At 30.9% G+C, this 57,671-nt stretch carries 51 protein-coding genes, 1 tRNA gene, 1 pseudogene and 1 riboswitch (1 of these 54 running past the window's edge); of the genes and pseudogenes, 43 read left to right on the top strand and 10 right to left on the bottom strand.

Annotated features, from left to right (window positions below; genetic code table 11):
• The 9 genes and pseudogenes from KSU54_RS08115 to KSU54_RS08075 form a co-directional block, all read left to right on the top strand.
• On the top strand, positions 1-117 hold the 3' portion of the coding sequence (locus tag KSU54_RS08115) for a bifunctional lytic transglycosylase/C40 family peptidase (protein WP_009265194.1). Its footprint begins 891 nt before the window's first position; the window shows 117 of its 1,008 coding nt (coding positions 892-1,008); its start codon lies off the left edge, out of view; the stop codon is at positions 115-117.
• A 14-nt stretch (positions 118-131) separates the two neighbouring features.
• Positions 132-1,034, top strand: coding sequence for a conjugal transfer protein (locus KSU54_RS08110; protein ID WP_217746593.1), 903 nt, complete (start codon positions 132-134; stop codon positions 1,032-1,034).
• 247 nt (positions 1,035-1,281) lie between these two features.
• Positions 1,282-1,777 (top strand): annotated as a pseudogene (gene dfrF / locus KSU54_RS08105) (trimethoprim-resistant dihydrofolate reductase DfrF).
• A gap of 103 nt (positions 1,778-1,880) precedes the next feature.
• Positions 1,881-2,288, top strand: coding sequence for a hypothetical protein (locus KSU54_RS08100; protein WP_055200598.1), 408 nt, complete (start codon positions 1,881-1,883; stop codon positions 2,286-2,288).
• A gap of 25 nt (positions 2,289-2,313) precedes the next feature.
• The gene (locus KSU54_RS08095) at positions 2,314-2,538 is read left to right on the top strand and encodes a sporulation initiation factor Spo0A C-terminal domain-containing protein (RefSeq protein WP_005334915.1); all 225 of its coding nucleotides are present in this window, start codon (positions 2,314-2,316) and stop codon (positions 2,536-2,538) included.
• 238 nt (positions 2,539-2,776) lie between these two features.
• Entirely contained in the window at positions 2,777-3,196 is a 420-nt protein-coding gene (locus KSU54_RS08090) for a sigma factor-like helix-turn-helix DNA-binding protein (protein WP_005334925.1), read from the top strand.
• Between the two features lie 3 nt (positions 3,197-3,199).
• Positions 3,200-3,442: a helix-turn-helix domain-containing protein gene (locus KSU54_RS08085; protein ID WP_005341952.1), complete on the top strand. Its 243-nt coding sequence runs from the start codon at positions 3,200-3,202 to the stop codon at positions 3,440-3,442.
• A 503-nt stretch (positions 3,443-3,945) separates the two neighbouring features.
• On the top strand, positions 3,946-4,146 hold the full coding sequence (locus KSU54_RS08080) for a helix-turn-helix domain-containing protein (RefSeq protein WP_226814520.1): 201 nt from the start codon (positions 3,946-3,948) through the stop codon (positions 4,144-4,146).
• A gap of 21 nt (positions 4,147-4,167) precedes the next feature.
• Positions 4,168-5,634: a site-specific integrase gene (locus KSU54_RS08075; RefSeq protein ID WP_217746592.1), complete on the top strand. Its 1,467-nt coding sequence runs from the start codon at positions 4,168-4,170 to the stop codon at positions 5,632-5,634.
• 231 nt (positions 5,635-5,865) lie between these two features.
• Here the strand turns inward: KSU54_RS08075 and KSU54_RS08070 are convergent.
• Positions 5,866-5,942: transfer RNA gene (locus tag KSU54_RS08070), tRNA-Arg, on the bottom strand.
• A gap of 286 nt (positions 5,943-6,228) precedes the next feature.
• Here KSU54_RS08070 and KSU54_RS08065 point away from each other — a divergent pair.
• From KSU54_RS08065 to KSU54_RS08030, 8 genes are all read left to right on the top strand, one after another.
• A complete protein-coding gene (locus tag KSU54_RS08065; protein WP_117792565.1) occupies positions 6,229-6,966 on the top strand; it encodes a copper homeostasis protein CutC in 738 nt (245 codons plus the stop codon).
• Positions 6,967-7,005: 39 nt separating this feature from the next.
• A riboswitch (M-box (ykoK) riboswitch) is annotated at positions 7,006-7,160 on the top strand.
• Positions 7,161-7,456: 296 nt separating this feature from the next.
• A complete protein-coding gene (gene mgtA / locus KSU54_RS08060; protein ID WP_117792561.1) occupies positions 7,457-10,117 on the top strand; it encodes a magnesium-translocating P-type ATPase in 2,661 nt (886 codons plus the stop codon).
• A 47-nt stretch (positions 10,118-10,164) separates the two neighbouring features.
• Positions 10,165-11,355, top strand: a complete 1,191-nt coding sequence (locus KSU54_RS08055; protein WP_003534678.1) for an AI-2E family transporter — start codon at positions 10,165-10,167, stop codon at positions 11,353-11,355.
• Positions 11,356-11,459: 104 nt separating this feature from the next.
• The gene (locus KSU54_RS08050) at positions 11,460-12,374 is read left to right on the top strand and encodes an alpha/beta fold hydrolase (RefSeq protein WP_008791933.1); all 915 of its coding nucleotides are present in this window, start codon (positions 11,460-11,462) and stop codon (positions 12,372-12,374) included.
• On the top strand, positions 12,367-13,311 hold the full coding sequence (locus tag KSU54_RS08045; protein ID WP_008791932.1) for an isochorismatase family protein: 945 nt from the start codon (positions 12,367-12,369) through the stop codon (positions 13,309-13,311). The genes KSU54_RS08050 and KSU54_RS08045 overlap by 8 nt, the downstream gene beginning before the upstream one ends.
• Positions 13,312-13,372: 61 nt before the next feature.
• Positions 13,373-13,963, top strand: a complete 591-nt coding sequence (locus KSU54_RS08040) for a CDP-alcohol phosphatidyltransferase family protein (RefSeq protein WP_003534672.1) — start codon at positions 13,373-13,375, stop codon at positions 13,961-13,963.
• Positions 13,944-14,324, top strand: a complete 381-nt coding sequence (locus KSU54_RS08035) for a hypothetical protein (protein ID WP_008791931.1) — start codon at positions 13,944-13,946, stop codon at positions 14,322-14,324. Before KSU54_RS08040 ends, KSU54_RS08035 begins: the two co-directional genes overlap by 20 nt.
• Before the next feature lie 49 nt (positions 14,325-14,373).
• Positions 14,374-14,559 (top strand): LiaF transmembrane domain-containing protein, encoded by a 186-nt coding sequence (locus KSU54_RS08030; RefSeq protein ID WP_008791930.1) that lies wholly within the window; start codon positions 14,374-14,376, stop codon positions 14,557-14,559.
• Positions 14,560-14,588: 29 nt separating this feature from the next.
• Here the strand turns inward: KSU54_RS08030 and KSU54_RS08025 are convergent, their stop codons facing one another.
• Positions 14,589-15,473, bottom strand: coding sequence for a TraB/GumN family protein (locus KSU54_RS08025; protein ID WP_029481539.1), 885 nt, complete (start codon positions 15,471-15,473; stop codon positions 14,589-14,591).
• Positions 15,474-15,675: 202 nt separating this feature from the next.
• On the opposite strand from KSU54_RS08025, the gene gpmI reads away from it, so the two are divergent.
• The 7 genes from gpmI (at position 15,676) to hisC (ending at position 22,358) form a co-directional block, all read left to right on the top strand.
• Entirely contained in the window at positions 15,676-17,193 is a 1,518-nt protein-coding gene (gene gpmI, locus KSU54_RS08020) for a 2,3-bisphosphoglycerate-independent phosphoglycerate mutase (RefSeq protein ID WP_003534668.1), read from the top strand.
• Positions 17,193-17,708 (top strand): thioredoxin family protein, encoded by a 516-nt coding sequence (locus KSU54_RS08015; protein ID WP_008791928.1) that lies wholly within the window; start codon positions 17,193-17,195, stop codon positions 17,706-17,708. The genes gpmI and KSU54_RS08015 overlap by 1 nt, the downstream gene beginning before the upstream one ends.
• A gap of 8 nt (positions 17,709-17,716) precedes the next feature.
• The gene (locus KSU54_RS08010; protein ID WP_003534663.1) at positions 17,717-18,607 is read left to right on the top strand and encodes a zinc ribbon domain-containing protein; all 891 of its coding nucleotides are present in this window, start codon (positions 17,717-17,719) and stop codon (positions 18,605-18,607) included.
• Positions 18,608-18,797: 190 nt separating this feature from the next.
• Positions 18,798-19,502, top strand: a complete 705-nt coding sequence (locus tag KSU54_RS08005) for an alpha/beta hydrolase (RefSeq protein ID WP_003534662.1) — start codon at positions 18,798-18,800, stop codon at positions 19,500-19,502.
• 9 nt (positions 19,503-19,511) lie between these two features.
• Positions 19,512-20,471 carry a 6-phosphofructokinase gene (pfkA, locus tag KSU54_RS08000; RefSeq protein WP_008791925.1) on the top strand — a complete coding sequence of 320 codons (960 nt, stop codon included), beginning with the start codon at positions 19,512-19,514 and terminating at the stop codon, positions 20,469-20,471.
• Between the two features lie 34 nt (positions 20,472-20,505).
• Positions 20,506-21,291: an HAD-IIB family hydrolase gene (locus tag KSU54_RS07995; protein ID WP_003534659.1), complete on the top strand. Its 786-nt coding sequence runs from the start codon at positions 20,506-20,508 to the stop codon at positions 21,289-21,291.
• An 11-nt stretch (positions 21,292-21,302) separates the two neighbouring features.
• A complete protein-coding gene (gene hisC, locus KSU54_RS07990) occupies positions 21,303-22,358 on the top strand; it encodes a histidinol-phosphate transaminase (protein ID WP_003534657.1) in 1,056 nt (351 codons plus the stop codon).
• Positions 22,359-22,385: 27 nt separating this feature from the next.
• Here the strand turns inward: hisC and KSU54_RS07985 are convergent, their stop codons facing one another.
• Complete coding sequence (locus KSU54_RS07985; RefSeq protein WP_008791924.1) at positions 22,386-23,111, bottom strand: YaaA family protein; 726 nt, start codon at positions 23,109-23,111, stop codon at positions 22,386-22,388.
• Positions 23,112-23,179: 68 nt separating this feature from the next.
• Between KSU54_RS07985 and KSU54_RS07980 the strand changes: the two genes are divergently transcribed.
• On the top strand, positions 23,180-24,187 hold the full coding sequence (locus tag KSU54_RS07980; RefSeq protein ID WP_003534654.1) for a nucleoid-associated protein: 1,008 nt from the start codon (positions 23,180-23,182) through the stop codon (positions 24,185-24,187).
• 24 nt (positions 24,188-24,211) lie between these two features.
• Here the strand turns inward: KSU54_RS07980 and KSU54_RS07975 are convergent, their stop codons facing one another.
• From KSU54_RS07975 to KSU54_RS07960, 4 genes are all read right to left on the bottom strand, one after another.
• Positions 24,212-27,913: a UvrD-helicase domain-containing protein gene (locus KSU54_RS07975; protein ID WP_117792559.1), complete on the bottom strand. Its 3,702-nt coding sequence runs from the start codon at positions 27,911-27,913 to the stop codon at positions 24,212-24,214.
• Positions 27,903-30,797 carry a PD-(D/E)XK nuclease family protein gene (locus tag KSU54_RS07970; protein ID WP_117792557.1) on the bottom strand — a complete coding sequence of 965 codons (2,895 nt, stop codon included), beginning with the start codon at positions 30,795-30,797 and terminating at the stop codon, positions 27,903-27,905. Before KSU54_RS07970 ends, KSU54_RS07975 begins: the two co-directional genes overlap by 11 nt.
• 84 nt (positions 30,798-30,881) lie before the next feature.
• Positions 30,882-31,679: an MBL fold metallo-hydrolase gene (locus KSU54_RS07965; protein ID WP_117792555.1), complete on the bottom strand. Its 798-nt coding sequence runs from the start codon at positions 31,677-31,679 to the stop codon at positions 30,882-30,884.
• 2 nt (positions 31,680-31,681) lie between these two features.
• A complete protein-coding gene (locus KSU54_RS07960) occupies positions 31,682-32,254 on the bottom strand; it encodes a TetR/AcrR family transcriptional regulator (RefSeq protein WP_003534645.1) in 573 nt (190 codons plus the stop codon).
• A gap of 148 nt (positions 32,255-32,402) precedes the next feature.
• Between KSU54_RS07960 and KSU54_RS07955 the strand changes: the two genes are divergently transcribed.
• Both KSU54_RS07955 and KSU54_RS07950 read left to right on the top strand, forming a co-directional pair.
• Complete coding sequence (locus KSU54_RS07955; protein WP_008791919.1) at positions 32,403-34,316, top strand: NAD(P)/FAD-dependent oxidoreductase; 1,914 nt, start codon at positions 32,403-32,405, stop codon at positions 34,314-34,316.
• Between the two features lie 56 nt (positions 34,317-34,372).
• Positions 34,373-35,149, top strand: a complete 777-nt coding sequence (locus KSU54_RS07950) for a Cof-type HAD-IIB family hydrolase (RefSeq protein ID WP_008791918.1) — start codon at positions 34,373-34,375, stop codon at positions 35,147-35,149.
• Positions 35,150-35,184: 35 nt separating this feature from the next.
• Here KSU54_RS07950 and KSU54_RS07945 read toward each other — a convergent pair whose 3' ends face one another.
• Positions 35,185-35,391, bottom strand: a complete 207-nt coding sequence (locus tag KSU54_RS07945) for a cold-shock protein (protein WP_003534639.1) — start codon at positions 35,389-35,391, stop codon at positions 35,185-35,187.
• Positions 35,392-35,689: 298 nt separating this feature from the next.
• Here KSU54_RS07945 and KSU54_RS07940 point away from each other — a divergent pair, with 298 nt between their 5' ends.
• The 3 genes from KSU54_RS07940 to KSU54_RS07930 all read left to right on the top strand — a co-directional run bounded on the left by KSU54_RS07940 (position 35,690) and on the right by KSU54_RS07930 (position 38,240).
• Positions 35,690-36,031: a phenylpyruvate tautomerase MIF-related protein gene (locus tag KSU54_RS07940; protein ID WP_009009539.1), complete on the top strand. Its 342-nt coding sequence runs from the start codon at positions 35,690-35,692 to the stop codon at positions 36,029-36,031.
• A 2-nt stretch (positions 36,032-36,033) separates the two neighbouring features.
• Positions 36,034-36,996 (top strand): alpha/beta hydrolase, encoded by a 963-nt coding sequence (locus KSU54_RS07935; RefSeq protein ID WP_008791917.1) that lies wholly within the window; start codon positions 36,034-36,036, stop codon positions 36,994-36,996.
• Between the two features lie 179 nt (positions 36,997-37,175).
• A complete protein-coding gene (locus KSU54_RS07930) occupies positions 37,176-38,240 on the top strand; it encodes a WYL domain-containing protein (RefSeq protein ID WP_003534633.1) in 1,065 nt (354 codons plus the stop codon).
• 159 nt (positions 38,241-38,399) lie between these two features.
• On the opposite strand, the gene KSU54_RS07925 is transcribed toward KSU54_RS07930, so the two are convergent.
• The gene (locus KSU54_RS07925; protein WP_008791916.1) at positions 38,400-38,768 is read right to left on the bottom strand and encodes a DUF5684 domain-containing protein; all 369 of its coding nucleotides are present in this window, start codon (positions 38,766-38,768) and stop codon (positions 38,400-38,402) included.
• 240 nt (positions 38,769-39,008) lie between these two features.
• Here KSU54_RS07925 and KSU54_RS07920 point away from each other — a divergent pair, with 240 nt between their 5' ends.
• The 10 genes from KSU54_RS07920 (at position 39,009) to KSU54_RS07875 (ending at position 51,158) form a co-directional block, all read left to right on the top strand.
• A complete protein-coding gene (locus KSU54_RS07920) occupies positions 39,009-40,784 on the top strand; it encodes an alpha/beta hydrolase (RefSeq protein ID WP_003534629.1) in 1,776 nt (591 codons plus the stop codon).
• Positions 40,785-40,862: 78 nt separating this feature from the next.
• Positions 40,863-41,657 (top strand): MurR/RpiR family transcriptional regulator, encoded by a 795-nt coding sequence (locus KSU54_RS07915; protein ID WP_008791914.1) that lies wholly within the window; start codon positions 40,863-40,865, stop codon positions 41,655-41,657.
• A 419-nt stretch (positions 41,658-42,076) separates the two neighbouring features.
• Positions 42,077-42,913, top strand: coding sequence for a BglG family transcription antiterminator LicT (gene licT / locus KSU54_RS07910; RefSeq protein WP_035118141.1), 837 nt, complete (start codon positions 42,077-42,079; stop codon positions 42,911-42,913).
• An 87-nt stretch (positions 42,914-43,000) separates the two neighbouring features.
• Positions 43,001-44,851 carry a beta-glucoside-specific PTS transporter subunit IIABC gene (locus KSU54_RS07905; RefSeq protein ID WP_117792553.1) on the top strand — a complete coding sequence of 617 codons (1,851 nt, stop codon included), beginning with the start codon at positions 43,001-43,003 and terminating at the stop codon, positions 44,849-44,851.
• Positions 44,852-44,863: 12 nt separating this feature from the next.
• Positions 44,864-45,688 carry a PHP domain-containing protein gene (locus tag KSU54_RS07900; RefSeq protein ID WP_029481528.1) on the top strand — a complete coding sequence of 275 codons (825 nt, stop codon included), beginning with the start codon at positions 44,864-44,866 and terminating at the stop codon, positions 45,686-45,688.
• 1 nt (position 45,689) lies between these two features.
• Positions 45,690-46,448 carry a tyrosine-protein phosphatase gene (locus tag KSU54_RS07895; protein ID WP_003534615.1) on the top strand — a complete coding sequence of 253 codons (759 nt, stop codon included), beginning with the start codon at positions 45,690-45,692 and terminating at the stop codon, positions 46,446-46,448.
• A gap of 3 nt (positions 46,449-46,451) precedes the next feature.
• On the top strand, positions 46,452-47,135 hold the full coding sequence (locus tag KSU54_RS07890) for an MgtC/SapB family protein (protein ID WP_226816579.1): 684 nt from the start codon (positions 46,452-46,454) through the stop codon (positions 47,133-47,135).
• Positions 47,136-47,529: 394 nt separating this feature from the next.
• Positions 47,530-48,831, top strand: a complete 1,302-nt coding sequence (locus KSU54_RS07885; RefSeq protein WP_117561629.1) for a PTS sugar transporter subunit IIC — start codon at positions 47,530-47,532, stop codon at positions 48,829-48,831.
• A 14-nt stretch (positions 48,832-48,845) separates the two neighbouring features.
• Positions 48,846-50,330, top strand: a complete 1,485-nt coding sequence (locus KSU54_RS07880; protein ID WP_003534611.1) for a glycoside hydrolase family 1 protein — start codon at positions 48,846-48,848, stop codon at positions 50,328-50,330.
• A 75-nt stretch (positions 50,331-50,405) separates the two neighbouring features.
• Positions 50,406-51,158: a MurR/RpiR family transcriptional regulator gene (locus tag KSU54_RS07875; protein ID WP_020994413.1), complete on the top strand. Its 753-nt coding sequence runs from the start codon at positions 50,406-50,408 to the stop codon at positions 51,156-51,158.
• A gap of 283 nt (positions 51,159-51,441) precedes the next feature.
• On the opposite strand, the gene KSU54_RS07870 is transcribed toward KSU54_RS07875, so the two are convergent.
• A complete protein-coding gene (locus KSU54_RS07870) occupies positions 51,442-52,353 on the bottom strand; it encodes an aldo/keto reductase (protein ID WP_226814508.1) in 912 nt (303 codons plus the stop codon).
• A gap of 157 nt (positions 52,354-52,510) precedes the next feature.
• Here KSU54_RS07870 and KSU54_RS07865 point away from each other — a divergent pair, with 157 nt between their 5' ends.
• From KSU54_RS07865 to KSU54_RS07855, 3 genes are all read left to right on the top strand, one after another.
• On the top strand, positions 52,511-52,639 hold the full coding sequence (locus tag KSU54_RS07865) for a LysR family transcriptional regulator (RefSeq protein ID WP_117792551.1): 129 nt from the start codon (positions 52,511-52,513) through the stop codon (positions 52,637-52,639).
• A 697-nt stretch (positions 52,640-53,336) separates the two neighbouring features.
• On the top strand, positions 53,337-55,502 hold the full coding sequence (locus KSU54_RS07860; protein WP_008791904.1) for a glycoside hydrolase family 16 protein: 2,166 nt from the start codon (positions 53,337-53,339) through the stop codon (positions 55,500-55,502).
• A gap of 1,045 nt (positions 55,503-56,547) precedes the next feature.
• A complete protein-coding gene (locus tag KSU54_RS07855) occupies positions 56,548-57,186 on the top strand; it encodes a hypothetical protein (RefSeq protein ID WP_003534601.1) in 639 nt (212 codons plus the stop codon).
• The last annotated feature ends 485 nt before the right edge of the window (positions 57,187-57,671 follow it).

The following is a 57,671-nucleotide window of genomic DNA, read 5'->3' as shown; positions in this document are numbered from 1 at the left end:
GGAATCTATGTAGGAAACAATCAGATGTATCATGCCGGAAATCCAATTGGCTATACTGATTTGACCTCTGCCTATTGGCAACAGCACATCATTTGTGCCGGAAGAATCAAACAATAGAAAGGACTTGAAATATGTTTAATAAGAAAGAAAAAACAGAGAAAGCACCTAAGAATAAGAAAGTGCGTACCATGAAAGTCGGGACACATAAGAAATCTGTCCTGCTGTTGTGGGCGGTGCTTTTGGCAAGCACCAGTTTTGGCGTGTATAAGAACTTTACCGCCATTGATACCCATACGGTACATGAAAAAGAAATCATTCAGCTAAGATTGAACGATACCAACGGTATTGAGAATTTCGTCAAGAACTTTGCGAAAGCCTACTACTCATGGGATACCAGCAAGGAAGCCATTGAAGCAAGGACAACAGAAATCAGTAAATACCTTACCAAAGAATTGCAGGACTTGAACGCCGATACCATCAGAACCGATATACCAACCAGTGCTACTGTTACAAATGTGCTGGTCTGGAACGTGGGACAGTCTGGAACGGACGATTTTACTGTTGCCTACGAAGTAGATCAGCAGGTAAAAGAGGGAGAACAGACACAGGCAGTTACAGAAAACTACACCGTGACCGTTCATGTGGATAAGGACGATGCAATGGTCATTACCCAGAATCCCACCCTTGCTCCGGCAGTGCAGAAATCAAAGTATGAACCGAAAGTACAGGAAGCCGATGTCAGTGTCAGCTCCGATTCAGTCAAAGACGCTACCGCTTTCTTGGAAACATTCTTTAAACTCTATCCGACAGCTACGGAAAAAGAACTTGCCTATTATGTCAAAGACGGCGTGCTTGCTCCTGTATCTGGCGATTATGTATTTTCAGAACTGGTAAATCCTGTCTTTACCAAAGATGGCGATAATCTCAAAGTTAGCGTATCCGTAAAATATCTGGATAACAAGTCGAAAATGACGCAAATCTCACAGTATGACCTTGTGCTTCATAAGGACGATAACTGGAAGATTGTAGAATAAATATTACAGCAGAATAGTATGGAAAGTTATTATTTAATCTATACTATTCTGCAATCTATTATAATATCTTAAGGCAATTTCTAAAGCGATAAATATGTAGAAAAATGCATAAATACTGTGTATAATGAAGAAAAAGACAAATCGGAATTTGTCGAGCTGGTTAGTTCGAGATAATTTTGAGTTTGTTAAGATGTGGTGCACTTGATGGAATCACAGGTACGACATCATATTATGGAGGATGAAATAGATGATAGGTTTGATTGTTGCGAGGTCAAAGAATAATGTTATAGGCAAGAATGGTAATATACCATGGAAAATAAAGGGAGAACAAAAGCAATTTAGAGAGTTAACAACGGGTAATGTGGTTATTATGGGGCGAAAGTCTTATGAAGAAATCGGTCATCCGTTGCCTAATAGAATGAATATTGTTGTTTCCACCACAACAGAGTATCAAGGAGATAATTTAGTTTCAGTTAAATCATTAGAAGATGCATTATTATTGGCTAAAGGACGAGATGTATACATATCTGGTGGATATGGACTATTTAAGGAAGCTTTGCAAATAGTAGATAAAATGTATATCACAGAAGTAGATTTAAATATTGAAGATGGAGATACATTCTTTCCAGAATTTGATATCAATGATTTTGAAGTTTTGATAGGGGAAACACTTGGTGAGGAAGTGAAATATACGAGAACATTTTATGTAAGGAAAAAATGAATTGAGTAAATTTTGGATTTAGGGTGTTTTCATAAATATATTGCTTTTTATGCATATATAAATTGTTGTAAGACAAATTCCAGCTTGTAGAGCTGAACAACCAAAGTTTGAAAGGAAAATGTATAATGACCAAAGAACAAATAATTGAAGAACTAAAAAAATCAGCAAAGCCTTATGAAGAGTATTATCTTGATGATGAAATATTAAGTGCTATGCTTTCATATCAAAATCCTTATGAATTTGTAGAGCCAATTTTAGAAATTATATCCACTAATCCCTCAGTTAATTTTGGAATGCCCGGTGATTTAGTTCATTTTGTAGAAAAGTTCTATAAAAAGGGATATGAAGAATTGTTAATCAATTCCGTCAGAAAAAATCCAACTTCACATAACATTTTAATGCTTCACCGTTGCTATAATGATATAAAAAATCCAAACCGTAATGAATTTGCAAAAGTTGTTAAAACACTAAAGAATGACAAATCAGTCTCCAGCGAAATCAAGAATATCATTGATGAGTATGATTGGGATTAAATTTCTTCAGAAAGGTTGTGGTTAAATGTTGGGTATCAAAAAACGAGATACAAAACAAGTTTTTAAAGCGATTGCACATCAACAGGGTGTTTCTGTATCAGAAGTAAAGGAACGTATTCAGTCAACCATTGATGAAATGTATTACAGCGATGACCCAGATGTGCAAGCTGAATTTTCAAGTTATTTCGGAAAGAAACGCCCTACACCAGAAGAATACGTTTATACGATGGCAACAAAAATTAAATACTAATTTATAAGAAATCACCATTTCCTTAACCTGTACATTAAGTGTGCAGGTCTTTTTTTGTCTTTTTTTATCGAATTGAATAATTTTTACCTTTCTCATCGGCTTATATATTGAGGGCAAATATAAATTTTATCTAAAATAGCGATTATTTTTTCAAATCACTTAGCAACTGCCCTGTTTTTTTCTTATATGGAGTGGAAAGAGGGATAGATACAAAACAGCACAGGGAGGAGGTGAGAACGTGAAACCATCTGACTTCCAGAAAACTGTAATGTGTCGTTTTGATAGTTGTTTAAAAAAAACTGTTTTCGGAGTTGTAAAAGATTACTACAAAGAGTTGAAAAAGAATCAAGCAGAAGCTATCCCCTTTTGTGAGCTTCCCGACATTATCATAGATAAAGTTGCTATATGGGATACATATAAAACGGATTACACGACTTTCAATATATGTGGACATGACATTTATGTATATGACGATGAGCTGGCAAAAGTCATTAAACAATTATCTGACCGTTACCGTGAAAATGTACTTATGTACTATTTCTTGGATATGAGTGATACGGAAATTGCAAAATTGCAGAATATATCCCGAAGTGGTGTATTTCAAAACCGACACTATGCATTAAAACAAATGAAAAAGTCATTAGAGGAGGAAAATTAGTATTTGAAACAAAAACGTTCGTATAAGAAGCCATCATTTTATGTGATTTCATCGGCTATGGACGGCGACAAAATTTCCATTGATAAAATCTTAGATTTCTATGACCCGTATATATCAAAAAGCTGTATTCGCCCATTATATGATGAATACGGAAATGTATATATCGCTGTGGATATGGAATTAAAAGGTCGTATCAGAGAAGCCATTATGAAAATGATATTGGAATTTGACATAAAAATTGAATAGGTAATATCTGCGGAACGCTTCATATAAGCACTTCCCTCTTTCCTGTTCCGCTTACTTCTTAGCTTGTCATTCTGTATCAGTCTATTTAACAAAACAGATTGATACAGGCTGACAAGAGCCTAATAGTTCTTTGACAACTGAATAATGCAGACAGATACGTTTGTGCTTGCAGTGAGCCATCAGAGATTGTACGCCGTGACTTTTCCAATCGGGAGATAGCGATTCATGCAATGATCTGGGAGCGACCGTTGGAAAAGTCGTTCTGCCATGACCTGCAACACAGGATAATGATACACCCGTATGACACGGTTCAGCCCACAGGAATGGGAATGGTTGAGATACCAGTGGAGCTTGCCAAAGCCATTTGTCTGCATATAAAAAGTATTAGCAAAAGTGTTAGCAACGGCAAAAAACATATCCGCAAGAGTTATTGATATGCTATAATGACCTTGTTAAACGTATGTATTTTGCTGTTATCACACGGAAAGGAGTTATTATTACTCGTGATAAGTGATACATCAAATACAGAAACTCCTAAAAAGGAGAAAAAGACATATACAGTAGAGGAAATTGCAGAACAATTATGTGTGAGTAAAAAAGTGGCTTACGCATTGGTTAAAAGTGGACAGTTCGCTTATGTTCGTGCTGGTAGAGCCATACGGGTATCTAAAGATTCTTTCGATAAATGGTTAAATCAAAATTAACTGTTAAGGAGAGAATATATTATGGCTTCAATCAAAAAAAGAAAATCAACATTTTCCGTTATTTACTGGTATTTAGACAATGCAGGAGAACGTAAACAGAAATGGGATACGTTAGAGACAAAGAAAGAAGCAAAGCAGAGAAAAGCATTTGTTGAGTATTATCAAGAAAAATATGGTTATGTGATTGTTCCCTTAGAGGAACAGTTTGCACGCCAAATTGATGAATCGAAAAAAGAACTTGATAGTACCGATGAAGATATTACGCTTTGTGACTTTTTAAAAATATTTGTCAATCTCTATGGTACGTCAAAATGGTCGCCTAGTACATTTAGTAGTAAGGTCGGTACTATCGAAAATTACATCAATCCACTTATCGGGGATTGGAAGTTAAATGAGATTACCACAAAGAAATTATCTGCCTACTACAACGATTTATTGAGTGTTCCAGAAGTACCCAGAGCTAACAGAAAAGCTACTGGACGTTGCGTACAACCTGCCAATATCAAGAAAATACACGACATTATACGCTGTGCATTAAATCAAGCAATCCGTTGGGAATATATTGATACCAACAAGCGTAACCCTGCTTCATTAGCAACGCTTCCTAAAGTTCCTAAGGTAAAAAGAAAAGTCTGGAGTGTAGATACATTCCGTGAAGCAATTCAGCAGTCAGACGACGATTTATTAACTATCTGTATGCATTTGGCGTTTTCCTGCTCAATGCGTATTGGAGAAATTACAGGTCTTACATGGGAAGATGTGATTATTGATGAACAATCCATTGCAACGAATAACGCAAGAGTAATCATCAACAAAGAGCTTTCCAGAGTAAATGCACAAGCTATGCAGAAATTAAAGGAAAAAGATATTATCAAGATTTTTCCGACACAAAAGCCACATTGCACAACAAGGCTTGTATTAAAGACACCAAAGACAGAAACAAGTAATCGTACCGTATGGTTGCCAAAGACAGTTGCAGAATTGCTGGTGCAATATCAAAAAGACCAAAAGGAATTACAGGAATTTCTAGGAGACGCTTATAACAATTACAACCTTGTTATAGCTTTGGAAAATGGAAATCCCGTTGAGAGTAGAATTGTGAGAGACAGATTTCAAAAGTTATGCGAACAAAATGGCTATGAACAAGTTGTTTTCCACAGTCTGCGTCATTTATCCACAGGATACAAATTGAAAATGACCAACGGCGATGTAAAATCGGTACAAGGCGATACAGGTCATGCAGAAGCAGAAATGGTTACAGACGTTTATTCAGAAATCATAGACGAAGATAGACGTTACAATGCTCAAAAGATGGACGAACAATTTTATTCCACTCTAAACCATGATTCAGAAATGCAACCACAAAATGAGGAAGTTCAGCCAGAAAACAACGGCTTATCAGACAGTGATATGGAGCTTTTACAGCTTTTAAAATCACTTACGCCAGAGATGAAAGCAATGCTTTTGAAACAATCAGCTTCAAAGTAATTTTTCAAAAGTGTTAGCAAATCTTCAAAAATCTGCTGATATTTTTTCAAAATAAAAAAAGTGTTAGCAAACTCTTCTACTCAAACAGTCATAATAATATCGAATTACAAATTCTGAAAATCAAAAGAAATTGCAAAATATAAATTGAATATGTTCTTATCCGACAGGTTATAAGCCAAAAACAAAAGAAGCTGAAAACCTCGATAAATCAAGGCTTTCAGCGTTGTTTGCTGGCGTCCCAGACAGGAATCGAACCTGCGACGTTTCGCTTAGGAGGCGAACCCTCTATCCTACTGAGGTACTGAGACTTATTTAATTTTCATGGAGCAATTTTCAAATTTATTTCATAAATCGCTTCCGAAAGGGGATTGCTCCACCTGACCCTTAGGAGGGTCTTGTAATATCCATTTTACTAAGGGGACAGAACTAGCTTATTATATTACAATTTTTATTTATTGCAAATAAACTATGCTCATAAATTTTACCATTACTATTAACAAAATGCAAACCAACTTTTACTTAAAAATAACAATTAATGCTTTTGGAAAAGTGTTATAATAAATATACAAGTAAGGAGTTGATAAAATGGATAAAATGGATAAAATTGTAGAAGTATGTTGTGGGAGTTATTATGATGCATTACAGGCACAATACGGTGGAGCTAGAAGAATAGAATTGAATAGTGCATTACACTTAGGTGGCTTAACCCCATCATTAGCAACTTTATTAAAAGTTAAAGATAACACAGATTTAGAAGTTATTTGTATGGTTAGACCTCGTGGTGCTGGTTTTTGTTACAATGATGAAGATTTTGAGGTAATGAAACTGGATGCGGAAATATTACTTGATAATGGTGCAGATGGGATTGCATTTGGATGCCTTGATGAAGAAGGAGATATTAATATTCCACAAACCCGAGAAATGATCGATATTATTAAATCATATCACAAAACCGCAGTATTTCATCGTGCTATTGATTGTGTTAATGATATTGACGAGGCAATGAACATTTTGATTACTTTAGGGGTAGACCGTATTTTAACGAGTGGCTTACAAGGTAAAGCAACTCGAGGAAAAGAAATGATTAAATATTTGCATGATGCATATGGTGAGAATATTGAAATCTTAGCGGGAAGTGGAATAAATGCAGGAAATGCGAAAAAAATGCTTGATTATACAGGAATTAAGCAGCTTCATAGCTCATGTAAAGATTGGCATACAGACTCCACTACAAGTCGTGATGAAGTCAATTTTAGTTATCACGGTGATGATTATGAGGTTGTAAGTCAAGAATTAGTAGAAATCCTAGTAGAGCTAGTTGAAGGGGAATAGGGGTTGACATTATCTTTAATAGTGTTAAACTATAAGCGATAAAAGAATCGGTAGGTGAGACTACCATAGGGATACGGGTTGCTACCGCAAAGCAGTGGAGACACTGTGCGCTGGTCAACAGTTCTTGTCGTGAAGGCAAAAACTAATGCAATTACATGGCCCTATGATGTTGAAGCTTGAACGAGATAAAGTTATTTTCATGCCTTGTCGCGTTTGAGCGATGAGGCTTTTATTTTGTGGAGGTGAAGAAAATGGATGATTATTTATCGATGAATTTTAAAAGATGGCTTTTTGATGATGGGATAATTACGTCCATTTTCGCCTAGCCATCTTAATGATGGCTTTTTCTATATCTAAAATTTTGAAAGGAGAAAAAGAATGGAAGAGCATGGCCGGTATGACAATGATGTTTATAAGTCCCGAATAATGGCGATGCCATTCTTTAGGATAGTTTTGTCATACTCTAAAATTTAATTTGGAGGGTATAACAATGAGAAAATTTAATTCAATTAATGAGAGATTAGTTTTTGCGAGTGAGAATAAAACTAATCAAGTTTTAGATAGTTTTGAAACAAATAAAATGGGAATCACGAATGAAACAGTCAAACATCATAGTGATGAATTTGGTAAAAATATTATTACTAAACAAAAAAAAGATTCTATATTAAAAAAAATATTTAACGCTTTTATAAATCCATTTACTGCAATTTTATTAATACTAGCAGTAGTATCTTTATTTACTAATGTGATTTTTGCAGAAACTAGTGAAAAGGATCCAACTACAGTAATCATTATTGTAGTTATGGTAATGATATCTGGAATATTACGCTTTATTCAAGAACAAAGAAGTGGGAGTGCAGCAGAGAAGCTGATTGCAATGATTTCAAATACTACAAATATTAAACGATATGGACAAGAAGCAAAAGAGATTCCAATTGATGAAGTAGTTGTTGGTGATATTGTATATTTGAGCGCAGGAGATATGATTCCTGGAGATTTGAGAATTATTGAAGCTAAAGATTTATTTATTAGCCAAGCAAGTTTAACAGGTGAAAGTGAACCAGTTGAAAAATTCGCAATTGAAACAACTGTAGGGACGAATGTGCTTGAAGCACAAAATCTGGCTTTTATGGGAAGTGATGTAATTAGCGGAAGTGCTGTCGGTGTGGTAATTGCGACAGGTGATGAAACTATGCTGGGAAGAATTTCTATTGATTTAAATAAAAAGAGAGAATTAACAACTTTTGAAATTGGAATTAATTCTGTATCGTGGCTTTTGATTCGTTTTATGTTAGTTATGGTACCTGTTGTTTTATTTATTAATGGATTTACTAATGGAGATTGGTTAGATGCAAGTTTATTTGCATTAAGTGTTGCTGTAGGTTTGACACCTGAAATGCTTCCGATGATTGTCACAACTAGTCTTGCTAAAGGCTCTCTTGCAATGGCTAAGGAAAAAACTATAATTAAAAATTTAAATTCAATTCAAAATCTTGGTGCTATTGATATTCTTTGCACAGACAAAACAGGAACTTTAACACAAGATGAAGTAATTTTAGAATTTCCTTTAGATGTTCACGGGAAAATTGATTTAAGAGTTTTGCGACATGCATTTTTGAATAGTTATTATCAAACAGGATTAAATAATCTAATGGATAAAGCAATTATTAATAGTACGTTGGCTGAACAAGATAATGATTCGAGCTTAAAAGATTTAACAAACAAATATGAAAAAATTGATGAGATTCCATTTGATTTTCAACGACGAAGAATGTCTGTTATTATTCAGGATCAAGATGGTAAAGTACAGATGGTTACAAAAGGAGCAATTGAAGAAATGCTCAGTGTTTGTAGATATGTTGAGTATCTTGGTAAAGTTTGGCCGTTAACACAAAAATTAGAGAAAATAATTATCAATCAAGTTGAACAACTTAATGAAAAAGGTTTACGGGTCTTGGGAGTGAGTCAAAAAACAGATCAGGATTTAGTACAAAAATGTACCGTTAGTGATGAAAAAGATATGGTTTTAATTGGATATTTAGCTTTTCTAGATCCTGCAAAAGAATCAACAGCCCCAGCGATAAAAGCATTGAAGGAACATGGTGTAGCAACAAAAATTTTGACAGGAGATAATGAAAAAGTAACTAAAGCAATTTGTCAAAAGGTAGGATTGAATGTTGAAAATATTTTATTAGGCCAAGATGTTGCAAAGATGGGCTTGGATAAACTGAAGGAAGTTGTAGAAACAACAACAATTTTTGCAAAATTATCACCGGAACAAAAGGCACTGATTATTAAAGTTTTAAAAGAAAATGGACATAGCGTTGGATATATGGGCGATGGTATTAATGACGCATTAGCTCTAAAGGCAAGCGATGTAGGAATTTCTGTTGATAGTGGAGTAGATATTGCTAAAGAAGCAGCTGATGTAATTTTATTAGACAAAGACTTAATGGTTCTTGAAAAAGGATTGGTTGAAGGCCGCAAAGTTTATGCTAATATGATTAAATATATAAAAATGACGGCCAGTTCTAATTTTGGTAATATGTTTTCAGTTTTAATTGCAAGTGCATTTTTACCATTTTTACCAATGGCACCAATTCAGTTATTGTTGCTAAATTTAATCTATGATATTGCTTGTATAACCTTACCGTTTGACCGTGTTGACGAGGAGTATTTAAAAATCCCTCGAACATGGGAAGCATCATCAATTGGAAGATTTATGTTATGGATGGGACCAATTAGTTCAATTTTTGATATTATGACATATGTATTGATGTTTTATTTTATAGCCCCAATAATGGCTGGAGGAAGTTATCAATCATTAACAAATCCTGATTATTTCATTGCAGTTTTTCAAACGGGCTGGTTTATTGAATCAATGTGGAGCCAAATTCTTGTTATTCATTTAATTAGAACAGCAAAAGTACCATTTATTCAAAGTAAACCTGCCCTATTTGTAACGATTTTTACATTATTATCTGCATTTGTTTTAACGCTTATTCCATTTAGTCACTTAGCTAAAGCAATTGGGCTTACTAGTTTGCCAGCTTATTATTTTGGATTATTAATAATAATTGTTATTTTATATATTGCATTGACAACAGTAGTTAAACGTGTTTATCTAAATAAATATCACGAATGGTTATAAAATGTATGATAAATATGTTATAATCAAGCGGAATAAGGAGTGATTAGATGCGTAATTTTAATTTAGATGATGATTTGAAACGTCATGTTAAACCTGGATTGATAATTTCAGCGTTTACAGTTTTTTTGATATATTTACTTATGAATTTAGGTAATATTTATGGAATGATCAGCACGTTGTTAGGGACGCTGGTATATTTGTTTTATGGGATTATTATTGCATATATTCTTAATCAGCCTATGAAGCTGATTGAAAAACAAATTACAAAATATTGTACAAAAACTAGTTTTTTATATCGAAAAAAAAGAGGTTTATCAATAATTGCAACACTGATACTATTTATTTGTTTAATTGTTTTGATTGCTAGTATCGTAATTCCAAATTTAATAAGCAGTTTAATTTCATTGATCAGTAATACTTCTGCTTTTCTAACATCAGTATTTAATAATATCGATGATATATTTATCTATTTCAATATTGATTTTAGAATGGAAAATATTGCTAGTGTTAAAGATTTAATCAATATGCCTTGGCAAGATATGGTTGGTCAAGCACTAGATATCCTAACTAGAAGTGCTGGGGGAATCATGAATAATGCAACAAATTTTTTATCTACATTTGGAGTAGTATTTACAGGATTTATTTTTTCTCTATATTTGCTTGGAAATAAGGAAACTTTTTTACGACAATTAAGAAAAGCAATTGGAGCACTTTGTGGTTATAAAGTTACTTGTGTAATTTTTGATTATGCACATAAAACTAATGAAGTTTTTTCAAATTTTATCAGTGGTCAATTGGTTGAAGCTTGTATTTTATGGGTGTTGTACTATGTAACTATGAAGCTGTTTAATTTTCCATACCCTGAATTGATTGCTACAATTATTTCAATATTTTCATTTGTTCCATTTTTTGGTCCAATTGCCGCAATGTTTGTAGGTGCAGTCTTAATTTTATCAAAAGATGCTTTGATGGCAATTTGGTTTATGGTATATTTTCAGATTTTATCACAGTTAGAAGATAACTTCATTTATCCGCGTGTTGTTGGAAACTCAGTTGGCTTACCTGGAATTTGGGTTTTATTATCAATTTTTGTTTTCGGTGATTTATTTGGTGTATTTGGAATGGTCATTGCGGTTCCTAGTGCTGCTTGTTTATATTCATTAGCCAGTGAAGTAATTAATATGATTCTAAAGAAGCGGAAGCTAGTTATTACTGAAAATACAATTGAACAAAAATGATTACCTGCATAATTTGCAGGTTTTTGTTTATTTAGATAAAAATAAGAGTTTGTTTAGTTTATTCAAGCAATCAATATGATATAATCATGAAAAGGAGAAAAACGATGGAGTATCTAAAAATTAATTCAATATCTGATAAATTACCTTTAGACGTAATTGTTTCAGCGCCGGAACACCCAAAAGCAATTTTTCAGATTGTTCATGGTATGTGTGAGCATAAAGAGCGTTATTTAGATTTTATTGAATATTTAAATGACTGTGGATATGTTGTTATCATACATGATCATCGTGGACACGGAAAAAGTGTTTTAGATGAAACTGATTTGGGTTATTTTTATGGTGAAGGTGCCCGTGCAATCGTTGAAGATGTTCACCAATTAACTAATTATATTAAGAAAAAATATCCAAATTTACCAGTTTGTTTATTTGGGCATTCAATGGGTTCTTTAGTTGTAAGAAATTATATTCAAAAGTATGATCATGAAATTAATGCATTAATAGTTTGTGGCAGCCCAAGTAAAAATAAATTAGCCGGATTAGGAAAGTTATTATGCAAAGCGATAGCAATGGTCAAGGGGGATAAGTATCATAGTAAACTATTACAGAAAATGTCTTTTGGTGCTTTTAATAAGGGTTTTGATAAGCCAAATGAATGGATTTGCAGTAACAGCCAAGTAGTTGATGAATATAATAATAATCCGCTGTGTACCTTCACATTTAGTGTAAATGGATTTTATAATTTATTAAGTTTAATGCAAAATACATATAAAAATATAGATTATGAAGCAAATAAAAAACTACCAGTCTTATTTATTTCTGGCAAAGAAGATCCTTGCTTGATTAATGAAAAAGCATTTAATAATGCTGTAACTCATTTAAAAAAACAAGGCTATCAACATGTGATTTCAATTTTATTTGAGCATATGCGCCATGAAATTCTCAATGAAAAATATAAGGAAACTGTGTATTCAACGATTACGACTTTTTTAGTTGATACAATGGAGGAAAATGATGCGTAAAAGATGTTTATTAATAATTGATGTTCAAACTGCTTTGACGAGCCAGTATCCAGTAGATGAAAATAAGATGATCGAGCATATTCGAAAACTAATCAGGGTATGTCATAATCAACATCTCGAAATCGTCTATGTTCGTCATCATGATGAGGAATTGATTTTAAATAGTGATGGTTGGCAAATAGATTCACGGATTACTCCGAGACAAGATGATAAAATTTTTGAAAAGGAATATAATAGTGCATTTAAAAATACAAATTTAGATGCATATTTAAAATCACAGGGAATTCAAGATCTGATTATCGTTGGTATGCAAAGTGAATATTGTATTGATACTAGTATTAAAGTAGCATTTGAATTAGGATATAGAGTTATTGTTCCAAAAGATGCTACAACGACTTTTGACAATGATATAATAAGTGGAAAAGTGTTAAAGCAATATTTAGAAGAAAAGATTTGGAAGAATCGATTTGCTCAAGTTATAGAAGTTGATACATTATTAATGATGATAGAATCTAAGTTGGATTTTAAATTTAGTTATGGTAAAACATCTTTTAAAGATGCAGCTTTAATTCGCCAAGCTGTATTTGTTGAAGAACAAGGCTTTGAAAAGGAGTTTGATAAGCTTGACAATACTGCGTATCATCTGGTGATTTATAAGGATGAGCAGCCGATTGCGGTTGGACGAATGTATTTTAAAGATAAGACAACAATGATCTTAGGAAGAATTGCAGCGCTCAAAGAATATCGTGGGCAAAAATTAGGAAGTAAGGTTGTCACTGCTTTAGAGAACAAAGCTCGAGAATTAGGCTGTCTTGAAACTGAGTTGTCAGCTCAACAGCAGGCTCAGAAATTTTATGAAAAATTAGGATATAAACCTGATGGAGATATGTATTATGATGAGTGGTGCCCGCATGTTACAATGAAAAAGATACTTTAAATCTTCTATCATTGACTTATTTAATAAGTTAACTATAATTATGTAAAAAGAGGGATAGAAGATGAATATGAAAGATAAAACAAAGTTGTTTAATATACCAAATTGCTTATGTTATTTTAGAATTTTATTAATACCAGTATTTTTATTTGTGTATTTTAATGCACAATGGCAACATCATTATATTATTGCAGCATTTATTCTTGTGCTTTCAGGTATTAGTGATTGTTTAGATGGTTATATTGCAAGAAAATATAATATGATTACAGATTTTGGAAAATTAATTGATCCGATTGCTGATAAATTAACACAATTTACAATTGCGATTACTTTGTTATTTACATATCCCTTAGCTTGGGTGTTATTAATAATAATTGTATTGAAAGATGGAATGTTAGGAATTGTTGGATTATATTTATATGATTATGGCTTAAAAATAAAAGGAGCTTCATGGTGGGGGAAAATTGCAACAGCTTATTTTTATTTTGTTGTAATAATTCTTATTGGGTATCACATTCCTGATACTTTTGCTAGTCAGTTAATGATTATCACTAGCAGTGCATTAATGTTATTGTCATTTGTGTTATATGCAAAAGAATTGAAACAAATGATTAAGGAAAAGGATAAGCTTGTAGATGAACAAAAGAGAAATTAAAGAAGAATGTTACTTGGATATGCTTGAAGATGAGTTAAATAGTGTCGATGCCGTTTTGAATCATATTGAAAAAGTTGAAATAAAAGAAGGTATCTTTGATGAACATGTTATCCAAAAAGATTTAATTAGAGCATATTTTGATTTAGAATTAGCGTTAGCAAGTTTATGCATTTTACTTAGAAAAATGTCTGAAAACTTGTTTATTCATATTGATGAGGACATACGTCGGGATATTAATAGTATTATTCATTCTAATAAATTTGAATATCATGATCATGATAGAATTTATGTATATTCACAAAAAGGTAAAGAACCTGTAGATTTAAATAATTTATTACGGTTTGCACGTTCTATCCTCTAATCGACAAATTCATTTGATTGCCCTTGCTATGATAATGGGGGTGATTAAAATGGACTTTAGAAAGAATGCGGGAATTGTATTAATTATTTTAGGAATGATTTTAACCATGGATCGAACTAAAGACTTTCAAGGAATAGTATCAACGATTGCATACTATATAAAAGGCTACTGGCCTTTGATTCTCTGTTTTATTGGAATGTACATTTTAAGTTCGCCAAAGAAAAAGAAAAAATGAGGCCTAGATAAATTCTAGACCTTTATTTTTTAACCTAATTTTTCTACTTTATAACCGGCTGCGCTTAACGATGTTATTAATCCTAAATCACCAACAACATGACCTACACCAACGCCGATGAAAACGACTTTATTTTGATTTAAATATTCTATTATTTTAGCTTGCATAGTTTGGTTACGGTCAATTATTAATAATTGTTGATAATTTTGATATTCTTGTTGATATTCACTATCTGGTAGTTCTTGATAGCTGTATATTGTCGCTAATGTATCAAGATCATGATTATAATAACTGTCAAGGATCAATTTTGTACTTTTGATTAATTGTTGTCGATCTTTTAAGGATTCTAAAATTGCGTGAGGTGATTCTTTAGATAATTGTGAAAATAATTGCATCTGAAATTCAATTCCTTCCATTTCTTCAAAAGGAATCCTTTTACTTCTGGTGAGATTAAAAAGGTAAACATCAATGGAGGTGCTATTATTGCCATCTACTTCGTCTAGAATATCAGAGGTTACTAAAGAACTTACTGCCATAGCATTAAATTCATTAACACGGTATTTTTTTAGTGTAGGATAGTTTTCTTTTAATTTAGGAATATAGTTAATCAAATCTAGTTCACCTAAACTGTTTTCTAAAAGATAATTTTGATATTTAGCAGTTTCATTTTGATCTAATGAACATTCTAAAACAATACTTTGACTATCCTTGATTGCTTTTTCGGTAGTTATATCAAGTTTATCAATTTGATCACGACCAGGATGACAGGTTCCTAATAGATAAAGATAGTGATTATTATTGTCACTAATTTTATAGAGATATGGACTGACATCAACAGTTTTAGTAGTTGCTCTTTTATCAATACTACAACCACACAGCATAAAAATGAGTAATAAACATAATAATTTTTTCATAGCATTTCCTCTTTATTATTTATATTATAATTATATAACTATATTATTTATATATCAATATATTATAGAAATATAAAACTATTTTAACTGAAGAGATTTTGTTAGTAAAAAGTTATTAAATTTAGATTATTTCAAGTATTTCTTGTTTGATTATTGTAGTTAAACAAGTTATAATGGTTCATGAAAATGGAGGAATTAGATAATGAAAAAAAGACCAATTGTATTATGTATTTTAGATGGATACGGATTAAGTGAAAGAATTGATGGAAATGCAGTTAAACTTGCAAATACACCAAATATAGATGATTTAGAAATGATTTATCCAACAACAAGAATTAAAGCTTCTGGAATGCCTGTCGGATTACCTGATGGACAAATGGGTAATAGTGAAGTTGGACATTTAAATATTGGAGCTGGAAGAACAGTTTACCAATCATTAACTTTAATCAATAAAGCTGTTGAAGATGGAACATTCTATAAGAATGCTGAATTCTTAAAAGCAATTAATAATGCCAAAGAAAATAATACTAAATTACATATTTGGGGATTATTATCAAATGGTGGAGTGCATTCTTCAAATGAACATATCTATGCCTTATTAAAATTAGCTAAACAAGAAGGTTTAGAAAAAGTATATGTACACGCATTTTTAGATGGTCGTGACGTTGCTCCTGATAGTGGTGCTGATTTTGTTAAAGAATTAGCAGATAAAATTGAAGAAATAGGTGTTGGTGAAATTGCAACTGTATCTGGTAGATATTACGCAATGGATCGTGATAAAAGGTTTGATCGTGTTGAATTAGCGTTTGATGCTATCGTTAATCATAAAGGTGAAAGCTTTGAATGTCCTGTTCAATATGTTAAAGATTCATATGCTAAAGAAACTTATGATGAATTTGTAATTCCTGGATATAATAAAAATGTTGATGGACAAGTAGCTGATGGTGATTCAGTTATCTTTGCAAACTTTAGACCTGACCGTGCGATTCAATTAGCAACAGTGATGACTAATGATGGATTCTATGACCATGCATTTAATAATGTGCCAAAAAATTTAACATTTGTTTGTATGATGAAATATGCAGATAGTGTTAATGGTGCGATTGCTTTTGCTTTACCAAGTTTAACTAATACACTTGGTGATTATTTATCTGCAAAAGGTATGAAACAATTAAGAATTGCAGAAACTGAAAAATATGCTCATGTTACTTTCTTCTTTGACGGTGGTGTTGATAAGGAAATTGAAGGTGCTACTCGAGTGTTAGTAAATTCACCAAAAGTAGCTACTTATGATTTACAACCAGAAATGTCAGCATATGAAGTAAAAGATAAATTAATTGAAGAATTAGATAAAGATATTCACGATGTTGTTATTGTTAACTTTGCAAACTGCGATATGGTTGGACATACAGGAATTATACCAGCAGCAATTAAAGCTGTGAGTGTTGTTGATGAATGTGTAGGTGAAGTATACAATAAAGTTCTTGAATTAGGTGGAACAATGTTAATTACTGCTGACCACGGTAATAGTGAAATGTTGTTAGATGAAGATAATAACCCATTTACAGCGCATACTACAAATGAAGTGCCTTTAATTGTAACAAATTCTCATTTAGAATTAAAAGAGGGTGGAAAATTAGGAGATTTAGCGCCTACGATTTTACAATTATTAGGACTTGAAATTCCAGCTGAAATGGATGGAGAATCTTTACTTAAATAATGAAAAAATTATTAAGTTTAATTGTATGTGTATTAATGATTAGTGGATGCCAAGACGCATCCATTAATCGTATAAAAAAAGACAATAGTTTATCAGGTCTTCATGAAATTACTTATGATGAATTAGAAAACAAATTATCTAGTGATGATACTTTTGTTTTATATATTGGTCGTCCTGATTGCGGAGATTGTAAAGAGTTTCATCCGATTTTAACATCGTATTTAGAGGAAAATAAGGGTACTTATTTATATTATTTAAATATTCAGGCATTTCGTGATGCCGCCATGCAAGAGGGGGCATCTGAAAAAGAAATTGATTTTTATAAAAATATTCGTGAGGAGTTAGATTTTAATTGGACACCAATTTTAAAATTAGTTAATAAAGGTGAAACAATTAGCGAGTATACTTATCTAAGTGAAGAGTATTATGAAATAAAAGATGATACAAAAAAAGCCCAGGCAAAAGAAAAATTTGTGGAAGACTTTAAGACCTGGATGGCAAATATATATGAGTAGGTGATTGCATGAAACAATGTCCACATTGTAAAAAAAATATTCCTGATAGTGCCAAAGTTTGTCCTCATTGTGGTACACGCTTAGAAAAAGGCTATCAACCCATGAAAAGAACAAATACATTTCCTAATTATTTATACGGTATTTTAGCTTTAGTATTGATTTTCTCACCGCTGATTTCATCAATGTTATTTGGTAATTTTTTAGGTGACGGAACTGCAAGTAATACTGTTACTACACCGGATAAAGCAATTACACTAGGTCCACTAGGTGAGGTTAATATTAATAAAGAGGTAACAGAATATCAGTTTGGGAGTTTAAAAGATTTTGATAAACTAGTAACTAATAGTGATAGTTATGTTAAGAAGATCAAGCAGTTAGAAAATGATTTAACTGCAATTACTGATAAGTATGGTAAAACAACGATTGATAAAGATTATGATTTTTATGTAACTGATCAAAATAATGTTTATACAAGTCTGAATTATGATTTAAAGATTGGTAAAAATGAAACAATGTCAATTAGTTTTTCATATGACTTATCAGGAACAACTAATGCTGTTAATATAGGTTATACTATTAACGGCTTTAAAGATTTTGAAGCTATGAAAATCAACGAGCAAAGTTATCCGATGTTAAAAGAAATTGTTAAATTGATTAACGGTGATGATATGTATGTAAGTTTTAATAAAGCTGGAGAGAAGTTTAATCAATTAGAAAATGATTTTAATGAACGAAATGAAAGTATTGGTAATTATGGAATAGGAATCACTCAATCAGAGGATGATACAAAAGTGTCAATGAGAATTCTTTCAAGCGAAGATGGTTATCGATTAAAAATCACATATAAAACTAAAGCTGATATGAATAAATTAGTGGGTAATAGTAAAGGAACTGAATAATCAGTTCCTTTTTTGCTGTGCTGCGCACGACATAAAACTAGGTGATGAAAGCCCGTTGTGGAGGTTTCGTGCTACCAACCACCAGCCAAAGACAAGACTGCAACATAAACTGTTGTAGTATTATTTTTTGCAAAAGCTAAATATTAAATTTGGACTATGTTATAATCATTGATAAGGAAGTGGTGGGAAGATGAAAAAGAAATATTTAAAAATTGATAATATCCCTGCAGTTATCTGGGGAGCAGGGAGTTCAAAAGTTTTTCTTGCAGTTCATGGGAATAAATCTAATAAAGAAGATATTGTTATAGAAATGCTAGCAAAGACAGCAGTAAATAGAGGATATCAAATAGTTAGTTTTGATTTGCCAAAACATGGGGATCGAGTATATGAAGATACTTTGTGTAATGCACAAAATTGTACAGAGGAATTATTAAAGATATATGACTATGTTAAAGGAAAATATGAAAAGATAAGTTTATGGGCCTGTAGCTTAGGAGCATTTTTTAGTTTATTAGCTTATCAATGTGTTAAATTTAATCAGTGTTTATTTTTATCACCAGTTGTTGATATGCAACGTTTAATTGAAAATATGATGATTTGGTTTGAAATAAATGAAGAAAAATTAAAAGAACAAAAAATGATTGAAACACCTATTGGGGAAACATTGTATTATGACTATTATTGCTATGTTAAAGAACATTCAGTCACCGAATGGAATAGTCAAACAATGATTTTGTATGGTGAAAATGACAATTTATGTGAATATGAATATATAAAGAAATTTGCCAGTCATTTTAATTGTGATTTAAAAATCATGGAAAATGGGGAACACTTTTTTCATCTAAAGAATCAACTAGAGTTTTATCAAAATTGGTTAGAAGAGAAAGTTAAATGAGGTGAAAAAATGAAAAAAATCGCAGTATTAACTTCTGGCGGTGATGCTCCTGGAATGAATGGAGCAATCAGAGCAATTGTCAGAGTAGGAATAAAACATGGATTTGAAGTTTATGGAGTATATGAAGGCTATCGAGGATTAGTAGAGGGTAAAATAGCACGCTTAGGCTATCGAGATGTTTCTGAAATTCTTGCAAAAGGAGGTACTATTTTAGAATCATCACGTCTACCGGAGTTTACTTTAGATGAAGTTCAAGATAAAGCAATAAACAATTTAAAAGAACATGAAATAGATAGTCTTGTTGTAATAGGAGGTGATGGTAGTTACCGTGGGGCACAAGCGTTAGCAAAAAAAGGTATAAATTGTATTGGAATACCTGGAACTATTGATAATGATATCAATGGTACTGATGAAACGATTGGTTTTCATACTGCATTATGTAATATTATTGATGCAGTAAATAAATTACGTGATACTTCAAGTTCTCATCATCGTTGTTTTGTAGTTGAAGTAATGGGTAACAATGCAGATAATTTAGCTCTTTATGCAGCTATATCTTGTGGAAGTGAACTTGTTATCACCAATAAGACAGGCTATGATGAAGAGCATGTAATCAAAGAGTTGATTAAGAATGAAATTGTTTATAATAAACGCCATGCAATTGTAATTGCAAGTGAAAAAATTTTAGATGTTGAAAAGCTAGCACAACGAATCAGTGAAGAAACAGGATTTTCAGGTCGCTCGATTGTTTTAGGACATATTCAACGAGGCGGCTCACCGGTGCCGGAAGATCGGATATTAGCTGCAAGGATGGCAAATAAAGCGATAGAACTTCTTCAAGATAATCAAAGCGGTAAGTGTGTATGCCTGCAAGATGGAAAAATTGTGGCGAAAGATATTGAAACAGCGTTACAAGAAGTAAATAAAAGTAATCAAATGCTTTATCAGCTCTTTGATGATTTAGTCTAAACTGTTATAATATGGCTATATATTGGAGGATTTTATGAAAAAAATACTATTTTGTGATATGGACGGAACAATTATTGATTTAGATGGGTTATTATATCCCCCGGATAAAGAGAAAGTGGAAAAGCTTCACCAGGCTGGGCACTTGTTTGCTTTTAATACTGGGAGAAATTATGAAGAAGCATTACGCAGTACAAACAAATTAGATTTATATTATGACTATTTAGTTTTAAATAATGGAGCTCATATTGTTGATCGTAATGATCAAGAATTATTTAAACGAGTTATTTCAAAACAAGCTGGTATTGATATCATAGAACATTGTTTGAAATATGATGATATGTGGATATATTTTTATGATGGAAAAAAGACATTAGGGTATTTGAGAGGTCAAACATATATTTATGATGAGGTAGGACGTAGTATTGTAACGAATGAGCATGATTTTATAAAAGAGTATCCAAATGTTGAGGAGTTTGATATAATAGCGATAAATCAAGACAACCAGCAGATTGATGAAGTTTTAAAGATTCAAAAATATATAGATGAACATTATGCAGATGAAGCGCATGGTACATTAAATATGCATTATTTAGACATTACGCCAAGTGGATGTACGAAAGGAACTGGAATCAGCAATCTAGTTAGTTTACTTAATGAAGATGTTGTAAGTTATGCGATTGGGGACTCGTATAACGATATTAGTATGTTTGAGCACGCGGATCATGGTTACACTTTTAATCGAGCGGATGAACTGATTAAAAAGCATAGTGATAAACAAGTCGATTATTTATCGGAGTTGATTGATGAAATGCTTAAATAAGGGGGAATTATATGAGTTGGCAAGATAAATTGCGCGAGGTTGAACCATATGTAGCAGGGGAACAGCCTAAAATTGTGAATATGATCAAGTTAAATACAAATGAGAATCCTTATGGACCTAGTCCTAAAATTAAGGAAGTATTAACATCTTTGGATATTGATCGTTTAAGGTTATATCCAAACAGTGATGCTGTTGATTTACGTAAAGAATTAGCTAATTATTATGGACTTGAAGAAGAACAAGTATTTTTGGGGAATGGTTCTGATGAGGTACTTGCGTTGATTTTTTTAACGTTCTTTAATGGAAAGGAACCAATTTTATTCCCGGATATTACATATTCTTTTTATCCGGTATATTGTGAATTATATCAAATGGCATATAAACTGGTTAAATTAGACCGTGATTTCAAAATTAATCTTAATGATTTTATGCAGCCTAATAGTGGAATTATTTTTCCAAATCCTAATGCGCCAACTGGTTTGTTAGTTGATTTAGATTTTATAGAAACAATATTAAAAAATAACCCTGACAGTATTGTAGTCATTGATGAAGCGTATATTGATTTTGGTGGAACTAGTTGTGTCTCTTTAATTGATAAATATGATAATCTAGTTGTAACACAAACATATTCTAAATCACGTTCTTTAGCTGGAATTAGACTAGGAATAGCTTTAGGAAGTAAAGAGGCAATCAGACATTTGTATGATGTTAAGAATTCATTTAATTCTTATCCAGTTGATTATGTCGCACAACAAATTTGTTTAGCGAGTATCCTTGACGATCAAGATACAAAAGCAAAGTGTGCTAAAGTAATTAAAACAAGAGAAATGACTAAAACAAGATTAAAAGAATTAGGTTTTATTGTACCTGACAGTTATGCAAATTTTGTTTTTGTAAAACATCCTGATGTTGAAGGCCAAGAATTATTTACAGCATTGCGGCAAGTAGGAATAATCGTTCGTCATTGGAATACTAAGCGAATTGATCAATACTTAAGAATTAGTATCGGGACAGATGAAGAAATGGAAAGAATGATAAATTTCTTAGAAGAATATTTAAATAAATAAAAATAGATGGCACGCCATCTATTTTTATTATAGCTTTTTATATGTTTGTTTTCCATTTCTAATGTAAACATAATTATCGTCTGTTGATAATTCTTCATGATATATATAGCCATCAAACGTTAGACGTTTTAAGCTATCAAGATCACTAATCTTATTTTTAACCATTAAATCAAGCATTTTTCCCCGAGCTTGTTTGACATACATTGAATTGCGTACCATTTTACCTGCTTTATCTTCAACAAAGTCAATGTTTATGATATGGGGATGTGATAGCATCTTAGTAAATTCTTTAGAGGCTAGGGAAATAATATAGTCTTCATTTTTAAAATAATTATCAATTTCATCTTGCCAAAATTGATATAAATTAAAATCAATCTTCATAATCATATCTAAACGATATGGGGTTATTGCACTATTGTATTTCAAGATGCCATAATAAGCCGATAAAATATTTAAATACTGTTCTAAGTATACAAAATCGTCTGCATCATAGTCTTTCAAACTAAGCTGTTTAAAAACAGTACCTTGATAGCAGTATAGTGCAGGAACCGCAGTATATTCATTGTGGAAATAACTATAGACAGTATCCGCCATTTTAAAAGATATTTTCATTATGTCATGGAGTTGATCAAGATTAAATTTCATTAAATAATTATGTAGCTGTGTAGTCTTGTCTTTAAATAAGATATCTGTAGTTTCAATATTTACTTGTTTTGTTTTCATCACCTTTGCCGGTGCGATAATAATTTTCATTTTAATCACCAAGATTATTATATCGTATTTCAACAAAATATGATATACTTAACCGTGGTGATGAAAGAATGAATAATACAATTATAATTGATAAGATTTTGATTCATATGTTGGATTTGGAACATAGTAAAATTATTTACTCAGATACATTTATTAATTTAACTGAAGGAACAACTGAGTATTATGATAAAAAAATTGAAAAATGTTTAGAAAATTCTGGAATTAAAGAATTGGTAACCGGTAGTGAGCATCACTTATTACAAGCTGGTAAAAAAATGATTGAAAGTAATGAGGCGTTTAAAGAAGAATCGATTAAAATAACGCAAGATTTATTTGATTTATGTACAAAAATTGAAGAAATGCCAAATGCTAATTTAATGTTTGTAGAATTAAAAGTAGATGGTAAGAAATTTGTTTTAATTATTAAGTTAAACTATAAAACTATGCCAATGAGTTTAATTGAAGAAAATGATGGTATACGTAGTATTAGATTTATTAATCAACAAATTTTACCAAATAAAACAACAGCTGTTGAAGAAGCAATTATTATCAATGTTGAAGATAATATTTTGTCGATTATTGAAAAACGTTATATGATTGATGGGAAACCAGGATATTACTTGAATGAACAATATATTAAAGGTGAACCAAAATTAACAGATAAACAAAAAATGAGTATTGTTAATAAAGTTGTAAAGAAAGTTGACAGTGAATATAATGTTGTTGAAGGGGATCCCCTACCATTAGTAAAAAAAGAACTTGTTGATTTAGTAATGGATCATCGTCCGGTAAAACCGATGGAATTGGCTAAAAAAGTTATGGGAAACGACTATAATGCAACTGAAGAGGTTGAATTAATTATGCGCGATCTGGGAATTGAAGAAGATGATGAAATTGTCAACGTTCCAGTATCGCTAGATCGGATGTCACGTTGTAAATTAGTTTTAGATGATGATCGAATTATTGAATTAAATGTTGAGGATTATCTTGAAGGTGTAGATATCGTCAAGGAAATGGATGAGGGCGGTATGACGCGAATCATCTTAAAGAATATTAAAGATATTGTTGTGAAATAAAAATGGGTTACGGATAACCCATTTTTAAATAGTTACATATTTATTAATATATAGATAATAAACGATTACCTGGATATTAGCTTGTGGGAAAACACGAGCTAATATTTTTTTGTAATAATCCATTTGCGGCTTATGTAAAGAAATCAGTATTTCTTTACTAGTGTTTTTATTCAAATTATCAGTCTTATAATCGATAATTGTTATTTGATTATCTTTAATACAGACAACATCAAAAATTCCATGAATAATTTGTCCGTTTTCAAGCATAGAAAATTCTTTTTCACGATAAAGATAGTCAGCATTAACCATTAACTGATAAACTGGGCTAGTAATAAAGTTTTCAAGATGTTGTTGATATTTATCAATTAATTGCCAGGCTTCATTGTCATAAAGGTTTGCTTGTTTGAGTTTATTTAAGTTATCTGATAAATCTAAATGAACGTCAATATCAAGATGTTCAAGCACACTATGAATAATTGTTCCACGTGTTCCAGCATCAACTGGGGAATCATCAAGCTCATAACTTATATCCTTAAAACTTCTATCGCCATCTTCAATTTTACGAGTTACAGCAATGGATTTTTCTAGGTTAGTTGGGTATGGATATTCAAAATTACTATATCGATGATAGCTGCTTAAGTCAAGAATAGTATCACTTTTATTTGAAACGATAATTTGTTCTTCAACATCATGATGACTAAGAATCTTGATAGAAAATTTACTATGTTTAGTATTTTCTTGAATTAAATGCTTATTTTGATGAATCAAAATAGTTTGAAAATTTTGTTTTATTTCATTAACAAGATCATCTGTTTGATCATGGTCTAGGAGTTCTTTTTTTAGACCTTGATTAATAATATTACTGTGACTCATTAAAGAAATTCCTAACCAATCTAAATAGCTATTTTGCTTACGTGCATTATGATAAAGAATTACTTTATCTTTACAACGTGGATTTATCATTGAATCTTCACTATTATTAATTACATATTTTTGCCATTTGATAAGATCTTGGGGTTCCTTAATTAAGCCAGTCATAATTAGTTTTTGTGAAGCTCTAGTCAATGCAACATAAAAAATTCGCATTTCTTCGTTGATTGCTTCACTAGTCTGTGCTGTTGCAATTACTTTTCGATATTTATTTTCGTATTCAACAATAACGTCTTGATAGGGTTCTAAATCACATTTTACTCGCGGTTTGATCGCAATTCCTAATTTTTTATCACTAATGATTCGTTCTCGGGCATCTTGCTGATTAAATTTATTTTGCATATTAGAAACAAAAACAATTGGAAACTCCAATCCTTTAGATTTATGGATAGTCATAAAAGAAACAACATTATCATCATTACTTGAAACCATTGCGGGAGAGAGATTGACTCCATTATTGATCATATCATCAAATTTAGTAGTTATTGTATTTAAAGAATCATCATGCATTTCATCTAACTTTTGAATCATTAATTCAATATTTGCAACTCGTTGAGGACCATTGACTAATGAAGCTAAGAAAGGTAAATAATTACTATCCTCAAGGAATTTCATCAAACTTTCTTTAATAGAATGACTATTAAAATAGTTTCGCATATCTTGATAATAATTTATAAATGTTTCTAAAGCTTCATAATTATCTAATTTTTTTTCAAGATAATTAATACAATTATCAAACATTGAGATAGTTTCATCAATTTTAATTTGCGCTAAAAAATTCTCACTAAAATGACTTATTACATAATTGCCCTTTAGTAAACTTGTAAAGGCAATGTCATCAAGGCGATTATTAAAAGCTTTTAAAACATTAACGAGATTAATTATTTCTGGAGCTTGTAAAAAACCTTGAGATAAAACAATATGACTAGGAATATTAAATTTATTAAATATCTTTTTAAAAGCTATAAAGCTGCGAGTACTACGCATTAAAACAACAATATCTTTATAATCTGCCAGTCTTTTTGTGCCGTTAAAATTATCCAATTCTAAGTGACCAATCATATCCTGAATTTTTTTAGCAACAATTTTTGCTTCTAATTCAGCATCATTGCTTATAGTACCAGTTTGATATGATAGGATGACTTCGCTAGTAAAGCGTGCTTCTTCATCAAGACGTTGTGATGCTTTGGCGGTGACTTCTGGCAAATCTTCTAATTCTTTTGCACCTTCTTTACGTAAAAAATCATAATTCAATTTGGCACTTTCATCTAAGTAATAATCAAGACCGCCAATATCCTTATCCATGATTTGATTAAAAATATAATTGACACTGTCAAGGACAATTTTATTTGATCGGTAATTAAATTTTAAGTCAATACGTTTAGTTTTAGGTAGTAGATTAAAAGTAAGATATTTCTCATTAAAAATTTCCGGGTCAGCCTCTCTAAAACGATAAATCGATTGTTTCATATCTCCAACCATAAAGCGATTGATCTTGGGTTCATGAAGATCTGCAATTTTATTAATTAGAGTTTCTTGAATCTGATTAGTATCTTGGTATTCATCGATCATGATCTCTTTTAATTGTTGGTATAGAAGTGTAACAATTCCGTATTTGGGTTCTAGTAATTCTAATGCATTAGCTTCAAGATCATTGAAATCTAAAAGATTATGAGCTAGCTTATAATCTTGGTAGGCCTGTTTAAACTGTTTTAAATAAGTAATTAATTTTTCTAAAGGCTCTAAAGAGGTTGATAAAGTTAATTTAAACTCATCAAAATCATCGTATACGATATCATTAAATTTATCGCGATAAAATTTGATGATATTATTTTTAAGACGATTATATTCTTTTTTATAAAGTTCATTATCCTCATTAAATAAACCTCTACTATCATAACTTTTCATCAAACTAGCTTTACTAGCGGTAATGATATTCGTCATGTTTTTACTTTCTATTGCCTTGATGACATCGAAGTAATATTTTAAATGACAATCATATGGGCTTGGTAAATCTGCTTTCTTAGGCTTATCACCAAAGGGATTTTGATAGTAAAAAGACAAATTATGGGAACTGGCATAACTAGCTAATTCATAAACCTTATTCAATCCCATAGTAGCTTGTTGATGTAATAGTTCGATAATTTTATTACTGATAGGCCAATTGTTTATAGCATCATCATCGTTGTTAATAATGTGATAATAAATATCTTTTTTGACTGTATCAATATAATTATCAAAGTCATAAATAGTATTGCTTAAATTTTCAAATTTGAAAATAGCGTTCTTAAAGCTGTTAAAATAGTATTCTGGAAAATAAGTACTGATAAAATCAATAAATGTTTGATCTTCTGCCCATGTTTCAATACAGTTATCGAGAATTTGGTGTTTGATGAGTGAAGGATCAGTGCAAATATCAAATTTACTATTAAGGTTGATCAAATATCCATATTGTTTCAAAAGAGTACTGCAAAAACCATGGAAATTAGTAATATAAGCTTTTGGTAATAATTGCTTTTGCTTTAATAAATGTTGTTCCAATGGCTTATTGATATCTTCTTGAAGACGTTCATCTAATGCAACTTGAAGACGTTGTTTCATTTCAAGAGCGGCTGCATTAGTAAAGGTTAAGACAAGCAGTTGATCGACATTATAACCATCATCTTCAATTAAAGCCATGATTCGATTAACAAGAATTTTAGTTTTCCCTGAACCAGCTGGAGCTGAAACAAGAATGGAACATCCGCGGGTTACGACAGCTTCATACTGACCATCATTTAAAGAATTAATTGGCATCGCTATTATCCTCCTCAAGCAAGTGTTCTAAATTATTACTGTCAACTAAAGTATATTCATTATAGAAGACATCGAAATTACATAGACTACGATAGTTACAGTAAGTACATGGATTAACTTTAGTGAAGACCGTAGCATCATCACTACCTTTAGGATTAATTCCAATATTTCCGTTTGCTAATTCATGATATAAATTTTCGATATGTTGACTAACATAATCAATTAAACGTTCAAAAGAGAAACTACTTAAAATATTTCCTTTGTAACAGTCATCCTTTTTAACAAATTTTGCTTTAATGATTGCTGAATCTTTATCAATATTGTTATCAACTTCTTCGACTACTTCACTATTAACATAACCATTCATTCGATATAATTTGAAAAAGTTTTCACTAAGTTCAGATTCATTGATTTTTAAAGAACTAGTAAGGATTCTTTTTTTAGTATTAAAGTATAACAAAGCACCTTTATCAAGTTTTTTTTGTTTTGTTAAAGTATCTAAATATAAGAGCATTTGAATATTAAAACCTTGAATTGCCAAAGAAAGGTCAAGGTCTTTGTTACTTGACTTATAATCAATAATCTTTAAATATTGATTATATTGATCTACTCGATCAACTATACCGCTAAATTTAAAATCAGGATAATTCCGATAGATATCAACTTCACTACCAACAATATAAAAATCAGATGCTTTCATTTGGTTGATAAGAACGATTACAGTATTAACTAGATCATGTTTGACTGTTTTAATAATATAGTTATTAGTACCGTAATTTAAGCGCTCAGTTAAACCATGTTCATTTAAATATCGCTCGACATGTTGGTTAATAACTGTTTCTAAATCATCGACTTCAGCTTTACTAGCAGTAATATTGTCAGTAAAGAGGGCTTGAGTTTTTTCAAGTACGTAATGGATGATCGTACCAATTTCATTTATTTGAAAAAGCGGTTGTTTAAAAGGGTATAATTTTAATCCATATTGATTAAAATATTTGTATGGGCAACCATTGTAAGTTTCCAGCTTACTTGCTGTAAGATGATTCGAAAATAGTGGAACAGTTAATTTATCTGGTTGGTTATTAGTTTGTATATAGTGCTTAATCATTGTATTTAGTGATGATAATTCAATATCCTTACCACCATGTAGATATAAATTGGTTTTCAGGCTATAGTGATAATAGTCATTATTTATATCAATATTTGAAATTTTAAACATTTGTTTTAATTGGTTATACAAAGAAGATTTTAATAGCGGTTGACCATCAATTGTTCCATTACTAAAACATATTGCTGTAAATTCAGTTTGGCTGTTTAAGACTTTTAGAATATTATTTTGATCAACACTAATTTGATGATTTAAATCAGGTAATTGTAGAATTTGATAGTCTTGATCTAGTAATATTCCAGTATCTTTATTTTGTTTTGGAACAACAGTTTCATTGACACCAACCAAATAGATTTTTTTGCATTCTAAGATACCGCTGTAACATTGTTGATAATTTAATAAATATAAATGATCATTACATGGTTTGATATCTTCTTTTAAAGACGGTTTTAATTGGTTTACTAAACTATAAAAGTCGGCAAGTGTAAAGGACTGGGGACTTGTTAAATTAGTGAAGAAGTTTATTAGCATTGTCTGATTTTGTGAAAAAAGCATTTCTTGATTAATAAAATTAATCATTACTGATGAATAATCATCTAGTGATTGCGCTTTTTCAAAGTTATATAGGGTGCTAAAGGGATCTTCAATATAACCTTTTTCAAGATAATTTTTCTTAATCAAATCAAGATAGTCAAAGTCATTATATCGACTTAAAACTTTAGTATCCAATAAATCTAAAAGATCATTATTATCATGATTTAAACAGTATCTAATCCATAATAAACAAGCATCCAATTCTTTGAATATTAAGCTTTTTTTAATATTATGGGGAATCTTAAAATTATTTAGAGTATCAACTAATAAGGTTAAATATTCTTGGTTGGGGTAATAGATAGCATAATCGTGATAGTGCGTGTGATTATCTACAATATCTTGATAAATATTTAATACTACACTTTCAATTTGAGCTTTTGGTGTAGTCTGAATAATTGTATGTAGTGGTGTATGATTTTCATACTTTGGTGATCGTAATGAAAATAAGTATTTATTGAGATGGCTCAAATAAGGATTATCATTTTCAAAGATGTTTTTTTGATCACCATGATATTTATTAAAAGGTTTATTCAAATCACGTGAATCGCTACTATTATTAACCAAAATTGTTACATCATTATAAAGTGATATTTTTTTTATTAGTTCAAAGCGACGTTGTTTGAAAATTTGTTCACTAATAAAAATATAATGATCTTCAACATTAGAATTATCAATTTGTTCAAATAATAGTTCTTCATATTTGTAACATGTATTATTAGGTAATGAAGTAGTTAGCTGCTGGTAGAGTCCGATAATTGTTGCAATTTTTTGTTTCGCTAGGGGGGGCAGCTGCTCTAACTCTGAATTACTAAAACTTTCAAGAAAGAAAAGATCGAAAATATCAATCAATTCATAGATTAAATCCATTTTACTATTAGTATTGAATAAGTTATTAGAATTTTCAATAAGTTGTTTTGTTATTAGGATTTTATCTAATTTGGATAGTTCTTGATAAGAGTATAGTTGATAATGCTCTAATAATTTTTTGATCAAATCATTGTATGTAATGATTCTAATATTAAAAAGTGTATCAGTATATTTAAAAAAAGCTTCTTCAAAATATAATGGATCGTCAACAATAAAATAATAATTTATAAAAGGATTTTTCTGAGCTTGATTAATGTGATTGATAATTGTATTTTTTATTTTTAAACTATAGTCTAAACCATGTAATGTTTTCATTGGTAAACCTCCATATGGAATTATTTTATCATAGATAATAGCTCTAATGCGAATGAAAAAAGAAAGTGAAATCCGAAAATTTCACTATAAACTATTTTTTTGATAAATTATCTCAGCTTTACCATAGCTGGCGTAGTAGGCTTGGTTGTCATCAAATGTTGGAGCTGAGTTTTTTATACCAGTAATCTGACTGTTTATTAATTTTAGGCATAGTTGTTCAAGATCTTTCATTAAAACAAAATCTAACTTATTATATGCAGAAATTTTTGACTGAATTTCTTGTTGATTGTGTCCATCCCAAAAATGCCAAGTATCGTCTACTCCTTGTTTTTCAAGATAGTCAATAGTCTGCTGGAGAGCGGTATGATACGTTTTTAAATCAAGGCTATGGAATAATTGTAGCCAAACACCACAGCCGGAACCAATTGCATCACCAGTGTAAATACACTTATTTTGACGGTCTAGAAAAATCATTGATCCCGGGGTGTGACCAGGAAGAGCAAGGACTTCTATTTCAAAGTTACCAAGCTCAATTTGCTGATGATTTTTTAAATCTTTGATTTGGTTGAAGTCAATCAAAGAAAGTTCCTTAATAATATGAGCATTATCATAATAAATATCACGGTCTCGATGAGATAAATAGATAGTTTCTTCTTTAAATTCTTTGATTGTGCCAATATGATCAAAGTGACCATGAGTACATACTATAATTAATTCTTTATTAGTAATATTTTTAATCGTCGGTAAAAGTGGTTCTTTAAATAGGCCTAAATCAATTAATAGAGCATGGGTATTTCCTATTATTAGATAACAAGAGTCACCATCCTCATCATTGATATAATAGCTGTGATTGTTAATTTTTATGGTATTATATAGTTTCATATTTAACCTCGAAGTTCTGGTGCAACATCATATATGTTTTCTAATGCTATTCTTAATTCTTTTTTCCAGTCAAACTGACCTTTTTTTATGCACCACATTAATTCATAACCTGTAAATGCATATGCTGAAGCTTGATATAGTATTTCAGGATCGTTTTGATTTCTAATTTGTTTGGTGGCTTGACCTTTTTTTATAATTGCAATAGCGATATTGGTCAAATGATCTCGAAAATCAAAACTACCACGGTCTTCTTTTAAATTCATAATAAACATTTGACTACTTAAGTCATAGCCGAGTTTTATTGATTCTTCCATTAATGTTTCAAAACAGATCAATAACTGTTGCCAATAATTTTCTGCCATGATTATATTAGCCGTATTAGCAACGATTGCTTCTGTAATGTCATCATAAAAATGTGCTAAAATATCGTCTTTAGATTTTATATAGGTATAAAAAGTTGGTTTTGTGATTTTACATTCTTTACAAATATCGTTGATTGTAACATTATTATATCCATGTTTGAAAAACAGTTGGTAAGCTGTTTCAATAATAATATCTTTTGTAATCTTTGTCATCGTATTCCTCATTTCTAATAATTAAGTATAAATCATCTAGTAAAAAAAGCAAGTAATGTAATCATAAATGTAACCCTTTACATTTACGATTATTATGTTATACTTTACTTGAGTAAAATAAATATTACCGAAGTAAAGGAGGAGAATTATGAATAAATTATTTGAAAAAAGTTATATCGGTAAAATGAAATTAAAAAATCGGATCGTGATGGGACCGATGGGAACAACTGGTGAAGCAGATGGGGCATATAATATCGATGCAATTAATTATTTTACTGAAAGGGCAAAGGGAGGTACCGGCTTAATTATAACTGGTGCAAATGTTGTATCCACTAAATATGAACCTCGGCCATGTACGGAACTTAGTAATTTTCATCATGTTGAGCGTTTGAATATGTTAGTAGAAAGATGTCATAACTATGGCGCTAAAGTTTGTGTTCAAGTATCACCAGGATTGGGAAGACAACAATTTACTGATCCATTTACACCACCATATTCAGCTAGTGATTGTGGGGCGTTTTGGTTTCCTGATTTGAAATGTAAGCCATTTACAAAAGAAGATATAAAATATATCGTTGAAAAGGTTGGATATGGTGCTTCTTTAGCAAAAATGGCAGGAGCAGATGCGGTGGAATTACATGCTTACGGCGGATATTTATTAGATCAATTTCATTCAAAACAATGGAATACACGTACTGATGAATATGGCGGTTCATTAGAAAATAGAATGCGTTTTACGCTTGAATGTATTGCCGCGATTAGAACAAATGTAGGACCGGATTTTCCAATTTTAGTTAAATTTACTCCGGTTCATAAAGTTGAGGGATTTAGACAAATTGATGAAGGAATTGCTATGGCTAAAATTCTTGAGGGTGCTGGGATTGAAGCATTACATGTTGATGTAGGATGTTATGAGGCTTGGTATAAAGCTATTTCAACTGTTTACAACGAAGAAGGACACCAATTAGATGTAGTTAAAGCAATTAAAGAAAATGTATCATTGCCAGTATTGGGGCAAGGAAAGTTATTTGATCCAAAAAAAGCACAAGAAGTAGTAGCACAAGGAGTTTTGGATTATGTTGTTTTAGGTCATCAAATGCTTGCTGATCCACATTGGGCTAATAAAGTAAAGCAGGGAAATACAATGGATATTGCACCATGCGTTGGCTGTAATGAATGTTTATTAGCAGGTTTTTCTGGAAAACATTATTATTGTGCTGTAAATCCACTTTGCTATGCGGAAAAAGAATTCGCACTGCCAAAAGTTGATGGAATTAAAAAATCAGTACTAGTTATTGGAGGCGGTCCAGGTGGAATGTACGCTGCTATCACAGCAAGAAAACGTGGATATGAAGTCGACTTATATGAAAAGGAAGAACGATTAGGGGGTACACTTTGGGCGGCAGGAATGCCTACCTTTAAGCATGATGTCTTGAAATTGATTACTTATCTTGAAAGACAATGCTTGAAAACTGGTGTGAATGTTTATTTAAATACAGAGTTTACGCTCAAAGACGCTAAAAAAGATTACGATAAAGTTATTCTATCAGCAGGGTCATCACCAATGATGCCACCAATTCCGGGAATTGAAAAAGCAGGTTTTGTAAGTGAATTTTTGACTGACCGTAAAGAAGCAGGAAAACAAATAGTAATTATTGGTGGGGGTCTAGCAGGATGTGAGGCAGCATGTTATCTTAAAGAAAATGCGGAAACGGTAACTATTATTGAAATGCAGGAAGATATTTTATTTGGTTGTGACCACTGTTTAAATAATGATCAGGCGTTGAGACAAATGCTTCAAGATAATAATATTAATAAAATTACAAAAGCAACTGTTACTAAAATTGAAGATAATCGAGTTACATATCTCCAAGATAATCAGGAGTATACAATCGTGTGTGATACAATTATCAATGCAGCTGGATTTAAACCAAATGATCAATTAGAAGATGCTTTAGAGGAAATTTATGATGATGTTACAGTGATTGGTGATGCAAAAGCACCAAGAAAAATTTTAACAGCAATTCATGAAGGATATCATGCAATTCGAGTTATGGAGTAGAGTTCATTGAACTCTACTTTATTTTTATTGTATAATAATGTAATGGAGGAACTATTATGAGTAAAAAAATATTCTTTTTTGATATTGATGGGACTTTAGCAGTAAAAAATATTATTCCTGAAGATACAAAAGAAGCTTTAAGAAAGTTACAAAATCTAGGGCATTACGTTTTTATTTGTACCGGTAGACCATATATTTACGCAAAATATCATTTTGAAAAATATGTTGATGGTTTTATTTGTGCAAATGGTCGATATATCGTGTATAAAGAAGAGGTATTATTGGATGAACCATTGACTAGGAAACAGGTTAGTTATTTTGTGGATAGTTTTGATAAATTAGAATGTGGATATAATTTTAATGGCGTTAATCTTGGCTATGCTCATGGAATTGATTTTAATAAGTTAGCTGATATGCAAACAGATTACGAACATCCATATTTTATTGAAGATTTTAAAACAGAGGAGATCGATGCCCACATGTTTGATGTTCATTTTAATGATCAAGAACATTACCAAAAGATTGTTTCCTATTTACAAGATACAGTAGTTTTAAATGAGCACTTTGGTCATAATTCTGCTGATGCAACAATTATTGGTTATGATAAAGGAATTGGAATTAAAAAACTATTGACGATTTTAAAAATAGAACGTGATAATAGCTATGCTTTTGGTGATGGTTTTAATGATGTGTGTATGTTCAAAGTAGTTGGGCATCCAATTGCAATGGGAAATGGTGTTGATGTGGCAAAAGAAGCTAGTGAATATATTACAAGTGATATTTATGATGGAGGAATTTATAAAGCTCTGCTTCATTATGGAATAATTGAATAAAAAAGAAACCCGATTAACCGGGTTTCTTCTGGTTATTAAGCTTTAACAGTTACGTTTTGAGCTTGTGGTCCACGATCAGATTCGTTGATATCGAATTCAACAACTTGACCTTCTTCTAAAGTTTTGAATCCTTCAGCGTTGATTGCTGAGAAATGAACGAAGATATCTTTTCCATCTTCATCATTTGTAATAAATCCAAACCCTTTTTCTTGATTAAACCATTTTACTTTACCTGTACTCATTAATGGTACCTCCTTGAAAGATGTGCAAAAAGGAAATACTCTATGTAACTCTAAATCACAAATATCGGATTGCGGCGGTACATAAAGGTAATACAATCTTCTAATACTTGTGATACTTTGAAAATTATATTGCTACTTTTGCTCTTATATTTTAACATAATCAAAAAAAGAAATCAAATCCTTTATGTAAACGCTTTAATAAATTTTATTAACTTCAAATTAAGATAGCTAATAATTTGTTAACATTGGCTATAAAAAGTGTTAAAATATCCTTAATAAAAATAAGGAGGAAAAATATATGCCATTTATTTCATTTACAACAAATCATAAATTAACACTTAGGCAAGAAAATGAAATTGCTAAAAGAACTGGGGAGCTGATTACAATCTTACCTGGTAAAAAAGAAGAAAATTTAATGTTACATTTAGAGGATAATCAAATTATGTATTTCCGCGGTGATGACATTCCTTGCATGATGATTGCGGTTAAATTATATAATACAATTGATTTTGATGCTAAAAAGAAATTTACTGAAGAGTTAGTAAAAATGATCAAAGAAACAACAAATATTGAAATTAATGATGTTTATGTTTCGTTTGATGAATATCCAAATTGGGGTAAACAAGGAACACTGTTCTAGTAATGGGAAAAAAGACGAAAATTGCATTAACTGGTAGTTTAACTATGTTGGCAGCTGGAATTGGTAGTTTATTTTATGCTGGTAATTATTTATATAATTTGGCATTAAATAAACAGGCTAATAAAGATGCGATATTTACTAATCCCTCAACAAATAATCAAATACCCGATAAAGATAGAACCGATATAAATAAGAAGGGAGATAGTAGCAATTTTTTTGATACTATTCATTATCAGGATGTATTCTTAGACAGTGATGATGGATTAAAACTGCATGCTTATCAATTTTTGAATTACGGGCATGATTATGTGATTATTGTCCATGGATATACATCTGAAGGTAAATTGATGCATGCGAGTGCTAAACATTTTTATGAGCAAGGTTACAATCTTTTGCTTCCTGATCTTCGAGGTCATGGGCAGAGTGAAGGTGACTATATTGCAATGGGCTGGCTCGATCGTTTAGACATAATTAACTGGATCAAATATTTAATTGATAATGATTCAAAAGTTAAAATTATCCTGTATGGAGTATCTATGGGAGCGGCTACAGTAATGAATGTAACAGGGGAAAAATTGCCTGTCAATGTTATTGCTGCTATTGAAGATTGTGGATTCACTAGTACATGGGAGATGTTTTCCTATCAGCTAAAAGAAATGTATAATTTGCCAAGTCGACCATTTTTAGATATTGCAAATATTGTGACTCAGATTCGAGCCGGTTATTCATTTGGCAAAGCTGAAGCAATCGAACAAGTGAAAAAATCAACTACGCCAACATTATTTATTCATGGCGATAAGGATCGTTTTGTCCCTTTTAAAATGCTCAATCAATTATATCAAAGTGCTAATTGTCCTAAGGAAAAATTGGTAATCAAGGGTGCCGGACATGCTCAATGTGAAAAAATTGGTGGTCAAGTTTATTGGAGTAAAATTGATAGTTTTATTAGAAAATATCAAGACTAATTAATAAATTAGTCTTTTTTATTGTCATAAATTTGTCATAAACATATACTTTTTTGCTGGATAGTGAAATTAATTTTATGTATACAATTTTATACACCAAATAATTGGTTTTTATTATATTTACTAATTTTACATATTTTGGAAGATAAAGTAAAATATAGAGTATGGAGGGTTGAGGAATGGGAGATATTAGTAATGGAACTCGCATATTGCTAACGCAATATTTATTAAAAAGATTAACAGACGAAGATCATGCTTTATCACGTGATGAACTAATTAAAAGAATTGGTGGGTTAGGAACGACGATTTCTAGCAATACGATTAAAGCAGATATTGAATCAATAAAATCTTATAATAATTTGATAAAAGATTGTCAAGATGAGTTGCTTACCCCTTTTATATGCAATGAAAGTGGTAGTATTAATTATGCAACAAAACAAAAAAAAGGTGCGTACGTTGAAAAGACATATTATACTGATGCTCAATTAATTTTATTGACAAGGTTATTAGGTCGAGGATTACATTTAGAAAGTCAAAATGATTCAAAATTATTAGAAAAAGTATTATCAGATAGTTCTTTGTATAAAATAAATCATTATCATTTGTTAGATAATATCAATTCAACTTATGAAGATAATTGTATTACAGTGTATTTAGAGCAAATTATTAAGGCTATAAATACATTTGCTTGTGTATCATTTAAAGAATTGGAATATAGTGTTGTTGAAAACAAAGTTATAGATAGGCCTAGTCATAAAACAATTTTATTATATCCAACTAATATTGATATAAAAAATGATCAAGTATATTTAGTTGGTTACCTAATAAATAGTAGTGAAGATTTTGAATTGGCATATTATCGAATTGATCGCATTGATCAATTGAAAATAACTCGTACCCCTAAATATATCCAAGCAAAGACTGAGTGTTTTAAGGAGCGAATCTGGTTATCTAATGATCCGCTTGATATTGGAAAAGATAATTTGATCAACATTGAATTACGTGTGTATTTAGGAAATGAGAATATTTTTGAAGCTTTGTATCAACGATTTAAGGGATGTACATTCACAGTTGAACAATTCCGTCGATTTGTAAATGTTTCAATTGAACGGGTTCCTGATGATAAAAAGTTAGTCAGTGGCTTTTTACAATTAGCTAATCATGTTGAGGTTTTTAAACCGTTGGAATTAAGAGATAAGATAAAAGAAGAAATTAATCAAATGTATTTGATGTATCGCAGTTAAAAGGAATTCGTAGAATTTCTTTTTTATTTTAAAAAAGTTGATTATTTTTAGAGTCTCTTTACATTTTTTGAACAAATATGCAAATTAATTTTGATATTTATTTAAGTTGATAGTTCTATTAATTTTTGTGTTTACAAATGATAACTATATCTATTTTTATTAGTAACGATATTCACAATTCCCAAACCCTAATATTAAAATGAACAGTGGGTTGAAAACTAACAAGCCAAGTCCGAACATTATGCCTTTTCCAAATGCAAAAGAAAGTTTAAAACTAATAACAATGTGATAAAAGATAATAAAGTACATATTAACAAGGGGAATTAAAAGAAATAGAAGCCAAAGTGGTGAAAGTTTTACAATTCGACATAATGCAATATCACTATAAATTGGAATAAAAGCACTGATTCCCCAACGTCTAGCTTTAGTGAATAAACGCCATCGTGCAATTATATTTAAGAGGATGAAAATAAATATAAAAATAGTTGTAGTGCTGCTAGTGGAATAGCTATACTCAAAGTAGTTCATTGAAACCTCCTTTTCAGAATTAATCTTGAATTAATAACTTGTTGAAAACTACATAATCAATATATTAACAAGAAAGTACCTTCCTTACAATAAGGAAGTGATCTTTATTTTATATAGTTATAATTTCTGATGATTTGCGGTTATGCAAGAATATTAGTTTCATTTTCTGTAACTAAGTTTCGTTTGTAAACGTATACAGAAAGTGGTTGGTTTGTTATTCTTAGTTTAGGAGGAAGAAATATGAGACAAGTAAAAAGATGGATTTTGCAGATAGGAATTTGTTTTACACTATTGTTATCTTTGGGTGTATACTCAATGAGTAATGTACATGCTGTTAATGAGGGAATAACTATTACTGATAACACAACCGGCCTTAGTGAGGCAAAGTATCAAGTAACCTTTGTTGTTGACAGTACAAAATTAGGGGAAAATGTTGAAAATATCCAATTACAAGGAGGCTTCCAATTTATTAAGAGTTCTGAAGCTCCCTGGTATCAAGAAAACGGGGCAAGCAATGATGGAATAAGGTGGTATTCGGCTTATGAATATGAGCAGGGAATGTATCCTACTGGAGGATGCGGAAATACTGAACGAACTGAGTTTAATTATAATGGAAACTATATTCTCTATGATATGGTAAAAGATGAAAATTTATATTCTGTCACCTTACCATTACCAGCAACAGAATATTTTTATGGATATTTTGTAACTTATAGTGATGGATCTGCAGTAGTTGTGCAGGATCCTGTTAATCCTTCAAAAAAGAATGAAATTAATAATCATGATGCTACTTGGTCCTATTTTTATGTTGGAAATAGTTCAGATGCATTAGCGGGTCAATCTTATATTTATCCAAGAAATAATAATATGGGTTCTTATCAATACGATACATACATCGCTTATGATGGAACTGAAAATTGTCTTGGGATTTATTTACCGAATGGTTATAGTTTAGGGAATAACTATAAAACGATTTATTTAGCACATGGTAATGGGGGCAACGAAACTGAATGGTGTCAATTAGGATCAGCAGGTAATATTGTTGATAATCTAATTGCTGAAGGAGAACTAGCTGATAGTATAATCGTGACATTAAATAATTCGCATTTTAGCGGGACAGGATTTGATATTAAATCGAATGTCATATTGGCTCAAGATGTTGTTAATAATGTAATTCCTTTTATTGAAAAGAATTATAAGGTTTCAACTGATCCTAAGGATCGAGCTTATGCTGGATTGTCAGCTGGTGGTGTTGCGGCAAGTACAGTAATGGAAATTGCACCTGATAGTTTTGGATATTTTGGTATTATTTCAGCAGCTGTTCAAATTGATGATGAAGTATTTACAGACGAACTTATTTCAAAATTACAGACAAAGAAAATCTATCTTTCGGCAGGAACAGTTGATTTTGGGTTGATTAATTCTTTTTTTAAGGCCTCTATCTTAGATTTTATGTTACCTAAATTAGATGCTGAAAATATTGATTATACTTTTGAAATACAAAATGGGGGACATGACTGGAATACGTGGCGCGGAGCTTTTACAACATTTGCTAAAGATATCCTATGGAATCAAGAAAATATTGAATATTGTATAACAGATGGAGCTAATAAAAATATTAAACAGGGAGAAGAACTTAAAATAAAGACTGACATACCATCGTCATTATTCAAAATGCTCATAATTGATGATCAAGAAATTGATAGATCAAAGTATACTGTTTCTGGTGATTTAATAACCATTATTTTACCAAAAGAACTTATTTCAACATTAACAATTGGAGAACATATATTAGTAATAATCGCAAATGAGGGACAAGCAGCTACAATGTTTAATATTACTGCTGATACTAATGTTCTAGATATAGTAGAGAATGATCAGATAACTAAACAATCATCACATACTGCTGTGCTGGCACCTAAGACGGATGATCCTTCGCTGTTTGAAGTTTATTGTCTATTTATTTTGTTAAGTGGGGGAGCAATAGTTGTAATAAAGAAAAAGTATTTTAATTGATATGAGTCTAATATTTTGAAGACTCATATTCTTTTATATTATCAAGATGTTATAATATAGGGAAAGGAGCTGATAAAAATGGATGAGGAAATACTAGAAAGTTTCTTAACCTTTATTCAAAGATGTAACAGCGAAGCTGTTAATAGTAATGATTATAATATTATTCAAAATGTATTTAAGTATATTGGAAAAAAAACATTCCCTTCTATTAATGAATTAGCTCGAGAGGCGAATGTATCTAAGGCAAGTATTTCAAGATTTATAAAAAAATATAGTTTTGAAAATTATCAGCAATTTAGAACCCTATTATCAACTCAAACAACACTCTTAGATTATAATTTGAAAGTATTTTTATCACAGAATATTCTTTTTAAAAGTAATGAAGAAATCAGTGAATATCTTTTTCAACAGTGTCTTGATAATCTTGTTGCAACAAAAGAGAATCTTGATTTAGCAACGCTTTTAAAAATTGTTCAGTTATTTAAGGAAAGCGAGGATATTACTTTTTTAGGTGATGAGCATGATCTTGATGAATTCCTTTTGTTGCAAATCAAATTATTGACTTCGGGGAAGTGCGCATATCTGTTTAAAGTCAGTGAAACGAAGACGGTTAGGAGCTATTTTTTTAATGAAAATTCAGTTGTTGTTATCATTAATGTATGTGACGGTTTTTTTCACTACCATGATGCGTTAGAAAATGCAAAAGAAGTTGGGGCTAAGGTTATTTATATAAGCCAGGATTATAATAAAGAGGTTGCTGACAAGGTAGATATTTTTTATCGTTACGGAGTAGAGTGGTCAATAAATACTGGCTATGTATCACTGTATTATATTGGTGAGTTACTGGAAAAATTATGTATTCGTAATTTTTAGACAAATAATTTATAATGATGTAAGCAGCCTCAAAAAATATAACCCTAATACTAAGTTATAATGATAGGGTGTGCTTATCTAACCTTATTTAGTATTATTTTTAAGATTTGTGATTATTAGATATATAATCAATTATAATTACATTGAATAGATTTATTTTGGTTATCTAGGTATGGCTATAGAAGACCTAATCATTATTTAGGTTGAAAATAATTTAATATCAGTATTTAATTTTTAATAGAATTTTTGGTTGTTTTAAATCAAATCCTTTATTTTGAAAGCGTTGACAAATTTTGCGAGGAATGATAATATAAATATGTAATTTATGGATAGTTATTGCACATATGAGGCAACACTAAACCTGTTTACAGATATTTTTCTGTGGCAGGTTTTTTATATTTATACAGGGGTGAATGAATATGATTATAAAGAAAATTTTAAATAATAATGTTGTTATTACAACTAACTATCAAATGGAGGAAATTATTGTTATGGGGAAAGGCTTGGCTTATGGAAAACAAGCCGGTGATAATATTGATATGAATAAGATCAATAAAACTTTTGAAGTAAGTTTAAAACCAAGTCAAAGAAAAATGATTAATATGTTAAAGGATATTCCTCTCGAATATATGGAGATATCTGATTGTGTTATCAAAGAAGCAAAAGTAGACTTAGAAGTCGATGATTCTCTTTATATCAGTTTAACAGATCATATTCATACAAGCATAGAGCGGTATAAAGAAGGCGTTTATTTAAAAAATCATATGTTATTTGAAATTAAGAATTTCTATCCTAAAGAATTTGAGTTAGGTTTATTAACTTTAAAACTTATTAAAGAAAAATATGGAATAAACATGGAAGAGGATGAAGCGGCATTTTTAGCATTACATATAGTGAGTAGTGAGGTTGGTAGAAATATCAGTGATATTTATGAAATGACAAATTTCATATTAGAGATTATTGGTATTGTAAAAGATTATTTTAAATTAGAGTTGGATGAAGATTCTTTATCTTATCATAGATTTGTAACACATTTAAAATTTTTTGGATTACGTGTTTTTAATAAAATAAAGCAAGTGGAAGATATAACCTTAAATAATGACTTGCTTGAAATTATGAAGGAAAAATATGTTGAGTCATATCTTTGTACTTCAAAAATACAATCGCATATTGAAAAGACTTATCATTATGAATTAAATGATGAGGAAGTTTTATATCTTACGATTCATGTTGCAAAAATTATTTCTAAAAAATAATTTGCAAATAGATATTTGTTGGATGGTAACATTAAGTTGGCCAAACCTTCACATTTTGAAGTTTTCAAAAGAATGGAGGAAAAGAGAATGAAATATGAAAAACTTTCAAAAAACATTATTGAAGCTGTAGGAGGGAGTAATAATATTGTAACTTTGCAGCATTGTATGACGCGTTTGAGATTTACTTTAAAGGATGAATCAAAAGCAAACGATCAAAAAATTGAAGCAATTGATGGAGTTTTGTCATTAATCAAGAAAGGTGGTCAATATCAGGTTGTTATTGGTACACATGTTCATGATGTGTATCTTGATGTATGCCAGATTGCAAATATTAAAGAAGATGAAAATTTTGGAAACAAAAAAGAAAAAAAAGGAATTTTTAATTCTATTTTTTCTGCAATTATTGGCTGCGTCGGTCCAATTATTCCTATTTTAGTAGGAACAGGGCTGGGGAAATGTATTTTATTATTTGTATCAATGATGGGATGGGCAAATGCCGAAACATCAATGACTTATTATGTATTTAATTTTGTATTTGATGCTGGCTTTACTTTCTTGCCGGTATTTACCGCAGTGGCAGCTGCAAAGCATTTTAAATGTAATATGTATATGGCAGCTTTACTTGGCTGTGCGCTGGTTCATCCACAATGGAGTGGTATTGTTTCAGCGACTGATCCAAAATTTATTGGAGATATGTTTGGTTTCTTACCTTTATATGGAATGCCGTATACATCAACTTTAATTCCAGCTATTTTAATTGTTTTTGTTATGAGCAAAGTAGAATTTGGATTGAATAAAGTATTGCCAGAATTGGTTAGAGGGATGTTAACACCGTTATTTACATTGCTGATTATGACACCGTTAGCATTTGTTGTATTAGCGCCAGCTATGGGGATTATTTCAATTTATTTGGGTAATGCATTGTTATGGTGCTATGATACATTTGGAATGTTTGCTATTGCAATTATGTGTATTATTTATCCATGGATGGTTGCAACGGGTATGCATGCTACTCTAGCAATTGCAGGAATTCAGATTTTATCACAATCAGGATATGACCCATTTTCAAGAACTTTAACTTTAACAGCGAACATGGCGCAAGGTGCTGCTGCTTTTGCTTGTGCGGTTAAAACAAAAAATAGAGATTTTAGGAATACCTGCTTATCTGCCGGATTTACTGCTTTCTTTGCAGGAATTACAGAGCCATGTATCTATGGTGTGTCAATTCGTTTGAAAAAGCCTATGTATGCAGTTATGATTGGAAGTTTTACTGGAGGATTATATGCTGGTTTTTGTGGATTAAAAGCATTTGCTTTCATGACTCCTAGCATTATTAATTTACCAATGTGGGTAGGGGGGAACAACCCTAATAATCTTATGAATGCTATTATTACTATGATTATTTCAGCTATTGTAACGTTTATTGCAACTTTAGTTATTGGTTTTGATGATCCGAAAGAAAGTGAAGTAAAACACGATGATAATAAATTAAATCAAGTGAATTGTCCTGTTAAAGGGAAGATTGTTCCATTAAACGAAGTTAACGATGAAATGTTTTCAAAAGAAGTTTTAGGGAAGGGTGTAGCTATTATTCCTGTAGAAGGAAAAATCTATGCTCCTGCTAATGGAATTATAAGTGCAACTTTTGAAACAAAACATGCAATTGGCTTAACAACTGAAAATGGCTCTGAAATTCTAATTCATGTTGGAATTGATACCGTTAAATTAGAAGGAAAACCATTTATTCAATATGTTGAAAAAGGTGAGTATGTAAAAGCGGGGTCATTGTTATTAGAATTTGACTTAAAAATGATTAAAGAAGCGGGCTTAGACTATACAACTATGGTTGTTGTAACAAACTCTAATGATTATTTAGAAGTTATTCCAACAAAATTGAAAAAAGTAACAAAAACTGATCCAGTTTTAACTATTATTTAAGGATGTGATAATATGGTGTATGCAGATTTACATGTTCACACTGCTTATAGTGATGGTATTCATTCTATTGAAGAAACGATCAAATTAGCTAAGGAAAAAGGAATTAAAGTGATTGCAATTACTGATCATGATACTGTTTTTCATTTCAAAGAAGTGCAAAAGGTATGCCGGCAAAATGGTTTAGAAACAATTCGTGGGGTTGAAATGAGCTGTTATGATTACGATGTACACAAAAAGGTGCATGTTGTTGGTTTGGCGTTAAATAACCATCCGTATCATGTTGAAAAACTATGTCAAAAGACTTTACAATGTAGGGATGAGTATCATCATGAACTTATTAAAATATTAAATCAAAAGGGCTTAAATATTACTTACGAAGACGCTAAAGAATACGCTCCGTATAATATTGTCTTCAAAATGCATTTATTCTTGGCGATTGTTCATAAGTATCCTGAGTATAATGATATTAATAAGTATCGAGAATTGTTTATGAGCGAGACTTCGCTAGATGTAGACTCTAAAATGGGATATATCGATATTAAAGAGGGGATAAAGGCAATTCGTGAGGATGGAGGAATTGCTATTATTGCCCATCCTTGTGAATATAAAAATTATGATGAAATTGAAAAATATGTCAGCTATGGCTTACAGGGAATTGAAATATCACATCCTAGTATGGAATCTGAAGATTATTCTTTAACACAGGAACTTGCAAATAGATTTCATCTTATAAGAAGTGGTGGCAGTGATTTCCATAATATCCATTTAACTGCAATTGGTGATTTTGGATTAACTAAAGAGCAATTTGATGAATTGAAAGAGGAAATGGGTAGATAAGATGCGAATAGTTAATATTAAAAATTTTAGAGATATTAAGGGATATAGCTCTCAAGATGGTTTTGTAATAAAACCCTACATGATTTTTAGGGGTGGTGCTTTAGATAAATTAACTATAAAAGAACAAAATCATTTTGTTGATCATTTAAAAATAAAATATATTCTTGATTTTAGAGATGAAGCTGAAGCAAGCTTAGCACCGGATAAGCAGCATGAAAATATTTTATATGAACGTATCAGTGCTCTTAAAATGCAATCCCATGATCAATATGGTTTTGATTTTGGTACTATGCTGCAAGGAGAGATGACTAAAGAAAAATACAACTATCTAATGTCTTATATCAAAGCAGGATATAAAGAGATGGCTTTTAATAATCCTGCGTATCATCGCTTGTTCGAATTGTTATTAAGAAATGATGGCTATGTTTATTTTCACTGTACTGCTGGAAAAGATAGGACTGGAGTTGCCGGCTTTTTGATTATGATTGCTCTAGGAATGAGTGAAGAAGATGCAATCCAAGAATACTTGTTATCCAATATTTATTTAAAAGAAAGTAATGATGAATTATGTCAGCAGCTACAAATTCCTGAGAAATTAAGGGAGGAATGTAGACCCTTATTATATGTTCAAAGAGAATTGATTGAAATAATGATTCAATCAATTCGGGTTAAATATAGAAGTTATGATGAATTTTTATTACAAGAATATAATTTTGATAACGAAAAAAGAAGAAGATTGAAAGAAATATATTGTGAATAGGTGGTGGGAATTTTGCCATTTGATATTAAATTCTATATAGTAAATCATGGAATATGGGTTATAAGAATTATGATTGCTGCATTTTGCGGCTGTTTGATTGGCTATGAACGAAGTAGTCGAAATAAGGGGGCGGGGGTGCGTACACATGCTATCCTTGCTTTGGGGTCTGCTTTAATAATGTTAGTATCAAAATATGGTTTTATAGACATAAATGAAATAGATGGTTCTCGTATAGCTGCCCAAATCGTAAGCGGCGTTGGTTTTTTGGGCGCAGGCGTTATTTTTGTAAAGAATGGTAATGTTTCAGGTTTAACAACTGCTGCTGGAATGTGGGCAACATCTGGAGTAGGAATGTGTATTGGTGCAGGATTATATGATATCGGAATTATAACAACAATTATTTTGATAGGATTACAGATATTGTTTCATAGGGGGTTCTTTTTAAAGGTCACACAAAATAATCAAAACATACAAATGGAAATCTATTATGAAGATTATGCATTGAAAGATATTCGTGAAGTTTTTGATAAATATGGTATTGATATACATTCTATGAAAGTTGAGAATCTAAAAAATAAATCTATGTTTTTAGAAATGGAGACTTATGTGAATAAAGGGTTTCAAAAAGAATCACTAGTAGAAGAAATGATGAATAAAACATATTTTAAAATGTTGAACTATTATTAGAAGAGAGAAAATCTCTTCTTTTTTATATATTTTAATTGAGATAAAAATAATTAATGAAAACTATTTTTTGATTTCTGAATATATGCATGAATCGGCTTAAACTGGTGAAAATTATATTTAATGATTTAAAGATTGAAATGTTCTTTATTTTGAATCATCAAGATTTTTTAATACCTATCTAGATAGTACTGGCAAAAAATAGTTTCCATTTAAGGAAACTATTTTGATTAAAAAAATTGTATTATCTATAATTTAAGTAAAGAGAGGGGAGGATATAAGGCGATTTATAATAGAACTGATCAGGTAATTTTAAATCAAATAGTGCACTCCATTTTATACAATATTTGTATGACTCTTTTTAAATGAATGACTTGGTGAAAAGGAGGAAGTAAGTATGCAAGCTTTAAATAGTTTTTTTGAAAGATATTTTATGCCCTTTGCAACAAAGCTTAATAGTATTAAAGGGCTTATTGCTATTCGGGATGCTTTTGTTCAAATATTCCCTCTTACATTTGTAGGATCAATTGTTGTTTGTATTAATGTTGTTTTATTAAGTTCATCAGGATTTATTGGTCAATTTCTTGTTAAAATAATTCCTGATTTAGATGATTTTCAAGCAGTTTTATCTCCTGTAAGTAACGGAACAATTAATCTCATGGCTGTTTTTATTGTTTTCTTAATTGCAAGAAATATGGCAAAACAGTATGAAGTAGATGGATTAAAAGCTGGATTAACTGCTTTAGCTTCATTCTTTGTATTATATCCACCTAAGGTTGATGGAATGTTAACGGAATCTTATCTAGGGGCAAATGGAATTTTTGTTGCTATAATTACAGGGTTACTAGTTGGATATGGTTTTAGTAAGTTAACAAAGATCGATAAACTTCAAATTAAGATGCCGGATCAGGTTCCACCTGAAGTATCAAAATCATTTATGATTGCTATTCCTACCGCAATCATCATTATTTTAATCTCTGTTATTGCTTATTGTATTTCGCTGATAGAGCCTCAAGGATTAAATGCTTTAGTTTATGCGATTTTACAAGCCCCTATTCAGTCTTTAGGAGCTACACCGTTTACACCTATGATTCTTATTTTTATGGCAATGATCTTATGGTCAGTAGGAATTCATGGAACCTTTACTGTTTCTCCGATTTATATTACTTTATATGCTTCTATGAATATTGCTAATATTTCTTATGCAGCACAGGCAGGAACAACTGCGGGCTCTCCGTATCCATATACATGGTTTGCCTTGTTTGAAAACTATGGATGTATTGGTGGGACGGGTAATACATTAGCGTTGATTGTTGCTATTTTGATTCTTTCGCGAAAGAAGGGATGGAAAAGAGCTGATTATACAAAAACTGCAAAGATTGGTCTTATTCCAGGATTATTTTGTATCAATGAACCTATTATCTTTGGTTTGCCAATCGTATTAAATCCAATCCTTGTAATTCCGTTTATCTTAAGTCCAATTGTTTCAATGGGTCTAGGCGCATTGATGATTTCTACAGGACTTGTTTTGCCTGGAACATTAGATGTTGGATGGACAACACCACAGCCTATTAAAGCGTTTTTATCAGCTTCAGGTTCGTGGGAGACTGCTATTTCAGTTTGTTTTGTATTTATAATTTGTGTTTTGATTTATTTACCATTTGTTGCCTTGGCGAATAAACAACAGACTAATCAATAGAAAGGAGTTATGTTATGAGACGATTTCCTAATGATTTTTTATGGGGTGGTGCAACAGCTGCTAATCAATTAGAGGGAGCGTATAATGAAGGTGGTAAGGGATTGAGTACAGCCGATATGGTAAAGTTTGTTCCTAGAGAAATAAGCTGTGGCAAAAATACAGAAACTGTTACTTATGAAGAAGCAATAGAAATAATGAATGGAAAGCACGATAATGAATATTATCCCAAAAGATGGGGGATTGATTTTTATCATCATTATAAAGAAGATATTGCTTTAATGGCAGAAATGGGATTTAGATGCTTCCGTATGTCAATCAATTGGACAAGAATATTTCCAAACGGGGAAGAACAAGAGCCAAATGAAGAGGGATTAAGGTTTTATGATAATGTGTTTGATGAATGTTTAAAATATGGGATTGAGCCGCTAGTTACATTGTCGCATTATGAAACCCCTCTTCAGCTTGCTTTAAAGTATAATGGATGGGAAAATAGGAAAATGATTGAATTCTTTGTTCATTATGCGGTAACAGTTTTCAAACGCTATCGAAATAAAGTAAAATATTGGATACCTTTTAATGAAATCAATATGTCTTTGCATTTACCTTATACAGGCGGTGCTATTTTCATTGAAAAATCACAAAATGAATTAGAAACTATTTTTCAAGCTTTGCATCATCAATTTATTGCTAGTGCGTTAGTAACAAAAAAAGCACGGGAAATTAATCCTAATTTTCAAATAGGATCAATGTTAGGTATGTCTTTATATTATCCAAAGACAAATAATCCAGAGGATATTTTGGCTGCTCAATGGGCAAATCGTGTAAATTATTTTTTCTTAGATTTATTATCAAAAGGTGAATATCCTGAATATGCATTTTCTTATATGAAGAAAAAAAATATTGAATTGAAGATGATGGAAGAAGACTTATCGCTGCTTAGAGAGAACACAGTCGATTTTAATTCTTTTAGCTATTATTATTCTTTATGTACGTCTGCACATCCTGAAAATGAAGAAGGGCTGATTGCTTTTGTTCCTGAAAATGAAGTTATTGATGAATTTCATCCAAGAAAAGTTCGTAATGAAAATTTAGAAGTTACAGATTGGGGCTTCCAAATTGATCCAATTGGACTAAGGGTGGCTATTAATGAGGTATGGGATCGCTATCATAAAGCTATTATTGTTTCAGAAAATGGCTTAGGCACATATGATACTCTGACAATAGATAAGAAAATCCATGATGATTATCGTATTAAATATCTAAAAGAACATATTCAGCAAATGAAGATTTGTATAGATGAAGGAGTTAAAGTTATTGGGTATACGTCATGGGGATGTATTGATATTGTCAGTGCAGGGACTTCTGAGCGCAGTAAACGATATGGATATATTTATGTTGATAGTGACGATTACGGTCATGGGAGCATGAAAAGATATAAAAAAGATTCTTTCTATTGGTATCAAAAAGTTATCAAAACTAATGGAGAAGATCTTGGTTAGTAGTTTAAACTGAAAACTCTTACTATGTATGAGTAAGAGTTTTTCGTGTATAATAAAAAAAAGGGGATGGCTATTATGATGGTTGATAAATTAAATGATGTTCTTAATCATGTTGAAACATATACTACGATGTATGTGTTTTGTTCTTATACCAAATCCCATATTCATGATATCGCGGATATGACTATCGAAGAGGTCGCAAAAGCTTGCCATACCTCTAAAGGACAGATTTCAAAATGTGCTAAAAATCTTGGCTTTACTTCTTATTTAGAGTTTAAAGACGCTTGTATTGATTATATACATTCTTTTCAAGATAAACCGTCATTCTTTTCAAAAGAATGTGATCTTCCTCAAAATACAAAAATGTTTGCTCAGTCTATGTCAAAAACAATTACATATGTAGGGGAGAAGATTAATTATTCACATCTTAATCGTCTGATTAACGATATTTTAAGAAGTAAAAAGGTTTATCTATATGCTCAAGGAGATAATCGTTCTCTCTGTAATGTTATTCAAGTAGAATTAAGTACTCTATATATTCCGGTTGTAATTTGTGATGCAGATTTCATAAAATCATATCAGTTTAAAGAAGAGCATCTTTTGATTATTTTAAGTACTAATGGGACTATTTTTCAGCTGAACAAAAGAATCATTTCACGTTTAGTTCATGCAGAAGTTAATACTTGGCTAATTACTTGCAACTGTGATATTGAGTTTTCTAAAAATAAGCTTATAGTTCCTTCGTGTAAAGCAAAATATAATAAATATGCAATTAGGCATGTGATAGATATTGTGATTGCAGCAATGCGCTTTGTTCAGCAGTTATAAATTGATAAAAGCTGAGTTTTATCTTAACTATAAAACTTATGTAACTATTAAAGACAGCTGATCATGTCACAGTGAAATAAAAAACAGTGAAAGTTTTATTGTGGTAAAATATTGCGTTTTTAAATTAAGCAAGCTGCGATTATTAATTAAAACGCAAAGACTTTTTTGTAAACTCTCACTATTAATATCTTTTATTTATTTTTCCATTTTTTTGAAAAATCCGGATTTTCAGATTCATTATGTCCTCTATGTCCAAAGACTTGATGTTGAGCTAATGCTTTTTCTAGTTTTTAAATTCTTCGTTGCTCAAAGTTATAGAAGAAGCTTGTAGATTTTCTATGATTCTATCTTTGTTTTTTGAATCAGGAATAGGTACAACATTAGGATATTTATGCAACATCCATGCTAATGAAATTTGTGCTGGTGTTGCTTCTTTCTCTTTTGCAAACTGATGAAGTATATCTATAATAGGTTGATTTTTAACAATGTTTTCTTGTGTAAGCTGTGGAAGAAACTTTCTTACATCATCACCCTCAAATTTTGTTTCTGAAGTTACTTTTCCTGATAGTAGTCCACTTGCAATTGGAGAGAAGGCGACAACACCAATCTGATTATCTAGACAATATGGAAAAACATCGTCTTCACAGTCTCTTTCTAATAATGAATATAAATTTTGTACTGCTGTAACTGGTGTGAGTTCATGGGCTTTTTGTATCGTTTCTTTTGTAACTTGTGAAAGGCCCCATCCTCTAATTTGCTTTTCTTGAATTAACTTTCCCATCACTAACGCAACATCTTCAATAGGAATATCGCGATTTATTCTATGTAAATAATAAAGATCGATATAATCTGTTTTTAAATTTTTCATTGATTTTTTTAAGTGCTCTCGAATAACTTTCTCTAATCCATTATTTTCAACTTCTTGGGTATTTAGATATAATTTTGTTGCAAGAGTTATATCTTTTCTAAAAGGCTCAACTGCTTTTCCTACAAGACGTTCGTTATGCCCTGCTTCAAACATTTCTTTACCATAAGTTTCAGCGGTATCAAAAAAAGTACAACCTTCTTGATATGCATTTCTTATTGCTTCAATTGCATATTTTTCACTTGGCACTTGACCATATCCATGGGAAACCCCCATGCATTCCATACCAATTTGTGATACTAATAAATGACCAATTTCTCTTTTTTGCATAATTTTCTCCTTAACTATAATATATTTTTATTGATTTAAGTTTAAGAAAGGATACTCAAATCTTTACATGTATTATTTCACAAGATAAAATAATAATTATATAATATAACATTTTTATAGGGCTATAAGTTTTATTTATAAATTGGAGGAGAAAATTATGGAGTTATCACAACTTGAACAATTTATTGCTATTGCAAAAAATCAGATTATGACAAAAGCTGCACAACAGCTTCACATATCACAGCCAGCCTTAAGTATTGGATTAAAAAAGTTAGAGGAAGATTAATTGAAAAAATAGATTGCTCTTAAAATGCTTAGTTATTGTAATTATTTTATTAGGGCTTATTCAAAAGATACAGAATCAGAGAATTAACCGTCTCAAAGAAATACTGAGTATTATAATGAAGATAGTTCCAGCAATCAAGAGAATGGAGCAAATAACGTTTTGAATGATGCAGATTATATTGGATACATTACGATCTCAAGTTACTTTCTGTTCTTCTATCCGTTTTTCTGATAGATAATAGTATTTATGCGGACATTCTCGATTTTCTTTCCCTTTTTTTTATAAACAAGTTATTTGATATTAGGGTAATTAGTATGATGATCAAGGCTTTAATTATAAAGATTTTATAATCAGTACAATTATAATTAAGGTTCTCAATCAAAGCTATAACGGTGTTATATAAGTGTATATATTTACTAGGATTCTTTTATTTTAGTATTGTTAGTTTCATAACAGTAGTGAGAGATGAACTACGAACCATAATCATAATTTTCCTACTTTATTTGAAAGTATAGTGTTTATCCAGATAGTAAAAAATTATATATAAAACTATATAATTATTTACTAAATATTGAGAAATATATTGAAATATTTTACTAAATTTTATATATTATATTGGTACTAGTTATTTGAAAACGATTTCAGTGGCATAATAGGTGAATAACTATTACAACATTCTATAAAAGGGAGATTATATATGAAGTCAAAGTTTTTTAAAAGTGCATTAGCACTAACCTCGGCTCTAAGTCTTTCAGGAATAAATATGTTTTCAGCCGTAGCTAAAAATCTTGATACTACAGGTTTAGAAACAGAGTATGAAATGTTAGAACTTGAAAGAACTAAACCCGGAACAAATTTAATTAAGAATGGTGGATTTGAAACTAATAAAGGTCAATACTGGAGTACAACAGGTGATGGTCAAATTACTGATTACCCAGGTGCGGCTCATAACAGTAAAGTTTGCGGGTTATTACCATCATTCAGTAAAAATGCATCAGTATATCAAACATTATCATTAGAGAAGAACAAAGAATATAAAGTAACAGCTAAAGTTTTAAGTGCTGATGCTGCTGCACAAGCAATTGTTGCTATTAAAACACCAAATGTAGAGAATTTAAATCCTGCTATAGAACAAGCAATTACATTTAATGAAGCTTGGCAATATCAAGATTTAACATTTACATTTAATAGTGGAGAAAATAGTGAAGTAGCATTAGCTTTTATTAAATGGACAGAATCAACTGAGAATGCTACATATAAATCACAAATCTATATTGACGATGTAACATTGAGTCAAATAGGTACTGAGACTACTCCAAATGATGAAAAATATGAAGTAATTTGGAAAGATGAGTTCGATGGAACAGGTGCTATTGATAACAATGGATTAGATAACTCTAAATGGGGTTATGAATTAGGGTGTATTCGTGGTGTTGAACAACAACACTATACTAAAGATAAAGAAAACGTACATGTTGATGACGGTAAACTTGTCTTAGAGGTGACAGATCGTGCTAAGGAGTCACAATATAAAAATCCACGTGGAGATCGTCAAGTTATTTATAATTCTGGAAGCGTTAGAACACATGGCAAACAAGATTTTTTATTTGGGCGTATTGAAGTATTAGCTAAATTACCAGAAGGACAAGCAACTTTCCCAGCATTCTGGACATTAGGGTCCGATTTTACGTTAGATGGATCTATTAACGGTGACCAAGGAGATGGTTGGCCTTTATCAGGAGAAATTGATATCATGGAATCGATCGGTGATCCTAATTTTGTTTATGAAACGTTACATTACAGCGATACCAATAAACCAGGATATACACCGGGAGCAGATAATGGTAAATATGCAGGGAACGGCAAAGGGTCAAAAATTACTACACCAGGTGTTGTGATCGATGGTGAAACGTACCATGTATTTGGTATTAACTGGTCTGAAGGTAAAATGGAATGGTATATTGATGATCAAATTGTAAGAAGTGTTGATTATAGTGATGATCCTGCTGCCAAAGCAGCATTAGACCGCCCTCAATATATTCAATTAAACTTTGCTACTGGTGGAAACTGGCCAGGAGATGCAGGTTCAAACTTAGCAGGACAAACATTTAAAGTTGAATATGCATACTATGCACAAAATCAAGAGCAAAAAGCAGCGGCAGAAAAATACTATGCTAATACTGCAGCTCTCAATGTAAAAGATTTATCAATGGTAGAAGGTGTTGTACCAGATTTATTAAATGAAGCAACATTAACAGCAGGCAGTGAATTAGTAGACTTATCAGAGTATACAATTGATTACTCAATAGATAATGAACATATGTTTACTACAAACCCTGACTTAAACGATAACTCTCAAAGCAATGATCAAAATCAAACTAAGGTAGAATGCTTAATAGATGGCGCAGCTAGTAAAGAAAAAATTGCTAAACTGGCACCAGGTGAATACAATATTCATTATTCCGCAATGCATGATAGTAAACCATCAGTACGTAAAACAGCAAAGCTAACAGTAGTTGAAAAACCACTATTACCTAGTGATATGGATTTAGAAGGTGTTATTGGTAATAAATTAGAATCAATTGCATTACCTGAAGGATGGGGATGGGTAAACCCAAATATGGTAATTGATACTCATACTGGAGAATATGAAATTATTTATACTAAAGTAGACTTTTCTAATCCAGTAAAAGTAACAGTTAGAGCAACTGAAAAAGCAGATGTTGATACTATTGCACCAACAGAAAAACCATCTAAAGATAATACTTCTGTTAAAACGGGTGATAATGCGCTTGTTGCTACTTTCGCAATGTTAGGAACAATCTCTTTAGCAGGAATTACTCTACTAAAGAAGAAAAACTAAATAGTACAATTATGCCACAACAGACAACCTCCGGCTAACAATCGGTGGTTGTTTTATTTAATAATAAAATGATAAATGCTTATAATTAATATTCAATATGGTGATGTTAATTATGAATCAATAAAAAATTAGATTGTCTAATAAAATATTTATTAAATTTTAGGTAAAATGTATAACTGATGTGTTGCGTTACATGATTATTCAATGTAATTTCCCCTCATCTAATGAAGTTTGGCTTTACACAAAATCACTTACAGACTTCGCCTACAATCCATAAATTGGAATCAAATCTTTCTTCATTACAATATTTTTTCAGTAAAATTATACTTTTATAGCCAAGACTACTCTATAACTGAAAGATATTTTTGTAGTCAAAGATATAAACCGGACATGTATATATTTGCTGCTATAATAATATATTAATCAGCAGTATCATGGTCATGTTGGTCATTCGCTAATTTTAAATTGTTCAAATCGATTATAACAACAGTTAGATTTTCTTATGATCGGGTTATTACAATCTGTCTCATATGCATTTCGATTTTTGAGACCAGTATTTAATAACTCTAATTTTAGAATGCATCTTAAAAGAGGTATTAGATATATTTAATTTGCAAAACAAATAAAAATTTCCTATTTAAGACTTTATACTCTACTTTGATTATCCACATGGCTAGAATCAGTGAATATCTTATTCATTTTATGTATTAGCAGCATATGCTCGAGTAAATGTCCTATCAGAAATATCAAATAACAGATTTTTTATATCTATAGGTGTTGCATACAACGGATTTTATTTTACTGATTTTCAAGTGTAACAGAGATGTTTTTTATGAAATCTTTATTCTACACTAACAATGATGTACCTTTATATTTAAATAGATTAAAAAAACAATTTTTATCATTTATAGACATAAGTATGTAATTTTATGTTAAAATTTAGTATAAGCCGGTTGGCTAATTTGATAGCAGGAGGGATAAATGTATTATAGTTTTGATTTATTGCTAGTAGGATAAGTTGATTGCATTTTTGGAGGAAATAAATATGAAAAAAATTTTAACATTTGCTTTGGCAGCATTAATGATTATTTCTATGACTGGATGTGCTGGAAACGATAACACCCAGAAAGAACAGGAAAAGGTAGTTACATCTTTTTTTGATAATATAAAGGAATACAAGCTAGATGAATTAGAAAAGCTGGGAACTGATGATTATACTGATGTACTTGATATTAGTTCTATAACTGATGGATTTAAGAATTTTGAAGATGAAAATGTTTATGGTGAATCCTTTGTGAAAGAAACCGAAAACTTTGTTAAAAAAGTCTTTGATAAATTAATAAAAGAGTATAAAATAACTTTTGATGACGAAGAAGAAAATACCGTACTGGTTAAAGGAAAAAGACTAGATGAAAAATCAATCGATATGACATCAGCACAAGAAAATATTAATGAACTGGCTCAGAAGTATCAAGAAGAAAATATGGAAGAGTTATCTAAAATATATTTAGAACAGGGACAAGAAGCAATGATGAAAAAGATTTTTGATGATTTGTCAAAAGAGTTATATAATCCGTTATATAAAGAATTAGACAACGCTAAGTATACCGAATTTACATTTAAATTTGAGATGGTAGAAAAAGATGGAAAATGGCTAATTGATAAAATTAGTAAAGAAAAATAGATTTTTAAATATTGGCAATAATCAAACACTTGTGAAATATGATTATTTATTGAAATAAAGACAGTATTTTTGTCGTGTTTTTTTAATGTTATAAGCTGATATACTAATAATGAGGTGAAAGAAATGGTATTAGAGTTAGAGAGTTTAAATATTAAAACAACTGAGCTTCAGATAGCTGTTGTAAGGCTCCCAGAGGTATTTCTAGAAAAATCAATATCACCAGCAAGCCCTACCATTTTATTTGTCCGGAATACGAGAAAATCAGTATAGCCGATTGGGTTGTTGTTGAAGTAAAAAGGAAGACTCATAATAAAAATATTGACATTTAGGCCCAATTCATTTGTGGTATACAAATTAGAAGAATCAGATAAATTTGAAAAAAAGATGTATAAACATTTTTGGAAAAACAAGCAGTTGATATAACTGCTTGTTTTTTGTCTGCAATAAAACCCCCAGCTAGGCTGGGGGTCTCAAAAAGCTTTAGC

The organism is Erysipelatoclostridium sp. MSK.23.31, assembly GCF_019125875.1.
Lineage (GTDB): Bacteria > Bacillota_I > Bacilli_A > Erysipelotrichales > Coprobacillaceae > Thomasclavelia > Thomasclavelia ramosa.
This window is presented reverse-complemented; position numbering and strand designations above follow the sequence as displayed.

Excerpts from the sequence above, each read along its gene's own strand:
- KSU54_RS07935 (WP_008791917.1), top strand. The coding sequence starts at position 36,034 with ATGGGAAAAAAGACGAAAATTGCATTAACTGGTAGTTTAACTATGTTG.
- licT (WP_035118141.1), top strand. The coding sequence starts at position 42,077 with ATGATTATAAAGAAAATTTTAAATAATAATGTTGTTATTACAACTAAC.
- KSU54_RS07960 (WP_003534645.1), bottom strand. The coding sequence starts at position 32,254 with ATGACAAAGATTACAAAAGATATTATTATTGAAACAGCTTACCAACTG.
- KSU54_RS07940 (WP_009009539.1), top strand. The coding sequence starts at position 35,690 with ATGCCATTTATTTCATTTACAACAAATCATAAATTAACACTTAGGCAA.
- KSU54_RS08040 (WP_003534672.1), top strand. The coding sequence starts at position 13,373 with ATGAATATGAAAGATAAAACAAAGTTGTTTAATATACCAAATTGCTTA.
- KSU54_RS07905 (WP_117792553.1), top strand. The coding sequence starts at position 43,001 with ATGAAATATGAAAAACTTTCAAAAAACATTATTGAAGCTGTAGGAGGG.
- KSU54_RS07995 (WP_003534659.1), top strand. The coding sequence starts at position 20,506 with ATGAAAAAAATACTATTTTGTGATATGGACGGAACAATTATTGATTTA.
- KSU54_RS07915 (WP_008791914.1), top strand. The coding sequence starts at position 40,863 with ATGGATGAGGAAATACTAGAAAGTTTCTTAACCTTTATTCAAAGATGT.
- KSU54_RS08030 (WP_008791930.1), top strand. The coding sequence starts at position 14,374 with ATGGACTTTAGAAAGAATGCGGGAATTGTATTAATTATTTTAGGAATG.
- KSU54_RS07975 (WP_117792559.1), bottom strand. The coding sequence starts at position 27,913 with ATGCCAATTAATTCTTTAAATGATGGTCAGTATGAAGCTGTCGTAACC.
- KSU54_RS07855 (WP_003534601.1), top strand. The coding sequence starts at position 56,548 with ATGAAAAAAATTTTAACATTTGCTTTGGCAGCATTAATGATTATTTCT.
- KSU54_RS07970 (WP_117792557.1), bottom strand. The coding sequence starts at position 30,797 with ATGAAAACATTACATGGTTTAGACTATAGTTTAAAAATAAAAAATACA.
- hisC (WP_003534657.1), top strand. The coding sequence starts at position 21,303 with ATGAGTTGGCAAGATAAATTGCGCGAGGTTGAACCATATGTAGCAGGG.
- KSU54_RS08045 (WP_008791932.1), top strand. The coding sequence starts at position 12,367 with ATGCGTAAAAGATGTTTATTAATAATTGATGTTCAAACTGCTTTGACG.
- KSU54_RS07980 (WP_003534654.1), top strand. The coding sequence starts at position 23,180 with ATGAATAATACAATTATAATTGATAAGATTTTGATTCATATGTTGGAT.
- KSU54_RS08050 (WP_008791933.1), top strand. The coding sequence starts at position 11,460 with ATGGAGTATCTAAAAATTAATTCAATATCTGATAAATTACCTTTAGAC.
- mgtA (WP_117792561.1), top strand. The coding sequence starts at position 7,457 with ATGAGAAAATTTAATTCAATTAATGAGAGATTAGTTTTTGCGAGTGAG.
- pfkA (WP_008791925.1), top strand. The coding sequence starts at position 19,512 with ATGAAAAAAATCGCAGTATTAACTTCTGGCGGTGATGCTCCTGGAATG.
- KSU54_RS08035 (WP_008791931.1), top strand. The coding sequence starts at position 13,944 with ATGAACAAAAGAGAAATTAAAGAAGAATGTTACTTGGATATGCTTGAA.
- KSU54_RS07885 (WP_117561629.1), top strand. The coding sequence starts at position 47,530 with ATGCAAGCTTTAAATAGTTTTTTTGAAAGATATTTTATGCCCTTTGCA.
- KSU54_RS07955 (WP_008791919.1), top strand. The coding sequence starts at position 32,403 with ATGAATAAATTATTTGAAAAAAGTTATATCGGTAAAATGAAATTAAAA.
- KSU54_RS08110 (WP_217746593.1), top strand. The coding sequence starts at position 132 with ATGTTTAATAAGAAAGAAAAAACAGAGAAAGCACCTAAGAATAAGAAA.
- KSU54_RS07920 (WP_003534629.1), top strand. The coding sequence starts at position 39,009 with ATGAGACAAGTAAAAAGATGGATTTTGCAGATAGGAATTTGTTTTACA.
- KSU54_RS07860 (WP_008791904.1), top strand. The coding sequence starts at position 53,337 with ATGAAGTCAAAGTTTTTTAAAAGTGCATTAGCACTAACCTCGGCTCTA.
- KSU54_RS08075 (WP_217746592.1), top strand. The coding sequence starts at position 4,168 with ATGGCTTCAATCAAAAAAAGAAAATCAACATTTTCCGTTATTTACTGG.
- KSU54_RS07870 (WP_226814508.1), bottom strand. The coding sequence starts at position 52,353 with ATGCAAAAAAGAGAAATTGGTCATTTATTAGTATCACAAATTGGTATG.
- gpmI (WP_003534668.1), top strand. The coding sequence starts at position 15,676 with ATGAAAAAAAGACCAATTGTATTATGTATTTTAGATGGATACGGATTA.
- KSU54_RS07945 (WP_003534639.1), bottom strand. The coding sequence starts at position 35,391 with ATGAGTACAGGTAAAGTAAAATGGTTTAATCAAGAAAAAGGGTTTGGA.
- KSU54_RS08025 (WP_029481539.1), bottom strand. The coding sequence starts at position 15,473 with ATGAAAAAATTATTATGTTTATTACTCATTTTTATGCTGTGTGGTTGT.
- KSU54_RS07950 (WP_008791918.1), top strand. The coding sequence starts at position 34,373 with ATGAGTAAAAAAATATTCTTTTTTGATATTGATGGGACTTTAGCAGTA.
- KSU54_RS08055 (WP_003534678.1), top strand. The coding sequence starts at position 10,165 with ATGCGTAATTTTAATTTAGATGATGATTTGAAACGTCATGTTAAACCT.
- KSU54_RS07930 (WP_003534633.1), top strand. The coding sequence starts at position 37,176 with ATGGGAGATATTAGTAATGGAACTCGCATATTGCTAACGCAATATTTA.
- KSU54_RS07865 (WP_117792551.1), top strand. The coding sequence starts at position 52,511 with ATGGAGTTATCACAACTTGAACAATTTATTGCTATTGCAAAAAATCAG.
- KSU54_RS08100 (WP_055200598.1), top strand. The coding sequence starts at position 1,881 with ATGACCAAAGAACAAATAATTGAAGAACTAAAAAAATCAGCAAAGCCT.
- KSU54_RS08065 (WP_117792565.1), top strand. The coding sequence starts at position 6,229 with ATGGATAAAATTGTAGAAGTATGTTGTGGGAGTTATTATGATGCATTA.
- KSU54_RS07900 (WP_029481528.1), top strand. The coding sequence starts at position 44,864 with ATGGTGTATGCAGATTTACATGTTCACACTGCTTATAGTGATGGTATT.
- KSU54_RS07925 (WP_008791916.1), bottom strand. The coding sequence starts at position 38,768 with ATGAACTACTTTGAGTATAGCTATTCCACTAGCAGCACTACAACTATT.
- KSU54_RS08010 (WP_003534663.1), top strand. The coding sequence starts at position 17,717 with ATGAAACAATGTCCACATTGTAAAAAAAATATTCCTGATAGTGCCAAA.
- KSU54_RS07895 (WP_003534615.1), top strand. The coding sequence starts at position 45,690 with ATGCGAATAGTTAATATTAAAAATTTTAGAGATATTAAGGGATATAGC.
- KSU54_RS07965 (WP_117792555.1), bottom strand. The coding sequence starts at position 31,679 with ATGAAACTATATAATACCATAAAAATTAACAATCACAGCTATTATATC.
- KSU54_RS07985 (WP_008791924.1), bottom strand. The coding sequence starts at position 23,111 with ATGAAAATTATTATCGCACCGGCAAAGGTGATGAAAACAAAACAAGTA.
- KSU54_RS07880 (WP_003534611.1), top strand. The coding sequence starts at position 48,846 with ATGAGACGATTTCCTAATGATTTTTTATGGGGTGGTGCAACAGCTGCT.
- KSU54_RS08005 (WP_003534662.1), top strand. The coding sequence starts at position 18,798 with ATGAAAAAGAAATATTTAAAAATTGATAATATCCCTGCAGTTATCTGG.
- KSU54_RS08015 (WP_008791928.1), top strand. The coding sequence starts at position 17,193 with ATGAAAAAATTATTAAGTTTAATTGTATGTGTATTAATGATTAGTGGA.
- KSU54_RS08095 (WP_005334915.1), top strand. The coding sequence starts at position 2,314 with ATGTTGGGTATCAAAAAACGAGATACAAAACAAGTTTTTAAAGCGATT.
- KSU54_RS07875 (WP_020994413.1), top strand. The coding sequence starts at position 50,406 with ATGATGGTTGATAAATTAAATGATGTTCTTAATCATGTTGAAACATAT.